Consider the following 57,671-nt stretch of genomic DNA (forward strand, 5'->3'; position numbering starts at 1 on the left):
TAATTATAATTGAGCATACAGAAGCAGGAAGGAAGTAGCCGTTCATTACAAACTCATCGAAAAGCGCTCGACTAATCACTTCAACTAAAAAATAGCTCAAACCAACGCTAACGAAAATTCTGCGAATGATACCCCTAAATGTCTCGCGAAGTTTTGCCTCATAAAGTCCTACAGATAAAGAGCAGATTAGAATTGCAATTGTTAACAATCCAATATTTAGAATGAGTTTTTCTACCGGAACCGTGGAGGTTAGCCCCACCTGAGTCAAAATAAAATGAGAGATATACCCCATATAAGCAATTAGCAACGCTTCCGTTATCACTAAGATATTCGAGCGTTTATTTTGATTTCGCTTATTTACTGCCACCCCTGGCTCCCTTTAAAAAATAACGCGTTTTTCCCATCATAAAGGGAATTTTTCTAATAGACTAGATTTGTTGTTGGCATTATAGTGTGATTTACCGTAGGGTAAACCTAAGAAAGCAAATTTAACCATATGAGTGTAGGATGATCTCTTATGTACCGCTTTAAAAGCACTTTTACTATTTATGTTATATTTTTTGTAACTATTCTTGCTGGTTGCAGTAATCAAGCTTCCTTGCCACAAGCAACCACTCGCCCTTCGCTAACGACGGATGTGAATGACTATCAGTATCTTATTGGACCTGGAGATTTACTGACTATATTTGTTTGGCGAAACCCTGAAGTGTCAGGACAGTTTACTGTTCGTCCAGATGGAAAAGTCACCACATCTCTAGTTGAAGATATTGACGTGGCAGGTCGAACTCCTACTATGCTTGCAAGAGAAATTGAGGAGCAACTGTCAAAGTTCATCAACAACCCGAGAGTAACGGTGAGTGTAGGCCGATTCACAGGACCGTTAAGTGAACAAGTACGTGTTATCGGAGAAGCTACTAATCCCAGCGCTGTTAACTTTACTGAGCACATGACGCTATTAGACTTAATGATAGCGGTAGGTGGTTTAACCGAGTTCGCCAGTGGAAATAATGCTAAACTGGTAAGAGTGATTGAGGGCAAACAAAAAACATTTGAACTCAGCATCGACGATCTTATTAGAGATGGTGATATTTCTAAAAATATCGACATGCTACCTGGTGATATCGTTATCATTCCAGAAGCCTGGTTTTAGTTCTAGCAGTATACGGAACACACAATAACATGCAGGATTTACAGCAAACGCTGATTCAGCTTCTTGATTTCTTAAAGGGAATTTGGATCAAAAAGCGCTACGTAATTATATTTTCGTGGCTTATATGCCCTCTGGGCTTTTTTTATGTAACAACATTACCTGACGAGTTTTCTTCCAAGGCGCAAGTTTTTGTGGACACTCGTTCAGTTTTACAACCGTTATTGCGCGGTTTAGCCATTCAGACCAATCCTGACCAAGAAATTCAGATGATGGCTAAGACTCTATTAAGTAGGAGTAATGTTGAAAAAATCGCTAGGGAGAGTGATTTAGACATCACTACCGAAAATGAAACTGAATTTGAATCGTTAGTCACTCGGCTCTCTAATCAAATCAAGCTTCAATCGACGGGTCGTGACAATATTTACAATATATCTTTTTCGCATAGCGAAGCTACGGTTGCTCAACGAGTAGTGCAAGAAACGCTAGATCTTTTTGTTGAAGGTTCACTAGGCAATAATAGAAAGGATACAGATACTGCGGGCCGTTTTCTTAATGAACAGATTGCTGAATACGAAGCTAGGCTTTCTGAAGCAGAGCAGCGACTTGCAAACTTTAAACGCCAATACAATGACATTCTTCCACTAGCAGGCTCCTATTTTGCGAGTCTACAAAAATTTAAGGATGAACTAGAAGCTACTCGTCTACTCATTCGCCAAACCCGTCAACAAGCTGATTCGCTAGCAAAACAAATCAGCGGTAAAAAATCTAGTGATAGCTTCGGTGTAACGAGTATAGAAGAACCCGTATTACGGACCCGTTACGACGATAGAATAAGAAAACTGGAAGAAGAGCTCGATGGATTAAATCTTCGTTTTACCGCGTTACATCCTGATGTAGTAGAAACTAAAGCGCTGTTAGAAAGCTTAGAAAATGCTCGTACTAGAGAAATTGAAGCGTTTTTAAGCCAGGATGATGACAGTAATTCCCAGCCTTTGAGTGAACTGAACAGAGAAATAAAATTAGAGGTCAGTCGCCTTGAAAGCCAGATTGCGTCTTTGAAAGTTAAAGAAACTGACGTGGAATCGAAAATTGCTGAGTTAGAATCGAAGGTAGATTTAATACCTCAAATTGAAGCTGAGTCTTCAGCACTTAACCGTGATTACGATATTACAAAAGACAAATATGAAGAGCTATTATCTCGAAGAGAATCAGCCGATTTATCGAGACGTGCCGATGTTTCATCTGAAGACCTACAGTTTAGGATTATTGAACCGCCATTAGTTCCTAAACAACCTTCGGGTCCAAATAGATTGATTCTTTATACTGCAATGCTTGTTTTAGGTTTCGGTTCTGGAGTTGCTGTAGCATTCTTAGTGAGTCAGTTAACACCCATATTGATCCGACCTAAACAACTTATGCAAATTTCAGACTTCCCTATATGGGGAACGGTTACTCATTTAAATATTAAAGATATTCACAAAAAAAATCGCTTAAGGTTAGCTATCTTTTTGTTATCGTCAGGAACCATCCTTGCTATGTACGGCGTACTCGTCGCCGCAGATATAATGAATATCGACCTCTTTAGAGGGCTAGTGTAATGCGAAATACAATTGAAAAAGCGCTCTTAAAACAAAAAAAAGAAGCTCAGAGAAAAGCAAACTCATCGGAGAGCGGTACTCCAGAAGAGTCTATACCTGAGCAGAGTAAATTAGACGAAATAGAGAATTATTCAGCTTTGATAGACCATGAAGTGAGCCGTCAGAACTCCTTGCCTGAATTTCAAATTGATTTAGAGCGTTTAAGTCAAAAAGGTCATATTTCCGTTAATGGTGAACGTAAACAAATTAACGAAGAATATCGGGAGATAAAACGCAAACTATTGGCAAATGCTTTTGGGTCACTAGCGAAAACACTACACAACCCAAATATTATAATGGTTTCAAGTAGTCGACCTTCTGAAGGTAAGACTTTTACGGCAACCAACTTAGCGTTAAGTATTGCCTCAGAGCAGGACAAAACAGTTCTACTCGTTGATGCTGACGTACTGAAGCCTAACGTGCTAAATACCTTAGGCTTAGAGAAGCGTAAAGGCTTGATGGAATACTTAACTGGCGAAGTAGATGATATTTCTCAAGTACTCTACCCCACTAATATTGATAAATTAAAAATAATACCAGCTGGCCGCTCTCATCATTTATCAACTGAGATGTTGGCTAGTCAAAAAATGCACGAAACAGTTGATGAATTTGCTAATCGCTACCCAGATCGCATTGTTATTTTTGATACACCTCCACTTATTGGTATTAATGAAAGCGCAATATTAGCGAACTTTGCGGGGCAAGCCGTAGTAGTAGTTGAAGAAGGAAAAGCTAAGTTAAATGACGTGAAGATGTCTGTTGAGCGGCTTAACCCTGACATGGCAATTGGATTTGTGGTGAACAAATCTGTGCATAATGACACCGATGGAAGCGGATATTATGGTTATTACTACTCTGAGCGCAAAGACTAAAGCTCCCGACGTCGGGTTCAAGTACTTTAATAGAAAAGCGTACCTAGCGGTTGCTATCGCTGCCATTTCGCCTTCAACATATGCGAATGTAGACATTACCGGCTCGGCGCAAGCAGAAAGTGTGTTTCAAAATATCGATACCGAGGAAAATGGAAAGCTCTCGCTCAGCACTTTTACGATAACCCCCAAGGTTAATGCTATATATCAATCTCGTACTTTTAATGGATTATGGTCAGGAACATTAACGCATTTAGAGCGTGACAATGATGATATCGGTCAAACCCAAAATTATGCGGAATATAGTTATTCCGCCCAGTGGGCTCCACTGAATGAGGTTCTAACCTTTCAGGCTACGGGAGCATTGGATTATCGAAATGCTGACTCAAGCAGTTTTTTAGTTTCTGACTTTTTAACTAATTCAGATAGTTTAGCTAAAACCCGCAATAACACACTTTCATCTACATTATTAATTGATAAAAATAACTGGGTGAATGCACAAGGAAGCGCGTCCTATTCAGATGTAGCGTCTGAGTCTTCCACTACAAGTAGTACTTCACTTAATAATGATTCGTATCAGTTATTTGGTACGTTAACTAATGGCGAATACAGTAGGTATGTCATTTGGGAAGCAACAGGCTCATATCAAAACACAGAAAGTAATCAGTCGAGCAGCAACGACTTTATCACTCGAACTGCTGATGCATTTACCGATTTTCGAGTACTGGAACATTGGGCCATACGATTAACTGCAAGCCATGAGGCTAATCAAGTCTCTAATAGAACTGATACAAACAGTTTGACTCGCGAATACAATTCTTTCGGTGTAGGACTAACCTATCGACAATCTGAAAATCGATATATAGCTATTACAGCGAATAAAAGCGACTCGGATGTTGATGAAGATGATGATGAGACATTCGTTGGGCTAGATATGCTTTGGGCGTTAAGTGCACGCACTCAAATAGGAGGCAGTTACGGACGCAGATTCTATGGTGAGTCAGCGTCTGCGAACATAAAATATAATTCAAAGTACTTCAGATCATCCCTTACCTACAGCGAAGACGTTACTAATACCTCTCGGTTGTTATCAGACACTGAAAATTTAGGTGTTTTTGTATGTCCTGTTACGTCGTCTTCTATTTCCAGTTGTTTTCAGCCTAGTAGCTTAACTTACACTCCTTCAGTTGATGAACAGTTTGTTCAACTAAGTTCTCAAAATTTAGACTTTGATGACAGCATCATCCTACAAAAGCGTACTAATTTTCAGATGGGCTACAGTTTTTCGAGAATAAATTTAGGTATGTCCTGGATATACTCTGAAAACGATTATTTGGATGAAGACAGGTTGCAGCGCACGCTCTCGTTAACTACTACACTTTCTTATAAGTTGGGTTCTTACACCAACTTAAACACTTCGTTAAGCTTCGCCAAAATTGATGGCCAATCTGAGGACAACACTTATGATGGCACCAGTGACAACTTAAATGCTACATTAGGCCTTGATAGAAGCTTCGGCCAACACTTAGAGGCTAGTTTAGATCTTAGTTACATTGATAAAAGTGGGGACTTAGCATCTGGTGGAGGGTTATATGGCAATGATTATACCGATAGGCGTATTACGCTTTCTGTTACGTACACCTATCAGTAGTAAAGTATTAGTAAACTAATTTTATTCCTGTGAGTCTTTTTTATCGTCTGCTTTTAAACGAATGTAGGTTTTAAATTTCTTTTTCATCAGTTTATCGACATACTGAGACATTTTGACTTTCTGTGAAATCGCATCATCGAGCGCATCTACTAGTTCTCCAAGCATATCGATATAGTATTTTGAGTCTCTGATAACATTACCTTTTGGTGTCATCATCACTTTATCTTGAGGGTGTTCATCGTAGGCCGCAGGCTCTTTACTCGGCGCTCCCCCCTCAGGCTCAAACATCTCAGCTTTCACTTCATCTATGACTTCTTTCACTGCATCTTCATCAAAGCTTTTAAGCTCCTCTAAAAAGCCGAAAAGCATGATGCGATCCATCAACGTATTAATTTTACGAGGCACACCCCGAGTAAACTGAAAAATGCGCTCGTAAGCGCCTTCAGAAAACAAATCTACTCCATTCCAGCCTGCATGGTGCAATCGGTACTCAATATACTCTTTACTCTCTTGTAACGTGAGCGGTGCTAAATGACAAGACGCCACAATTCGCTGTCTGAACTGTTCCATATTAGGTGCGCGTAATATGGGTTGTAGCTCTTCTTGGCCTAATAGAAAGCTTTGAATTAATGGCTTACCATTAAGCTGAAAATTCGACAGCATACGCAACTCTTCTATCGATTCTAACGGCAAATTTTGCGCTTCATCTACTAGCAGCAATGCACGACGGCCTTGGGTACTTAAGTCGTACAGAAACACTTCTAACATCTTTAAAATTTCAGCTTTGCTTCTGCCGTCTGTATTTATGTCAAACTTAGACGCCACCATTTTAACCAGCTCGTCGGGAGACAGTTTTGGCGTTACTATTTGGGCCGCGAAAATATCATCTTGAATTTCAGCCAGCAGACTATTTGCTACGGTTGTTTTTCCCGTACCTATGTCACCTGTGATGACGATAAACCCTTCAGCCTGCGACAACCCATATTGAAGATAAGACATGGCCCGCTTATGCCATTTACTGGCAAAAAAGAAGCCTGGATCTGGCGTTAGCTGAAAGGGTTTAGCGTTAAGTCCATAATAACTTTCGTACATACTGATATCCGTTTGAAAAACTATTCATATTGCTGGCTAGGCTAGTTATCTTATTGCTAGCCCTACTACTTACATTGCAAATCAATAGCAACATTTTACCTTTGCTACGGCAGAAGTAGAGCCAATAATAAAAACAAAGGTAAATGCAGCTAAAAAGGTAAATCTAAAAAAAGCTACGTTAGCTTGTTTCGCGTTATACGCTCAATAATACCAGTGGTCGATACCCCATCTTCGAAGATTAACACTTTCACTTCACCGCCATTGGCAATGACTTCTTTTCCACCAGCAATATCTTCAATTTGATAATCACCGCCTTTTACCAATATATCTGGCAATAACGAGGCGATTAAACGCTGGGGAGTATCTTCGGTGAAAGGCACTACCCAATCCACGGCACTTAAGCCCGCTAACACGGCCATACGGCGACTTGTATTGTTTACAGGTCTTCCTGGGCCTTTGAGCTTGGTGACAGACGCATCAGTATTTACCGCAACGATTAACCTGTCGCCTAACAATGCAGCTTCTTCTAAATACGCCACATGGCCAGAATGCAGAATATCGAAACAGCCGTTTGTCATCACAATACGTTCGCCACGGGCTTTTGCTGCAGCCATTGCCATTTCAAGCTGGCCTTCGGTCATTACACCGCCATCTAGGTGAACAGATTGTTCTCCCAAGGCTAGGGCCAATTCAGTGTTACTTACCGTAGACGTACCTAATTTGCCTACCACTACACTGGCGGCTAAATTAGCTAACACGCAGGCGGCCTGAAGAGGCAACTTACTTGCTAACGCCACCGCTAATGTTGATACCACGGTATCGCCAGCGCCAGTCACATCGTACACTTCTTTCGCTTTTGCAGGTAAGTGAAACTCTGCGTTGTCTCCCTCAAACAAGGTCATACCTTGCTCAGAGCGGGTCAACAGTAGCGCATCTAAGTTCAAGGTTGTTTTAACGCTTTGCGCATTTTCAACCAGTGACTTTTCTGTCGTAGACTCGCCCACCACATGGTTTAACTCTTCCATATTTGGCGTAATTAGCGTGGCATTAGCATACTTAGTGAAATCGTTCCCTTTCGGGTCGACAATCACTCGCTTTCCTTTTGCTTTAGCGGCTTGAATAAGCGCCTGAGGATCACTTAAACAGCCCTTGGCGTAGTCAGATAATATAACAATATCAACACCATTAAGCGCATTATCGAATGCGGCTTCTAACTCAGATTTATCTGAATCGGCAAAGCTCTTTTCGAAATCTAACCGAAGCAATTGCTGATTCCTGCTCATCACACGAAGTTTGGTTATGGTATCTTGGCCTTCAACGGCAAAAAACTGACAATTGATATCGAAGGATTCTAAGCGCTCACGCAGTAATTTGGCATTTTCATCGTTTCCGCACATGCCTAGAAGCGTGACTTTAGCCCCAAGGGTGGCCACGTTCACAGCCACATTGGCCGCGCCGCCTGGGCGGTCTTCAGATGACTGAACATTCACCACTGGTACAGGGGCTTCAGGAGAAATACGACCTGTGCCACCGCTCCAATAGCGGTCTAGCATTAGGTCACCTACAATAAGCACTTTCGCTTTACTAAAATCTGGTAAAATCATTGATGAGACAACTTTATCGATGTATTTCAAATTGCCAATGAGTATAACAGCCAACAACGTGAATACCCACCAGCAGCCTTCAACTTGGTATCTTTATCTTATAGAAAATAAACTGGGGCAATTGTACACAGGCATTACGACTTCGCCGGCGCGAAGAATATCTCAGCATAGGGGTGAAATCGTTGGGGGCGCTCGGGCATTAAAGGGAAAAGGCCCGCTTCAATTTAGGGCCATTTTTTTAATCGGAGATAGGTCGACAGCTTCGCAAATTGAATACAAAGTAAAACGGCTTTCTAAAGAGAAAAAACGGGCTATCGTCAAACAGAAGGTTTTGCCTAAAAACCTATGTGAAGACTTATGTCAAAACAGCCAGTATATTTCTCCTTCCGACTATCAGTAGTATCGCTTGTAATCAAAGCCCTCAAGGTTACGCCAAAAATATTTGCGGTGCATATTTACCATGAATATTTGAGGCGACCACTTTCCCCGCTCCATATTGATGTCTATATTCCTCATATTTGTATCAATATCGATCCCAATATTTCACTTTAACATTACTTATTTATAAGCTTTGTTTTAACCTCGGATAATTATAAAAGCCCTATTTTAGAGCCATCTCCTCTTAAAAACGGCACCCTTATTGCTGGTTTTATATGCTTAAAACCAGCAATAAGGATATTCCTCATGATTATCGGTAATCAAACAGCTATATACAGCCAAAACCAGCCAGTTCAACAACCTAAAGACCCAAAAAAAAGGGGCAATGAATTGCCTGATGTCACAGGAAAAAATACAGAATCAAGAACTGTAGACATGCACAACATTGGCATGGATGAATTAAATGCACTTATCAAAGAAACTGGTGATGGTCGATTACTTGTTCTCCCATATGATAGCTTTAAATTTGAAAACGGCTCATTCGTTGGCGTGGAGAGTAAAGACTTTGTTGCTCAAATAAAAAACAGTCGAGATTTTGCAAAAAGTATAGGAGATACAAAATCAGAAAAACAATGGTCAGACTTCCTTGATGTACTTCATGAATATGATGGGTATCAATTGTCTCCTAAAATCAATGTTAAAGCATAAATACAATGTATTACTTTATGCTTTAACATTATAAATTTATTGAATATAAATTGAATTACTCCAATAGCTAGAAGACGAACTAGCTCAACCACCCAATACGCCATTAATCACCATCGCAGTACCTATGCTTAGCGTAAAGCCTAATGAAGCGACGCCAACATTGTGTTGTTGATCAACTTCTTGTCTGAAGTTCATGCCAAACATGATCACTTTCTTATTGATAAGCACCAATATATGCAATGCGATAGCCAGCGCTACACTTACCACTAGCCAACCTGTTACATTACTTACATAACCTGAAGGGTTATAAATCAGTAAGTTTTTCGCTGCTGAAACTATCATAGCTGTGCCTAGTAAATTACCCGAGTGCTCTATAGCTAACGCTAACTGACCTTTTCGAAGGGCGCCTTGAAAGGAGTCGTTCTGGTTATCTCTGGCATAACGCACTTCTAAAATACGGGTCATCACTAGCAACATGGTCAGTACCACAGAAAAACCAGTAACGATGGCAATAATGGCGTTCATGTCGCTACCGTCTACCCACACCATAATATTTCTCAATACGATGGCACTTGCCACTAAGCTTGCAGCATCTACCAGTGCAACACTTACACTGCGTTCTGAAATCATGGCGTGAGTATCTACGCGATTGAGTACCAGCTTGTCATGGGCAAAACGACCAAACTTCACAAGCAAAATACCAACAATACCAAACGTTACCATACCAGTTGCTGCTTCACTGTAGCCCTGCCCGATATGTCGACCTACTACCGAACTAAGCACGATACACAGCGATAACATGCCACCCGCTATACTAATACCAAAAGCAAAATTATCTTTGATACCAAGCTCTTCGGTCACTGAGTTCTTTCTCATGAGCCCAGTCACCCACTTCATAACCACCAACAGTGCTAGGGCGATACTTACATCGATGGCAAGGTAAATCCATAAGTCAGAACCTAGCGGCACGAGTTTAATTAAAGCATCCACGTATTGTTACTCCTTTTACCTAAACACAACCTTAGGGTGGTTACGCCCCAAAAACTGTGACAGACTCTTTTTTATCTCAACGTTTTGAAATATTTATTATTGTCGAAGCCAGTATTATGCCAACAGAAAATACAAATACCATGAGCAATGCACAACAAGCCAATGATTCTTGGGAAAAGCTTTCAAATGATGAGCGCTTTAATAGCCAATTAGCGCTTCACCAAACCGAACTTACTACCCTATTCGAACGCTCGCTTTTTTTCGCTGAAACTTGCATACAACACCCTGAATGGATAGAGGCAATGTTGGCTGAGTCTATTCCTAAAAAGCCGACGGCGTTCTATCAAAATGCTGTTGCGGATAACTTAGAAGACATAAAAACAGAAGACGAACTGTTACGTGCACTTAGGCAATGTCGCCATTTTCATATGGCTGCTATTACGTATCGTGATGGGCTAAACAAACAGACTATAACGCAATCATTAGCGCAAGTATCTGCGTTAGCTGATGCATTAATCACGTCTGCTTACCAATGGTTTTACAAAATGCTACGGGCTAAACATGGCCAGCCCTGGAGTGAAAATGGCCCTATTCACATGTACATTTTAGGTATGGGTAAATTGGGCGGTCGTGAGCTTAACTTTTCATCTGATATCGATTTAATTTTTGCCTACCCCGAGAAAGGCATGACAAATGGTGAAAAGAAGCCCATTGAAAATCAGCAATTCTTCACACGCTTAGCACAAAAACTGATTCAAGCACTAAATAAGGTGACTACCGACGGGCAAGTGTACCGTGTGGACATGCGCTTGCGACCATTTGGTGAGTCGGGCCCTTTAGTCATGCACTTCGACGCCATGGAAGATTACTATCAAGAGCAAGGCCGTCACTGGGAGCGTTTTGCAATGGTGAAAGCACGGGTGATCAACGACGATAGTTCAGAAGACGTGGCTTCGCTAAACGCCATACTTAAGCCTTTTACCTTCAGACGCTACCTAGACTTCACCACTATTGATGCCCTTAGAAACATGAAGCACCTTATTGCCACCGAAATTAGGCGTAGGCGCTTGGGCAACAACATAAAACTTGGGGCTGGAGGCATTCGCGAGGTCGAGTTTTTCGCACAAAGCTTTCAGCTTATCCATGGCGGCAGAGAAACAGAACTACAAAGTAAGTCACTACTTACTACCCTTATCAAGTTAGCCGAGTTTGAGGTTGTTGAAGCCGATGTAACTGAACAGCTTCGGGAAGACTATCTCTTTCTTCGTAAAATTGAGCATACGCTTCAACAATGCCAAGACCGTCAAACCCAAACTCTGCCTGATAATGAATGGGAGAAAAACGCATTAATTGCCGTGCTAGGTTTCGGTTCGTATGACGAATTTATGGCAAAACTGCAAAACACCATGGACCGTATACATGGGCACTTCAATGAATTAGTTGAAGAAGCTAAAGATACTCATACTAGCGAAGACACCTTATTTGAAGCTTGCCGTGACGCGTGGCAACTTTCCCTCGACAAAGAAGAGTTCAGTTCAACCTTAACCCCGTTTATTAGCCAAGAAGATGCGTCGGGTATATGCGCACAACTTCAGGATTTCAAAACAAATCAACGCGGCTATAGAATGGGTCAGAAAGGGGAAGATACGCTTAATAAACTTATTCCCGAAATTCTTTATGTGCTGATTAAATTCGACCCGAGTAAAGCGAACAACGTTTTAAAACGCATCTTCGGCGTAATTGACGCTATTACCGGAAGAACAACTTATTTAGATTTGCTGCTAGAAAACCCCAATGTTTTACAGCAACTGGTAAAACTATGTGACAGAAGTGAGTGGATAGCGAATGAGATAAAACGCTTCCCATTACTGTTAGATGAGTTACTCACCCCACTGTATTTACAACAGCAAAATTCAGATATCACCACCAGTAAATACGAATACGGGCAAGAGTTACGACAAATTATGCTGCGAGTTGAACATGACGATGTTGAACTCGCCATGGATACCTGGCGACAATTTAAGCTATGTCAGCAGTTGCGAATTGCTGCAAGTGATATTAGCGGCTCACTACCTATTGCGAATGTAAGCGATAAACTTACCGTACTGGCAGAAGTGTTACTTGAGCAGGTGATTGAAGCAGCGTGGCACCAGATCTCTGACCGTTTTGGTGTGCCTTCTCACTTAAACGACAGTAAACTGGGCTTTGCCGTTATTGGATATGGTAAACTCGGCGGCTATGAGCTTGGTTACGGCTCAGATCTTGACCTTGTTTTTCTACACAATGCCCCGCGGCAATCTACCACCAATGGCACCAAGTCTATTGAAGCTCAGCAGTTTTACATAAAACTAGCCCAGCGTATTATGCACCTGCTTAACACCAAAACCTTATTTGGTCAGTTGTATGAAACGGATTTACGCTTGCGTCCCTCCGGAAATGCCGGGCTGCTTTGTTGTCATATCGATGGATTTGAGCGCTACCAACAAGAAGAGGCGTGGACATGGGAACATCAAGCGCTAGTGAGAGCCCGTGGCATTTGTGGTGATATATCACTGCTTAGCGCATTTAATACGGTGCGTCATAATATTCTCTCAGTTGAACGCGACAATAGTACCCTGTCTAACGAAGTGAGTGAAATGCGTGCAAAAATGCGCAAGCATTTACTCTCAGCAAGCAATCAAAAAGTCGATTTAAAGCAATGTGTGGGCGGCATAGCAGATATTGAATTTATGACTCAGTACTGGGTGTTAGCCTATGCGAACAAAATTGAAAGCTTAACGGAGTTTTCAGACAATTTACGTTTACTAGACGCTACTCATAACGCTGGCATCATTGATGAGACACAGTCTCAAGCACTCCAACAAGCCTATTTAGCACTTCGTGAGCAATACCATCACCTTACCCTTGCCGATACAAAGTATGCCGAACAAACTGAGCATTTAACTACAATGCGGGAAACCGTAAGTGAATATTGGCAGATGCTATTTAGCGATGGAGCCAAGGCTGGAAGTGATAGTGGTAGTGGTAGTGGTAGTTAGTAGAGATGTTAGTAGTAATAGTGATGTTGGTAATAGCAGCGTTTAAAAGTAAAGCGCTGCTAGCGGCAACGAAAAAAGGTGAGTAAATTGCTCACCTTTTTACTAATGATTGTCCCGTCCTGAAATACGTTGTCATAGAGAGGACTTCTTTATGATAACTATCAAATGATAGCTAACGAACTAGATTACAACGTGTGGCGAGAAATTCAGTTTCTTGAGCGGTAACGACTAATGAGCGCTGTTCAGGACACAAGTATGCTCTAACCTCACCTTCAAAACTGCTATCGATGGCGCTAGCAATTTTTGCTAGCGAACCCGCTACCGTGCTGTCTAACTGGAATTGATACTTAACCACGAAATCTTGGTCTAAATTCCATATTAATTGCATTCCCTCAGCTTGAGCAAAGTCAGAAATCGATTCTCTTAACGTACTGCCTTCTGTAAAGGTGCGAAACTTCTGTTCGCCCGTCCAGCGAGTGTCTACTGAAGAGGTTAAACTCGACATGCTTTCTAGCCGGTTATCAAGCTGCGGGTCGACGCCCCCGGTTTCAAGCACAAATGCACCCTGCTCTTCTTTTACCGGATCTGTCGAAGACATTCTAAACTCTCGATAAAATTCACTTAAACCTTTGGCCACTGATTTTTCTTCCATTGGATTACCAGCAGGCGCACTGTCACTATTATTTTGTTGCAAATAAATCATAAAACCCGCAATTACAATTAAAACGAGTGCTAGCGCTATATGGCGCGCCCAAAACAATGTATTTGAATAACCTTTTTTTGCCATGACTTTTTCAGTACATCCAATAACTCAAACGAGAGTGTGAACTACCCATTTTCTACCTTTAAGCAAAAAACGCCGACATTTCAATTGTACACCTTACCGATAAATAGTTAACCGCCCCGTTAGTACAATGAGGGAGAGTCTTTACTTGGCCTAGTTTTGAAGCGCTTATGCATCCACAAGTAACTTTCAGGCTGCTCTTTAATTGCACTATCAATGTGAGTGTTCAATTCCGTCAATGCAGCAATATCATCCATTTCCCCCAAATGAGTCAGGGGTGGGAATATCTTTATTTTGTATCCCCTCGCCGTGTACTGAGACGTGATCAGCATAGGTACGCTATTGGAACGACGGATAAACATAAGCGTAGCACTTGTGGTCGCGGTTTCAGCCACACCACCAAAAGGCACAAACACACTTTGCTTTGGTCCGTAGTCTTGATCAGGAAGATACAAGCACAACTCTTTGTCTTCCAACGCCATTAATAATGCTTTTGCGTTTCGCTTGTCAATCATGTATTTGTTTGAGCGATTTCGCCCGTGATACTGTAAATAGTCGATGAGCGGGTTATTGTGCTTTCGATAAAATGCGATGCTAGGATGGAAGTAGCCAATACCTCTACAGGCGAACTCAAGGTTCATATTGTGCAGCGCCATGCCGAAAACGCCTTTGCCACTGGCCATAGCTGCTTCAACGTGCTCTGCACCTTCTATCTCAAACGCATTTTTAATTCGCCACCCAGGCCACCACCACCCCATCGCCGTTTCAAACAAGGCCATGCCGGTTCGGCGCACATTCTCTTTCAGTAACGCCTGCACCTGTGCTTCCGATAATGATGGGTCCCAAAGTTCGAGGTTTCTTTTCGCTACCTCCACACGCTTAGGGACGATTTTTGCGATCAACTTTCCTGCACCACTGCCTATAAGGCGGATGACAGGTAACGGTAACCAGGTGATTAAGTAGAGAAGAAATACCCCAAGCCAAATAGGCCAATATTTCGGAGTAAGAAAAGACAGTTTAAATTTAGGAGCTTTAATTGCCGCAGCCAACGCACTCTATTCCTAACACATTAATAGGTACGCTATTGTAGCAGACCACATTAAAGGCGAAAGTGCGTTGGTGGAATAATTCGTGTAATCCATATGAATCACGTCAATCATAAATACAAAATGCGCACCGAAATGTAACTAAGCTACTACTTCGTTTTATGACTACTGAGAGCCGTACTCTTTATCAATTTGTTTTAGTTTTTTCTCAAAGGTATGAAAATGGTCATCGGTTTCATAGTCAAAGTGATATTGATTGTGAAATCCAAACTGTAGTTTACAATTCTTGTCTTCAACAAACAGTGTATAGCCGTCCAAATCCGTGTAGGCAACAATGCCATTAAGGTGATACTGATCTTCTTTCTTATCACCGTTAGTTCGAATTTTTTCAAACACTTGCAGTAGAAATTTACTATCCAATTCGTTTTTCATTTATGGTTCCTTAGTTTTTGACTAATAACCTTTTTTACGCAGAAGAAGCACGTTTGGATTACACAGCTAAGAACGTCTCTATCACACTACTAATAACGCATCGGCAGAGTATTAGCTCAGCGCTATCAACACACTTTAGAACTTGTAGCGAAAACCTACAGACATTAAATGAGCAGATAAATCATCTTCGCCACTCAAGTAAACGTACTCAAAGCGCACCGAGGATTTAAGCCCAACATAGTAATCAAATCCAAGCCCGATAATACCTGCCACTACGCCCTCATCAAATGAACACGCATCGCCTGTTATTACATCATTTCCACAAGAACTCTTACCTGAAATATCAGCGTTAGCAATACCTAGTTTGTAATACAACTCGCCGAATTGATTATTCGCTTTGCCTAACAACGCAAGGTAAAGTGCGTCACCATTGAGTTCGGTATCCCCTCCACTGTCGTTAATCAGATTTAGGTAGCCAACTTCCGCATACCATTGCTCATGAACTTGTCGTCCGTAGGCAACGCTGTAAGTTAGCCCTCTATCATCAAGGCTCGTAAACTCAAAATCACTATACCCAATTGAACCAACACCATAACTAGTGGAGGCACTATGTACGTTAAACGATGCGACAAGAACAATAAAACCGACTACTAACTGCTTCATTAAAACCTCAAGTTAAAAACTACAAAGCCAGAACTGTAACATTAAAATTCAAGACTTAACCCCTGAATTTAATACTGTTTTTAAATATATGGTTAGAACGTTACTTAGAACTGGCTGTAATACTTTATTTAACACTGCATTTGAAACTTCTTTTAAAGCATCTTCTAAAAGAAATACTCAAGCGTAAATTTAAGATGATCATCTCTTCTCATATAATAAAAAGTATCATCTACATCGTCGCTGGAAAAGAAATATCCATCAAGCTGCCAGCGCCAATTTGGTGAAATACGACTAGACGCCTCGATAAATGCACTAGACGTACTCGATACATCTAAGTCCTGCACGTATCCCATTAGTACTTCCGTACCATCCACATCATTAACAGTAAATCGTAACCCCACCATAAGGTCGTTTTGCCCCAACGCAAAAAAGTTATCGTCTCGTTCATCGAACTGGTACTCACTTAATATGCCCAAGCCATACTGCGTCCCAAATATCCCTTCTGTGGTATATTCGAAGCCGGTTACCACCGCAGCAAAATCTTCTGACTGTCCTTCACGATAAATAGATTCAAACTTAAGTAACCATGAGCCATAAACCGTCAGCAAATCTACGCCAACTTGGCTAATTTGCGCATAATAAGGAAGGATTTCAGGCACCCCCTCTTCGTTAATATTTGTTACGAGTTCAGGTTCACGGCTTGTTCCTGAAAAGTAAGATAAACCCACTTCCCAATCACTTATAGTTGATTGCCATCTTAATGCATAATCAACATGGCTTTGCTCACTATCTGACTCATATAGCGCATCGCCGACCGCTAGGGGTGGTCGCAGCCTACCATCAGCGCTTGCAAAAGTTCGCTCTCTGAAATATGGCAAAACAAAGGCTGAAAAAGTACCAAAGTCGCTAAAATAAGAAAAGTTGACCATGGGTTGACCAAGCTTGTCTTCCCCATCTACCGATTCGACAGTGTCAGTTTGATTTATGATGTCTACGAGGTGGATAGACTCTGTCTGCCCCCAAAATACTTTGCCAACGCCAACTTTCGTTTCCCATGTATCTGAAACATGCAGCCACTGCAACTCTCGAACATCAAAGTGCGTTCTCTCTTCATCGTACTGATCCACACGAAAAAAAGGTTTGAATAGTAAGCTGTCTTCACCATCATTCCACTCGGTATAGGTTTCAGGGCTAAGAAAAGCGGAACCGTAGGCACGTTCTTGCGTTTCATACAGGGGGTCTTGCAAGAAATACCGTAACTCGCCTCCCGCTGAGCCTGTCACATCGGTATTGGCGAGCAAAGTATAAGAAGTAGTCACAGTGGACACAAATAAAGCAATAGATTTAATCACGAATTAGCGGGCTCTTTTTAAACTATTTTTGTTGAAATCTGACTCAGACAAATCGGTATCAAATACCATGTTTTCGGTTATTAAGGCTGTAGATTTTCGGGTTTGTACGTTTCTCATATCACTGCGAGATGGACGCCAATATTTATCTTTGTAAAGTTTATAATCTTTTAACTCAAGTACCTTCAGCAACGCTCCTTTCCTGTCATAAAATTCAGTTTTATATACACGGTAGTGTGATTTATCAATCCACACTTTTTGTAACGTATAACCTGAAAAGTCGTATTGTGGAGTCTGCTCCAATACAAAACAAGCTTCACCATTAACTGTGTCGTCACCTACATATTTGTAAGAGAACTTCTCTACTTCAAACGACGTCATATCTTCAAATGCAAACTCACTGCCTACGAAAGGCCCGCTTTTATTTTTTGATGCGATACGTTTTACCCGCTTCAAAGCAGGAAGATATATCCACTGTTCGTCAGCGTCGAAAACATGTGAGAAGCTTAAAAATGCAGTGCCTTTAACATCTCGAGGGGATTGAAATACCGTTAGAGATTTATCACCGTCATTTGCCAGTTCCATAGATTTCACTGTTAATTTTCGGTTTGCTTTTTGACCTTGTGCGTTACGAAGTACCATTAGAACTTCGGATTCTGAGTTATTCCAGCCACGATCTCTCGCTTTTCGCTCCTTCGCTATTTCTAATCCTTTCAAGCTGGCTTCATTCTCGGCAGCAATGCCTTTGAACGCTATAATAGATATGAATGATGCTAATAGTACAAGGCTAATGTATTTCACTATTTTTCTCCGATAACGGTGTTTCATCTTTATCCAACCACATTAATAACGCGGGTAGGAAAATAAGGTCTACAGCTAATGCCGCAACAATAATAATAATGGTCAAAACGCCCATATGTGCATTTAACATAAAGCTTGATGAGGCAAGAACAGCAAATCCAACTATCAGCACTACCGTAGTAGTAGTAAGTGCTTTCCCTACCGTATTAAACGCGTAAATCACACTGTCTTTAACCGATTTCTTGTCCAGCCTAGCGGCATTGTATTTAGTCAAAAAGTGTACGGTATCATCAACAATAATTCCCATTGTCATGCTCAGTACAACCGATAACGCCATATTAATTTGTCCTGATATAAGTCCCCACACACCAAACCCGATAGCGGCGGGTAGTAGATTAGTAAACAAACTAACCAGTCCAAGTCGCCACGAACGTAGAGCGAACAAGATCAAAACAGAAATAAGCATTAGTGCATAAAGAGACCCCATCACCATGCTTTCCATATTTCGCTCGCCAATATGCGCAAACATTAAGGGAGGACTGGCAACTTCGAGCCTATTTTTACTATCAAGGCTCTCAAAAAAGCTTCTAGCTTCTGATTCTATCGCAGTTAAATCCTTACTCCCTAAATTATCTACAACTGCGATAATTCGCATCGCCGACTTATCAATATCTAATTGATTGCTTAAGTCTAGTCCAAAAGGCAAAGACATTTCATATAGCAGAACATACTGGGAAGCTAAATCCCCATCTTCAGGTAAGCGATAGTAACTATCGTCATCGCCATGCATATTTTTGTTCAGGCGTTTTAATGTATCGGCAAAAGACAAAACATGATGAACTTCTTCTTTCTCGCGCAGCCATTTAGTGAGCAATTCAACTCGGGCCAAAAAGTTGGGCTCAGTGGCACCGTAAGGTGTATCTGAGTAGATGACAAAGTCTATATTGGACATCCCGCCCAATTTCTCTTCGTTAATTTCTACCGCTTGCCTAAATGTACTTCTATCATCAAAATATTTAACTGCGACATCATTTAGCTCGTTGTTGACTGAAAATACACTGACACTGACAATGACTAAGGCACAAATAGGTAAAAGCGCTCGATAATTAGATGTCACCTTATTTCCTAGTCGCTCGAAGATTTTACTATTACCATCTGCTTTCACTTTTAGTGGCTTAACTAATAGCATAGCTGGTAAAAATATAAGCGATAGGGCGCATGCGAGTAGAACCCCGAATGCTGTCATGTTGCCTAAATCAGCCAAAACAGGAACTGCAGAAAAATTAAGCATTAAGAAGCCAATAGCCGTAGTAACACTAGTAATGATAATAGGTTTGGTATTGTTTCTTAAACTTTCGCTAATCGCGTTTGCATTAGTGAACCCTTTGCCAAGGAAATACCTAACGCCAACAATAATGTGGATACAGTCGGCTACCGCTAAAGTAGTTATCATTGTGGGCACGTTTACGGTAGCTGCACTCAAAAACATGCCTAGCCAGCCTGCAAGCCCTATTGTTATCCCTACAGAAAAAATAACCACCAAAAGAGTAACAATAGCCGCAATTAGCGACCTAAGAATAATGCCTACCATCACAATAATAAGTATAAACATAAGTGGGATTAAGGTACTTGCATCTTGTTTAGCTGCGACCGCGAAGGCGTCGTTCATAACAGCCACGCCGGTCAGATATATTTCATGATCAGGGTACTGTACTAATAACTGCTCTTTTACTACATTAGCAGCCGCTACCAACTCCATCACTTCTTTAGTCTGATCGCCATCAGGTAATTGCACTGTAACGTTTACTATCGAGACATCGTAGTTTTTAGAAATTAACCTCCCCATTAATTCAGGAGTGTTATTCAAAACTGTTTTTAGTTGAGAGATATCTCCCTGAGTAAGTGAATCGTAAGTAATTAGATCCTCTACGATAAGATCGTCGTCTTCTGCATAAGTATTTTGGAAGTTAGAAATTGACTCTACACGAGTAGAAAAAGGAAGCTGCCAAGCTGCGTCTGTTAAATCAACCGTAAGAGATAACGTGGATGATTTTAGAGCATTACCATCTTCTGGCACCAACATGAATGCCATATTCTCACTCTTATTGAATATGTTTTGCATTTCCTCTAAGGCTAATTTTTGGGGATTATCAGGCTCAAAGAATACTTTGTAGTCTCCTCGAAAATATAAGTTTTTCGCACCGACTAGTGCCACTAACATCGCAACAATGACAACACATATTGTTAACTTAGGTGATGCTAACCACCTTGACGTGTTCGATGACGTACTTTGCATTACAACTTCCTGTAACTCGCTCTAATAGCGAAAGTTTACCTGCAAATTGTTAATATACATAACTCAGTTAGCATAATAATTAGTATTACAACTTCGCTTTCCCCTACGCTCTTCTAATTCCAGTTTAAACAAACATTTGTAATCCCCTAATTTCCCTCACTTTTACGTTTGAAAATTTAATTTCGAGCGATTTTTTTGATCTTTTCTGAAACTGATGTAGTATTAACACCATACAACTGGTCAGATGAGCGGATGAGTCAAATATGAGTATTAGAACTAGCCTTAAAAAAGTGTTACCACCAATTTCTGTAACAGAGCAGGAAGCGTTAGACGCGGGTGACGTTTGGATTGAATCTTCTATTTATCAGGGTAAACCTGATATGCAGGCACTTCGTGATATCCCTCAAGCTAAATTGAGCGGCGAAGAGCAAGCCTTTATGGACGGTCCAGTAAATGAACTACTGGGTATGATTGATGATTTCGAATTAAACAACGGCGACCACATTCCCCAAGACGTTTTAGACTTCTTAGGTAAAAATCGCTTTTTCTCGATGATCATCCCTAAGAAATTTGGCGGCCTTGAGTTTAGCCCTTACGCTAACTCAACGATTGTTGCCACTATCGCAGCAAAATCTGGTGCAATCGCTGTAACCGTTATGGTTCCTAACTCGTTAGGCCCAGGTGAGTTACTTATGCACTATGGTACTACTGCGCAACAAGATTACTGGTTACCACGCCTTTCAGATGGCCGTGATATTCCATGTTTCGCCCTTACTAGCCCAGAAGCGGGTTCAGATGCCGGTGCTATTCCTGACGCCGCCATCGTGACTAAAGGCGAGTACAACGGCGAAGAAGTGCTTGGCCTACGTATCAGTTGGGACAAGCGTTACATAACGCTTGCACCAATTGCTACCGTGCTTGGTTTAGCATTTAAAGTATTCGACCCTGAGCAATTGCTTGGTGACAAACTAGAGCTAGGTATTACCTGTGCCTTATTGCCTAAGTCTCACCCTGGTGTAGAGCTTGGTAACCGTCACGATCCAATGGGTGTACGTTTCTATAACGGTACAACTCGTGGACAAGATGTATTTATTCCTATGGAATTTATCATTGGTGGCCAGAAAAATATTGGTCGCGGTTGGCAGATGCTAGTAGCGTGTCTTGGTGCAGGTCGTGGTATTTCACTTCCAGCAATGGGCGTTGCAACAGCACAATCTGCATTCAAAGGTACGGTTGAGTATTCATTTGTACGCGAGCAGTTCGGTGTACCTATTGGTCGCTTCGAAGGTATTCAAGAGAAGATGGCAGACATCGCGGGTAAGACTTTCTTACTTGAAGCCATGCGAGTACTTACCACTGAAGGCTTAGGCTTAGGTGTTAAACCATCGGTTGTTACCGCTATTGCTAAATATCACATGACCGAACTTGGTCGTGATGTAATGAACTCGGCTATGGATATTCAAGCAGGTAAAGCGATTCAGCGCGGCCCGCAAAATACTCTTGCCGGTGGATATGCAGCACTTCCTATTGCCATTACGGTTGAAGGTGCAAACATTCTTACTCGTAACCTAATGATTTTCGGTCAAGGTGCAATGCGTTGTCACCCTTACTTGAAAGACATGGTTGACCTTATTCACAGCAACGAAAGTTCTGCTGATAAAGAATTCAACAAAGTGTTACGTAAAACGGTTGGCTTTAGTGTTAAGAATGCATTCCGCAGTTTTGGTAAAGGTTACCTACCTTTCCTACGTGGTGCTGAGTCTGCATTGCCTGAAGTACGTAAGTACGAAAAGCGTGTAAACAGCATTTCAGCTAAATTAGCGCCACTTGCTGACTTATCACTGGCAGTACTTGGCGGTGACCTTAAGAAGGCAGAATTACTTTCAGCACGTCTTGGTGATGTGATGAGCTACCTTTATGGTGCAATGGCTGCGATTCGTTTCTACGAGCAGCGCATTGAAGACCGTAAACTTGCACTACCGTATTTCGAGTACGCTATGCAGTGGTCTTTACAACAAGCTGATCAGGCAATTGTGAACTTCATCAACAATTTTCCGAACACACCGACTCGCGGCCTAATGCGCTTACTGACCAACACTTACTCAAACAGTGTTGCAGGTATCAGCGATGACTTAGTACGTGAATTGTCTATGGCATCTATGCAAGACAATAGTGTGAAAGCGCAGCTTACTCACTTAGTTCGCGTTAGCCCAGGTGATGGTAACGACATTAACGAACAAGCATTTAAAGCGAAACATGCGGTGGCGCACTTGCTAAGCAAAGTACAAAAAGCGCTTCGCAAAGAGCCTGTAGTGCCGTTTATCTCGTTTGAACATGCATTGAACAAGCTTCAAGAGAAAGGCGTTATTAATGCTGAAGAAGCGGCTAAATTGCATGATTACAATGAAAAACGCCAACTGGCTGTTCGTGTTGATGAGTACACTTTTGACATGGAATTATTGCCTGCAACTGAGACGTTACGCGCAATTGATGGCGGAAAAAACGCGGCTTAATGTTTAACTAAACAGCCCGTTCGTAATTGAAAGCTCTGGCCTTAGGCCGGAGCTTTTTTGTTTAAAGTTTAATATCCACAAATTACATACCTTCCATTGCTGCTTATTCATGAAGCAACGTTCATTTGTAATACGTAGCACCTTGTCGTTAACTTCAAAGGTGGGAGTTTTCCTTTTGTCATCAACGCTGTATCTATCTAAATCTGAGCTACTTATCCCCTCAACTATCTACGACCTCTTTGCATACATAACTATTTCCTCCCAATGAACATAGTTTAAATAAAATTACCGTGTAAATTTTAAACAGCAGAAGCAATATTGCATGCTATTGTTAATTTAGTTGAATAATAAATATCTCGAAAGATAGAGTGAAACGCCCCTATAAGTTTGGAACGTAATGTAATTGTGAAAAGTTTTAGTGCACATAAAGGTTTGAACTCTCCCCTTACTATTACGCCGCAGATGCAGCGCGATATGGTGGATATGCTCAACGGCAATATGTTTACCGGCTTGGTAATGACATTTGTTGCCTTTTCTGGTCTAACGTTTGGCTTTAACACTGACAACGACCAAAGCACGAAAATGATTTTATGGGCGGCAATGATTATCGTTACTCTTGCTCGCTTGGCTGATGGGCTTTATTGGCATTTTCAATTAAAAGGCACCGGGTATTCAGTAAAAGCGGTAAAGTTTCGGTTCGCAGTGGGCGTGTATTTAATATCAGTTATATGGGCCCTTTATTCGGTATTACTCCACAGTAGTATGAGTGCCGTTGAACTGGCAACCACCATGGTAGTACTTGGGGCAATGGCGGGGGGCGCAGCTTCTGTATTAGCGCCGAGTAAAACACTAGTAAGCATATACACTACATCTTTACTTGTACCCATGTCTGTATGTGCCCTCTTTCACGACGATGAAAACTTTTTTGTCCTTGGTGTGTTAGGCATGGTGTTTTGGATGGGAATACTCTCTAGCTCACTTCGTTACCATAGGTTCTTCTTTGATACTGTGTCACTGAGAGATAAGAATAATCATCTTATAGAGCAGATGCGAAGCGATAAGAAAGAAACAGCAAAAATTAATGCCATGCTGCGTAAATCAAACGAACAATTAGATGATGCTAATGCCAACCTAGAAGATGAAGTTGAAAAACGTACCGCAGATATATTTAGGTTGTCAAACCGAGATCCTCTCACCAACCTACTTAATCGAAATGGATTGTTCAAACAGTTAAATACCCTTATTGAAACCACCAGAGCTCTCGATAATAACCTTGCCGTATTGTTTATCGATTTAGATGGTTTTAAGCAGGTAAATGATAGCCTTGGCCATAAAATCGGCGACATTGTGCTGGCGGAAATTGCCAACCGATTAGCGCGCTATTGTGAAAAAGACCACCTCGCTAGGTGGGGAGGCGATGAATTCGTTGCCGTTACGCCTTATGCAACGGTACATACTGCTGTTGCTGTTGCCCATGCGATGCGTAGCGGTGTTACCGAGCCCATTATTGCGTTAGACAATCAAATCACCCTAGATGCCACAATTGGGATAGCAATATACCCAGAGCATGGCAACGATACTATGACGCTAATTCAACAAGCTGATTTGACCATGTATGACCAAAAGCGCAAACAACGGGGTACCATCGGCGTTTTCAGCGAGACTTTGCATGAAAAAATTAAGCATGAGCAACATCTATGTGAGCAGTTACGCTACGCCAAAGAAAAAAATGAGTTTTCTGTGTACTACCAACCAGTAGTTTGTGCCAATACTCAGAAGATAACATCAGTAGAAGCATTGCTGCGCTGGCACTGCGATGGGCAGTTAGTGTCTCCCGCACACTTCATCCCTCTCGCTGAACGTACAGGATTAATGCCTGACATAGGCTCTTGGGTATTGAACAGAGCCTGTATAGATGCAACTGAATGGCCATTTGACGAAAAAATAGCATTATCGGTAAACGTTTCTATTAGCCAGTTATTAGGCGAGCGCTTTATCAATTCTCTAGATAAGGTGCTAGCGTCCACCAATATAGAACCAGCCCTACTCTACCTAGAAATAACAGAAAGTGTTTTTGCCAATAATATCGAAGCCGTAGCGCTGCAAATACATAATATAAAACAGCGAGGGGTTAAAATTTCAATCGACGACTTTGGTACAGGGTATTCCTCTTTAAGCCGGTTGCAGTCTATGCCTTGTGACGTAATAAAAATTGATCGCTCATTTGTACAGAATACTAATGAAGGTAGTGATACTATTATGCGCGCAACCATGCTCATCGCAAAAGAGTTTGATTGCAAGACCATTGCTGAGGGCATTGAAACCTTAGATCAAATGAACCACGTTAAAACCTTAGGCGTGGATTTTATTCAAGGCTTTCTTTACGCTAAACCAATGCCATTGAGCGACCTTAAAACCTGGTATAACGAAAACAACTAACATTCATGGCTCAACTTTATTTTTATTACTCTGCGATGAACGCAGGGAAATCTACTTCTCTTTTACAATCAGCTTATAACTATCGCGAGAGAGGCATGCATTCTCTTATTTACACCGCAGCATTTGACGATCGCTATGGTGTAGGGAAAGTAACCTCTAGAATTGGCCTACAGGCGGATGCAAAGCTTTATAGCAATGATGACGACTTGTATGAAGCAATTAAACAAGATAATGAAGACAAGCGCTTAGACTGCATTTTCATTGATGAAGCCCAGTTCCTGACGCAAGTGCAAGTTCGCCAATTAATAGAAGTGGTAGACGAACTAGATATCCCTGTGTTGGCCTATGGATTACGTACAGACTTTTTAGGGGGCACTTTTGAAGGCAGCCACTATCTTCTTGCTTGGGCTGATAAGTTGTTCGAACTGAAAACGGTTTGCCATTGCGGTAGAAAAGCTAACTTCGTGGTAAGACTAGATGAAGAAGGCAATGCTGTTACCGACGGCGCTCAAGTACAAATTGGTGGCAATGACAGATACGAGTCTATGTGTAGAAAACACTTTAAAGAGTTAGTGTGGGATAAAAACAAAATTTAATGTTTCTTCAACGCCACTCTTTGATAGTTAGTATATACTCAAGCTAATATAAGTAAGTTATTTCAAAGAGTGTCGCCTTGGATATAGACCGATATACAACACTCGTCATTGCGCTATCTAAGCCCTCGATAGATGAGCAAGATAAGCTATCTGCGATAACATCCTGCCTAAGGCTAGGCATCCCTTCTGCAAACCGAATAAGCTTATGGCGGTTCGAAGAAAATAAAACCCGAATTCGGTGCCTTTCGTTAAATCAAGATGGTCAAAATCTGGCTATCGATGATTTATCTTTATTGAAAGACGATATTCCCGATTACTTCGAGGATATTCTGAAACAGAACTTATTAGTTGCCTCAGATGCGCGAAACCATCCTGCGACTCAATGTTTTAACGAGAGTTATTTTAAGCCCAACGACATATACTCGTTACTGGACTTCACCTTTCACCACCATTTTAATCCTATCGGTATCATTTGCTGTGAGAAAACACACAGCCCAAGTTCGTGGACCCAAGATGATATAGATAGTTTAAAACGGGTAGCGAAAATCACCTCTATGTTTTATAAAAACTAGCCACTTAAAAAATCGCCTATTAAGAAGTGACTGTTTCACCCAGTTTTAAATCGAATGGTAGCACTGTACTTTTAAGCGACTCGCTGAGTAGAGCTTCTGCAGCCATCTCCCCTTTAAGCGCACTAGACTGACATACGGTGGTTAAATTGGGGCGTGTTCTATCAGCTTCTTCAATACCATCAAACCCGGTTATCTTAAGTTCTTCAGGCACTTTAATGCCCATTGAAAGCGCTGATTGCAACAACTCAAGAGCAATAATATCACTCATGCACAATACGGTATTTGGTCGAGGGTTGCTGCTTAATACTTCTTTGGCAGCTTGCTTGGCAAAATTCCTATCACTTTCTGGTATATGCCAAATCCAATCGTTGGTAATTGACGCCCCACTCTCTTCGATAGCCTTCATATAGCCATCTAACCGACGTCGAGAGATAGACGTTTGTATTTCAATTAGAGGACTGTCGTAGATACGGCATGTACTCGGCGATTCAATCAAGCGTAACCCTAAAATAGCCACATGCTCACCGGGACTAATCGCTTTTTTAGCAATTTGGTAGGCAGCATTTTGATTATCAATATTAACGGAAGGTAGCCCGTCAATGTCAAAATCCACTGTAATGGCAGGTTTATTTTGTTTAGCTAGCTCTTCAGCTAATTTATAGTTTCGCGGTGCGCCATAACAAATGAACCCATCAACGAAATCTACTACATCAAGAATGCTTTGAGAGTCGCCAGCGTAAAGTAGGAGATGCTTACCTTGCTGCTGCAATACGCTCGAAACCCCTTTTATGAAAGTGCTTGCGACGGGATCACTCACTGTATAGGGAATACTATCAGCCAAAATTAAGGCGACAATATTAGAGCGTCCTTTACGTAAAATTTGCGCTGCTTTGTTAGGCCCGGTGTAGCCAATACGCTGGCATTCGTCGAGTATTTGCTCTCGGCGAGCTTTAGATAATTGATCGGGTCTATTAAATGCATTTGAAATAGTGGCGGTAGATACACCTAACTGTAAAGCTACATCTTTAAGTGTCAGTTTTGTTTTAGTCATTATTATTTGTACTGTTCCATGCGGTAGTTATTGCGACTTCAATAAGAAAATACGTGCTATTTCACGATAAACTTATATAAAAATCGCTAATTACCTGCGATTTACAATAAAGATAACCTTAACTATATCACCACTTAAACGATTAATTCACACCTATTATCATATACCTAGGTTTGAGTAATTTTCGAACTGATATAAGCAAAAAGGTGAGTGGACCTAGTCTGACCATGTTGCTCGAGCTTTTACCGTGTCCCAAATATTTTATCACCAGCATCACCTAAGCCCGGTAATATGTAGCCCTTCTCGTCTAGCCTTTTATCTATCGCTGCAGTGAAAATTTCTACATCTGGGTGGGCATCAACTACGGCTTTAATACCTTCAGGTGCTGCCACCAAGAAAAGCCCCATGATTTTTTTGCAGCCCTTTTGCTTCAGTAAGTCAATTGTGGCAATTAACGTACCGCCCGTAGCTAACATAGGGTCGACAATTAATGCCGTACGCTCATCAATATTTTTTACCACTTTATCAAAGTAAGCCACTGGCTGAAGTGTATCTTCGTCGCGATAAAGGCCAACCACACTAATTTTTGCATTAGGAATAAGTTCTAATACGCCCTCTAGCATGCCTAATCCAGCACGAAGTATGGGTACTACCGTAATTTTTTTGCCTTTGATTTGCTTAACTTCAACATCATCACCAGACCAGCTTTTTATCACCGCCCTTTCTGTGGGTAGTGTACGAGTGGCCTCGTAAGTGAGTAAGTTGCCAACTTCTGATGCCAACTCTCGAAAGTCTTTACTACTAATTTTGGCATAGCGCATTAACCCTAATTTGTGTGCAATCAAAGGGTGAGTGATTTCATGGACGGCCATTTTACTTCCTTAAGTATCTGTTTTATTCAGTTTAACCGCTCAATGCGTTTAGGCAAAATTAACCTCGGTTTTGAACAAAAATTAATTAATACTCGCGACAACTTTGTATTAGACATCTGTTACAGATAGACTAAAATTTAAATGATAGTTCACTAAAGCACCACTAAGATCATGCAAATGGTCAAAAGGAGTTGTACCATGCAATCAAGTTATAAATTAACTTGCGCCTTATTTGTTTTTTTATGGTTAGTCCCCAACTTAAGTCTGGCATCTAACTGGGAAAGGATTCAACCTGAAGATACCGTTACGATAACACATGAAAACGGAGAGCAAGAAACCGTCTCACCATCTTGCGCGTTGCAAACGATTGATACCCCCTATGGCACCCTACCAAATGATTTTGCCTTTTTCTTCGAGCAAGGTGAAAGCGACAACTTGCTTATTTACTTCAACGGAGGCGGCGCTTGTTGGAATGATGCCACTTGTCTAGCATCTTTGGCACTAGCCTTTGACGATGATGCACTCTCAAATCCAACTTACAACCCTTCTATGTATGACGAGAATGATCCAGAAGTGGCAGGTGGTATTTTTAGCGATAGCGATGACAACCCTTTTAAAACCTGGTCGAAAGTTTTCATCCCTTACTGTACTGGCGATCTGCACCTCGGCTCTAAAGAAACATCCTACACCGATACAACCGGATTAGTTACTGGTTACCCTGGAGCTCCAGTTACGTTTCAACATAGAGGATACGATAATGCAATGGCTGTGAGAGAATGGCTGAAGCAGAAACTATCCAATGACCTTGACCCTAAACATATCCTAATGAGTGGAAGTAGTGCAGGAGGTTATGGGGCGACGTTTAATTTTCCTCATTTTCAAGAAATTACGAACAAAAAAATTAACCTGTTATCTGATGGGGCAATGGGTATTGTTTCGAGTGGCTTTGTCGATCAGTTGTTAGATTATAATGGCAATTGGGGAATCGAAAACACACTGGCACGGAACTTTCGTTCCCTTATAGGCCGCTTTAGTGCTCACTCTTTGAACAAACAAGTATTCATAAGACTCGCCTATCAATATCCTTGGAACCGGTTTGCCCAATATACAACTGGTACTGACATTATCCAGATGCAATTCTTAAAGATTACTGATCAGATTGACAATGGAAACTTAAACCCTATCACGTGGGGTTTAGGTGAGACTGATTATAATTATATCATTCCTTGGCAAATCATTATGAACTCGTCTGTTCATCTGTTATCTGCGTTTACATGGAATTATCAATTCTATGTTGGCGAAGGCACGTGCCATACAATTATGACAGACTTTTGCGAACAGAATGCGTTCCCAGTATCCAGCCCTAGCCCTTTCTACAACGAAGAAAGTGCTAGAGGCGTTGAGTTCAAAGGTTGGCTATACGATTTCGCCACTCAAAGACGTTTTCGTGAAAATAGCGTAGCTTATTATCACTAGTCTCTTACCTGACGGAGATAGTTTCTCCGTCAGGTAACGTCATTTCAATTTTAATACTACCCCCAACTGCTGCTAGGTAAGCGGATGCTCTATGCAGAGGTACATCTTGAATGCGTTTCGACTCAAGTTTACTTACGCCAGAAGCGGTAACGCAAAGCGCCATGGCCACGACTTCTTGTTTTACTCTGTGCTGCTTTCTAATTTCACCTAACGTTAATTCTCTCATTGTTTTGCCGCCGATATATTTTGGGCATAAAAAAACCCAGATAGTTTAACCTTTCTGGGCTTTTGCAAAACGTTCTTACTTTTATGCTATGCCCAGAAGCGAATACTTGCCCCTGAACACTCAGCGTCAGGCGCTATTATTGGGTATAATTGTAAAAGTAATTAAAAGTAACGTTTTGCATGATGAATTCTCTTTCGTGGTTGAAATGCGCACTTGCGCTGCTCACTTATCCTTTACCATACCATTATTAAGCGCAATCACAACAACTTTCCATTTTGGAATCTTTCTATTAAAACAGTCTGTATATAGGTGAATTAACCGTAATCATAGTAGACTATCATTCCCCTCCCGCACTCTTCCCGCCCCTTTCACATGAGGCATTTTTGAATATCGAAGGGATGACACCTCCATTTTCCTTTACTAGAAACTTACATTTTACTTGGCAACTTTAGGGTCTAAAATCACTCTTAAGGTTAACTTTAGCTACCTCAAAAATTATAATTATGAAATTACTAGTTCCCTTTTTAGTTGCTACTTCCGTTTTAGCAGGCTGCGCCGGAAAACCAGACCATCGAGACCAAGGCGAAGTATTCTTTGAAACCAAAATTAATCCCGATGGTACTAAATTATTTGCCTTTAGCATTGGTATGCCGAGCAAAAGCGATCGTGAAGATGGCAGAGGTCAACGCCCTTCTCGAGGTGGTGAAGGTGGTGGCCGCGGCGGTCGAAATGGCGGCCAAAACGCTGGAGGTGAAGCGAAAGGCGGTAACGATCGTGATGCTGAACGAATGGAAGCCTTTTACGACACGTTAAGTGAAAAGTTATTCGAAACGCAATATTGCCGTAACGGCTATATCGAAATTGATACTCATGAAACTGAAGGCCGCTATCATCTACTCGGCGAATGCCAAGAGTCAGCGTCAGACGAAGATAAAATCAAATTCGCTAACCCTTATTAATTGATATTCCATCAAATTCATTGCTGAGCACCTTATAGATATCTTGCTGTAAGAGTAACGCTTTCACTTTTCATGAAGTGACAAAGTATCTGGATTAGAGTGTGTTTAGACAAAGGATATGTTTAGACAAAGGATGTGTTTAGACAAAGAGTGTGTGGTTCGCGAGAACTTGAAAGAGGCGTTTAATACAAACGCCTCTGCCAAGCTACAAATGCCTCTGCTAATCACAATAAAAGCTAAAACTGCGCACCTACTTCAGCACCCTTTAGTTTATCTAAAAAGGGCGTAACCGCTACATCGCCCTCTTCAGGCGCCCAACTTGCAAACCCCTTGTCGTCCATCACTTCGTAGGGCCCTTGTTTAACTTCCATAAATACCACTGGTTCAAAGCAAACCGTGGCATGCCATACGTTAGGCGGGACCTCTACCCCTACACAATCACCACCCGCACTTAAGGTTACACGCTTAATTAACACGGCATTGTCGTCAAAAAATAGTAAATCGATACTCCCTTCCACAGCCATAAAAAACTCCCATTTATGCTGTTGGGTATGCCGATGCGGACGAACATAAGAGTCTGGCTCCATGGCAATGAAAAGCCGTTGAACTAAATCTTCATAACTTTTATGAACGTTATGGTTCGCTCTTCGTCTTGGGCTTGCTTTCGCACTTTCTTTCAGTGCTTCGCGCTGCTCGTGATTGAAAAGCTGGATATCGTTAAGCATGACACTCTCCTTGTTTTCTCCTCAGTGAGCTTTTTTAATTGCTTAGGCCTGCGCTGGTAGATAAATGCGAAAACCTTATCGAGGAGTTATTTCCAAAAGCTAGTGGCGTTTTAGTAATCTGGCGTGTTTATATCTTGCCGTAGATTGTACGTTAGCATTTCAGGTGTTTAAAAAGCAAAAAGACGAGCATATAGCTCGCCTTTCATTTACGTACAACACTGATTCATTAAGGTTTAGCTTAATACTCAGTGCCACTTCAAGGCTACATAAAACAGACTACATAAAACTAAAGTAGTTATGTAGACGAATTAGCCACCAAACTTGCCTAAACCCTCTACCAATAATGCTTTAATTTCTTCACCTTCCTCGGTATCGAGGTAAGCTTTTGCACTATTCACAATTTGCATGATTTGTTCTGGCTCTAAGCCTAGCGCCTCAAATTGCTTGTTCAATTCACTGACTGATTTAAAGCTATCGCTATAACTTGCGGCTTTATCAAGAATGCTGCTTAAACCACCTTCAGAAGTTACATTGCTGATATCTGGAACTGAACCTAAAAGAGACTCAAGCCCTGGCAACGAACTGCTTAGCTCATCGTACTGGCTAGCTGAAATGTTATCTTTTGCATAGTTGAAGATAGACGCTAAGCTACCTGTAGCTTGAGATTCAGTAATGCCTACCGCGTCGCTGACTGAACGGGTCATATCAGAAATATTGGGGACAGCTTCAACTTCTTCGGTCATACCGAATAAGCCTTTTAAAGAATCTAACCATCCTTCAGCATGGCTTTGTGGAGCAACAACAAGTCCTGATACTAAAACAAGCGCGTAAATTTTTTTCATCATTATTTTTAGTGAGAGTCTCGTGCAATTAGCACTGCCGACTATCCATCCTTAGTAATTTCAAGAGCCACAATTTTATGGGTATTTGTAATTTTCACAATTAGGCAAAAGGATAAAGCCACGCCCTAGTACTTACTGGTACAGGGCCGACTCATTATCAGAAGATAGCTAGCTAGTTTACGGCATACTACGAAGTGAATGAAGTTGCTCGGGCATGAATACTAAAGCGTTAATTAGCCCCATCCCGTAGCCTGGACCTTCATTGTCTAGTTCTGAACCGGGTAGGTAAAAATGCTGTGTAGCTTCTAAGCGGTAAAGGGCTGAATCGACAATGTGCCATTGGTCATTATGCCAAATTTCAGTCCAAGCATGCCCGAACGCATTTACATTGTCGTCTTGCTCAACAATCACAGTACCAATTATCACTTTAGCTGACATACCCAAAGATCGGGCTAGAGCAGCAGTAAGAACCGCATATTCGGTACAATCGCCACTACGCTGACTGGCAACAACCGAAGCAATATTAAAGCCGTGAATGTAGCTTGGGTAGGTAATGTACCCGTCAACAAAAGCCTTTAGGTTTTCTAACGCAAAGGGGGCTTGCGCGTACTCCTGCTGATAGCTAGCAACAAACGCTTTCGTACTAGCTTCACTTAAATCTATTACAAAACTATCTGCACTATGCCTCTCAATTACCGGCTTAGTAAATCGAGGCATTGGAGATAGGGTAATTGACAAGCGATTATCACCGACCTGCTCTGCAGTGACACCTTGCCAATTTGCTAAATTGGCAGCAAGCTTGATTGCGTTTGACGACACCAACTCAAAATTGATTTGCTTTGAAAGTGGCAAAGCCTGCCCTTTAGCAAGCTCGATACCAATTTCAGCCATTGATGGCACAGACTGCGCATTTACTGTTAAAGTAAACGCACTAGCAATAGTAAGGCTTAAGCCAACAAAAAAACGGGATAAAAACCGCATTATAATGTCGGATTTCCGTTAGAGTGCATCAACTCAATATCCATTTTAAGTCCACCTTGTTGCATAATACCTTTGCTAATGATGCCCTTTTTATCAGACAACACCGTCATTACCAATGGGCCCATGTCTATTTTAAGGTTGCCATTGGGGTTATCGGCAACCTCACTAATGACAATCTCAATGGCAGCGGTAGGATCGGCATCTGCTGTCCACATGTAAAACGCGCCGGAATCACTTTCCGAGTTAAGTAAATTAACCGATTCTAAATAGCTGCCGTAACTGGATATTAACCAGTCTTTGTGGGCCAGTTCCACTTCCACAGGTTTCCCCTGAAGTTCACCTTTGACCTGCCACGCATCTTCGACGTAACTAATATCGAAGCTAGATGCCATAGTGCTATTTTCAATAGTGTATTCACTTCCATTGATTAAAGAGCCATCTGGGCTGCTCCAAGAAATAGAGACCGAATCTGAACGCGCAATTGATGTTTCATCTACGGGGATCATAAAAGCGGTCCCAACTTCAATTTGAACATCACCTTCACTATCTTTTATGTATTTTTCACGGGTGAAACCCATAGGAATATCGTTAATTAATACTTGATAGGTAGAACGGTAAAATTCAGGAGTCGGTTGCGCCGCAGTGAATGCACGTACGAACGACTTAAATACAGCAACAAAAGCGCCTTGATAACCCATTTCGTTATGAATACATACTTGCAGACTATTATCAGTTTCAGCAGACAGGCCTTTTAAAAGACCTGATACTTTTTCATCGTTCTCACCTACCGTGTAAAGGGTATCGAGTGAAAGATAAGGCGTCGCGTCTACCACCCCCACATCCATGGCATAATTGAATTGCCCAGAAAGCGTTTTTTCATTTAATGCTTCCACACCCGTTAAGCTGTATTCTGCAATGGAATATAAGGAATTGGCAGGGCCGTCAAATTCACTAAATGCGTAGCACTCTACTGGCGCATCTGTACCAATATCGATGGTGTAATACCAGGTACCTTCACCAGCTTCTTGTAAAGTAGCCTGCCCTAATACCGAGCTATTTACCTGAAATTCTTCTATTTCAATAGGCGAAGAGTTAGTTACCTTGGAATCTCGAGCCATTGCCTCTTTGAACCAGTCTGGAAAGTCGTTAAGATTGACTAATTCAACGGCACTTGCGTTAAACGCCAACAAACTTGAGAGTGATAAAGAGGTAACAATACTGCCTAACTTCATGAATAGTCTTTCCTTGATTACTTTTAATACCTAATATTTAATTTGATGATTAACTGCTGCTAAATAACAAATCTTTTTATAACGAAAATCATTACACAATTAATTAACAATACGTGGTTTATGCGCGTTTTTCTATACTCTTTTTCTCAAAACGCTACTTCGTATTTTTTTTCATTCTTTTACTTTGTGCTTCACGTTTCTCGTTTCGCTTTTCTTTTCTAGCTTGTTTATCTGGCGTGAGTGAACCGTCTTTAAAGCGTTGTTTGCGTTTGGCAGTATCTGCCGCTTTCTTAGCGGCGGCTTCTGCTATTTCACGCTTTTCTACTTCAATCATCTCTGGGGTTTCTAAAGTTATTCTGCCTAACTTACCCGACTGCAACTCGTTCAATAACACTTCACAAATTTTATGCAGATTGACCCGGCCGCCAGTCATGATGGCACCACGTTTTTTCGCTGCAGCTTCTAAAAATTCAATTTCAGTGTCGGGAATGTCTTCTAATTTGTAATTCGTTTTTAGCACTTCAGGATACGCTTTAATTAAATAATCGGCAGCGTAAAACCCTACATCGTCATATTCCATTGCGGTGTTCTTCACCGCCCCTGAAGACGCTAAACGATATATAGAATTGGGATTTTCCAGCTTTGGCCATAACACCCCTGGGGTATCGAAAAGCACAATGCCATCACCTAAATTAATACGTTGCTGGCTTTTAGTAACCGCTGGTTCATTACCGGTTTTAGCGATAATACGGTCGGCCAGAATGTTTATTAGGGTAGACTTCCCTACGTTCGGAATTCCCGTGATCATGGCTTTAATCGCTTTATGCTGCACATCTTTGTGTGCACAAATAGTTTTAATCAGCCCCATGACTTGTTTGCTGCTAGCGGGGTTGTCGCTAGAGGTAGTCAGGGTTTTCACCCCACGCTCAGATTCCAAGTATGCTTGCCACTGCGCCGTTATCTCGGGGTCGGCCAAGTCGTATTTATTGAGAATTTTTATGCACGGCTTATCGCCTCGTAATTTTGCAATCTCTGGGTTTTCGCTTGAAAACGGGATGCGGGCATCAAGTACTTCAATCAGTACATCTACCTGACTAAGCGATTCCTTAATCTCTTTAAGGGCTTTGTGCATGTGCCCAGGAAACCATTGTAAGGCCACTGTTATTATCCTTTTTGGGTGTGATGCAACCGTAATACCACGTAAATACCGCGTAAATACTACGCTAGTACCGCGCTTATATCGCTATGTCGCATTATCATTTTAATTTTTCGTATGCAGCAATTACACGTGCTTGCTGCATGCATTAAATTCCTGAACTGGCTACGGATGAAAAGCCGCGGTAGAAGACAATAGCATCTGGCTATCGGGACAACTCATAGACACACATGTTCACGGCGCTGGCCAAATTAAGCGAGTCTATTTTGCCACTACCAGCAATGGTATAGGGGGCTGCATTAAATTCAGAAAGTGTATTTTTAGGGACGCCTCTGGCTTCATTACCAAATAAATAGCACTCAAAATCTGCGAACGACGATGCGGTAACAGCTTCACCCGCCATATCTAAATAGGCAAAGCGATTAAAGCGCGATTGCAAGGCATCAAGAGAAATGTCTAATTCAATAGGCACATGAAAAATGGCCCCCATACTCGACCGCACCACTTTAGAGTTAAACGGGTCGACACTATTGGGGCTAAGCAGTAGAGTGAAATTACCAAACCAGGCTAACGTTCTGAGTATTGTACCTAAATTTCCTGGGTCCTGAACTTCGTGCAAATAAACATAGCGCTGCTTTTCATCTTGCTTGCGATGATGCACAGCTTCTTGTTTAGCGTCTTTTCTAACAGAAGTCACTGCGCCCGCTGTAGAACGAGGTAAAGGCACACAGGCAATTATACCTTGCGGCGTTTTAGTATCGCTTAGCTGTGACATTTGCTTTTGAGTGACATTAACAATCGTAAAGCCTGAGTTTAACGCCGTCGCCTTTTGTTCGAAATCATCTGTGATGTAAAGCGTAATTGATTCTGCACGAAGGTTTTCACTGAAATCAGCGTTAGCATTCACAGCTTTAACCAACTCCAGTACCAAATGCTCACCTTCCACTAAGTAAAAGCCGAATTGCCCACGGTATTTTTTCTGATGCAGCTTTTTAACATCATCAAGTTTCATCATATTGTTTTATCCGTTTTAAAAGGCAAAGGGTACAGGCGCTTTTTCAAGCGCTACTTTTTGGTTGCTCACCGCGCTAGTGTTTGCGCTTTTGTTCGCTTTGGAGAACGCTAGCGGGTGTATCAGTGAGCGCGCTAGTTAATCTTGTTCAAGCAGAGCAAGTTTATCGGGCACGCCGTTCCATACATCGGCATCTTCTGGCGCCGCCTTTATCTCAATGATGTTAGGCCATTTGGCGGCAAGTTCTTCGTTAATGGCCAAGTAGGGCTTTTGCGCATCTGTAAGGTGCGTATCTTGAACAATGGCGTCGGCAGGACATTCAGGTACGCATAATGCGCAATCGATGCAAATCACAGGATCTATAGCTAAAAAATTAGGTCCTTCAAAGAATGCATCTACTGGGCATACTGCAACACAGTCTGTGTACTTACAGTTTATGCAATTGTCTGTCACTACAAAGGTCATTTGCACCTACATGCTTGGTGTTATTAATTCAGGGGGCCAAGTTTAAATTAGCCTGTGTAAAACTCAAATTTCTTTTTCCTCTATTATTGTAAGAGAAATAACGCAATTAACCCACTGTTTACCCGCTATTGAAGCTAGTATTAGTACTGATGCTGATTTACCATACGCGCGCCCTGACGGAGAGGCCGTCCGGCAAAGCCAAGAGTACCTATTATTATGTTGCGTTTAACCGATATTAAATTACCGCTAGATCACGATGAAGTTGCGATAGAAAACGCAATTTTGAACAAGCTTCAAATTACTCAATCTATGCTTCTTGAAACCACGGTATTTAAACGCGGTTATGATGCGCGCAATAATAGAGATATCCAGCTTATTTACACCCTTGATGTAACGGTAGAAAACGAGGCGACACTGCTGGACAAGTTCGCCAAAGATACTAGCGTGCGGGTAACCCCTGATATGCGCTATAAGTTTGTTACTACCGCACCAAGTGATATAACAGACCGCCCTGTGGTGGTAGGTCTTGGCCCCTGTGGGTTATTTTCCGCACTGATATTAGCGCAAATGGGCTTTAAACCTATTGTTCTCGAGCGAGGCAAAGCCGTTCGTGAACGCACCAAAGACACCTTTGGTTTTTGGCGTAAACAGCCACTAAACCCAGAGTCGAATGTTCAATTTGGCGAAGGCGGTGCAGGCACGTTTTCTGACGGCAAGCTATATAGCCAAGTAAAAGATCGCAAGCACTATGGCCGAAAAGTACTGAACGAATTTGTTGCTGCTGGCGCACCTGAAGAAATTATGTATGTGAGTAAGCCGCACATTGGAACTTTTAAACTGGTGAGCATGGTAGAGAAAATGCGCGAGCAGATCATTTCTCTTGGCGGAGAAATTCGCTTTAGCACTCGGGTAGAACGCTTGGATTTGGACTGCACGGATTCAAAAACAAGTGCGCAAGCAAGCGCTAACTCAGAAACAGCGGCCCCAGCAAGTGCAGACTCAAAAAGCCATAAAATTAAAGGGCTTTTCTTATCTGACGGTAGTTACCTCCCCTGCACCAAAGTAATTATGGCGATAGGCCATAGCGCACGCGATACCTTTCAGTCGCTATATGACCAAGGTGTTTACATAGAAGCTAAGCCTTTCTCTATCGGATTTAGAATTGAACACGAGCAAAGCATGATCGACAGTTGTCGATTTGGCGAAAACGCAGGAAACCCTATTTTGGGCGCAGCCGACTACAAGCTGGTTCATCACTGTAGAAATGGCCGCACTGTCTATAGTTTTTGCATGTGCCCGGGTGGCACCGTGGTAGCCGCTGCATCCGAACCTGGCCGTGTCGTCACTAATGGCATGAGTCAATACTCTCGCCATGAACGAAACGCCAACAGCGCTATTGTGGTAGGTATTACCCCTGAAAAAGATTACCCAGAACACCCGTTGGCAGGCATAGATCTTCAGCGCAAACTGGAAGAACTAGCTTATAAAGTTGGTGGCGAAAACTACCACGCACCCGCGCAGCTTATTGGCGACTTTTTAGCAGGTAAGCCAAGTTCAGAGTTAGGTGAGGTTAAACCTTCCTATACTCCTGGCATTACCCTAACCGATTTAAGTAAAGTAGTTCCAGACTATGTTATTGAGTCTATCCGCGAAGCTATTCCAGCATTTAATCGTCAAATTAAAGGCTTTGCTAAAGCTGATGGCATGCTGACAGGCGTTGAAACACGTACTTCATCACCTGTTTGTATTAAACGTGACAGAAATTACGAAAGCGTGAATATTGAAGGCTTATACCCAGCCGGCGAAGGTGCGGGCTATGCGGGCGGTATTTGGTCAGCTGGTATAGACGGTATTCGTGTGGCAGAAGCTGCAGCACTTGCCCTTTATCCACAACAAGAAAACTAAAAAAGGGCCGTTAGGCCCTTTTCTCATTTGTTTTTCTCTTGTTCGCTTTTGTAATATTCGCTTTTTCTGCTTTCAAGAAAGCTCAATCACTGTTCATCACTCTGCACATATAACTCGCCATCGTAAAGGCCTTGAATGGTGAGTTTTTGATTGGATAAAGACCGCATATAGTTAATATGATCATCTTCAATTAGTTGCCCAGGAATAAGCAGTGGAATACCCGGCGGGTAAGGTGTCACTAATCCAGCGGCTATTCGCCCCGCACTGTCTTGCCAAGCGATAGACTCCCGCTTTCCGAAAAAAGCCTTAGACGGTAATTCGACTAAGTTAATGGGCGGAATAGTGGCAGGCATCACACTTCGGCTCTTACTCTTATTCAGCGAAACCTTACCTTCATCTAGCTTTTTAAGGGCATTATATAGCCTTACAATTTTAGAGCGCATGCCGCCTAATGTCAGCAAGACTAGAATGGTGCTAGGAGTAAACTTCTCTATTTCTAAACCCACTTCGTCCATCAAAAATCGATGAATTTCTTGATTCGAATATTCTAGCGCCGAAATATCAATAAGGATTTTAAGCGGATCGTGGCCCATATTGTCTTGTACAAAATGGGGGAATACACGCGCAAAGTCAGCTTTTTCTAAAATACGAATTCGACTAAAGCGCGCCACCTGCTGTTTTAACTCTTCCACGTTGGCTAATAATTCGTTAAGAATTTTATAGCCTTCCATTTCTAACTGCTGTCGACACACATCTAGCGATGCCATCAGCTGATACTTCGGCGATGTACTGGTGTGAATACTGTAAATCTCTTTAAAGAAGTCACGGTCGAAATCAGGATCGTTAACGTGAATAAACGAGGCCTGAGAGAACGCCGATACTACTTTATGCGCTGAGTGAGTAACGTAATCAGCACCCGCTTCAATAGCAGAATAATCTCTAAACTGAGGGTGAAATAAGGAATATGCAAACCATGCTTCATCGATAAACACTTTAATACCGTGCTTATGCCCTAGCGCTACCACTTGTTTTAAATCAGTCAGTAGTCCGTCGTAAGTACACCCGGTAAGCACAATCAGCTTTGCGTCAGTATTTGCTTCAATCAGTTCATCTAACTGCGACAAGCGAGGCGGGGAAAATATACCGTAGTCGGGATTAAACACGCTATCTAAATACACTGGCATAGCCCGGGCTTGCACAATGCCGTAGTGCACTGATTTATGGCAGTTCCTATCAGCAATAACTTTATCGCCTTCCCGCAATAAGGTTTGCAGAATAATTTTATTCGAGGTTGATGAACCATTGGTTACAAAATAAGACTGCCTGACTTCAAAGGTATTGGCGACATTCGCTTGAGCCCTGCCGATAGCGTGAGTACCATCTGAAAGAGAACCGAGGGAATCGACACTTACCGATAAATCGCTAACGAATACATTACGCCCAAAAAAGCGGTAAAAATCACTAATATAAGGAGAGTTTCTAAAGCTTGCCCCACCGCTGTGCCCTGGCGTATGCCAAGAATCATTGGCTTCTACCACATAGTCTTTGTACGCCGTCCAAAATGGGGTTTCGTTTCTGTCATCAAAGTCATTGATGATGTAACCCAGAATAGATTCAGGATCGGAAATAATATCATTGCGATAGAAAAACGACTCCATACCGCTAGCCTGATTTACGATATCTAAACCTTTTATAGCATCACCCAGCACATACACGGGTAATTCTCTACGGATGGCTTTAATGGCACTGATCACCAGCGCATTGTTTTCTAGCTTTTGTTTTTCTTTGTTGTCAGTTTGGCTAGATTCAGCTTCAGTTGTGCTGACTTCATCAAGCATAACTGCGGTATCCCAGCTAAATACCACAGCCTGTATTTCGCCGTCACTTCTTACCACATCAAGGGCGTGTGATACTGAAATTGCCTCGACAACACTCATTTCGATATCGGGTCTGTCGAACAATTCTATGGTAGAGCGAATACTGTCAGACAATTGTTCTAGCAATTCTTGTGAGTCTTCAATAATCAGAATTTTTAATTTTGGAAGCATAGTATGAGTAACGTAAGTAATTAGAAATAAGCTAAAAAAGTAGTGTACGCCTGAATTGTTATCTTGTCAGCGTTCCCAGCGCAATAAGAAAATTGAAATCTTGAACTAAGTATAAGCAAATACCAGTGCCCCTCATTATTTAAAAAAACTTGCTTCTTTGGACTACAAAAAACAAACTTCACACAAACAATATTGACCACAAAGAGGCAGTTATGGCTTTTGAATTAAAAATTGAAAACAAGGTAGCACTGATTACCTTTGATGACGGAAAAGTAAACGCAGTAGGCTTTTCTCTTATTGATGCGTTAAATAACGCATTGGATGAAGCTGAAGAAAAAGCTGATGCAGTAGTAATGTATGGCGGTGCCGATAAATTCTGTGGCGGATTCGACCTCTCAGTAATGAAAGCAGAAGATAAAACTGAACAAGTAAAATTAGTACAAGCTGGAGCCGATTTAATTATCAGGCTGTACAGCTACCCTAAGCCTCTTATAGTTGCGGCCGAAGGCCACAGCATAGCATTAGGCGCGATATTCTTGATGGCCGCCGACTTACGCATTGGTAAAGATGGCGACACTAAATATGGCTTAACTGAAACGGCTATCGGCATGGTTTTACCTGCGTTTGGTATGGAACTGGCGAAGTCGCGTTTAGCCCCTACTTCTTTAACCGAAGCGTTACTGTTTTCGCGCGTATATCAAGGGAAGGAAGCGGTAAAAGTAGGTTATTTGGATGCAGCAGTACCTCAAGAGCAAGTTCTTACTACCGCAATGGGCTATGCTGAAAAACTTAAAATGTTGCCTGCGAAAGCGTTTGCTGAATCAAAATTACAGCTTCGCAAAGAAACGCTATCTAAAATGCGTGGATAGCTTCGCCTTGCAGCTTAGGCATTTTAACTTAAAAGTTATAACCTAGGTCTTCAACGTAACGATTACGTAAAGAGGTGCTTGGTATACACTTAAAAATGCATTTAAGTTATAGTCTTAAACGATTAAATGGCACCCTTGAGTGCCATTTTACTTTGTACAGGTTAACCCCTTGGCTAATGCACTGCACCTGAGGTTTCTTCAATTTTTGCTTGAAGCTCTCCTCGCAAACCCAATTCGAAGCCAAGTTCTGCAACCACAAACAACGGCCCAATAGCCAAGCCCATAATATCGTCTACGAAGGCTGGTTTCTTGCCTTCAAAATGATGCCCAACAAATTGTAAAACCCAACCGCCAACAAAAATACCAATTGAAGCAGATAGCCATATCCACGTAGCGCTTTGTGCTAAAGGCTGTGCGATGTAAAGCAAAATCCCTGTTAACACCACCATAGTTAAGCCAAGTTTCACATCTAACTTTAAGTAAAATACATTACCTATTACCCACACGAACAACGCAGGGCTTAGCAGTAATGCCCCTACAAATGGCGCCGTAACTTCAAAAGCCGGGCGGCTTAACAAGCTTAAAAACGCAAAAACGATAAGGGGAATACCAATGTAATGGGTAAAGATATTACGCTGATCTCTATGATATTTAGCGTACTCACTTAAATGCTGCTCAAGGGTTTTCATTTAGCTACCTATAAACTTTTTCTTATACTGAGGAGAGATTATCGAGAAAAAGCACTTCACACTGTCGTAAAGCCGACAATTAGGTCAAATGGATAGCAGTGTTTATTCAAAAATAGAGCGTGGATAGGTGCGTGGAAATATTGCCGCTTATTTGGTATTGCGTGTCTTGTTGAGAAATTTCGAAATAGTGCATGGCATAGTCGGTACCAGCGTAGGCGGTACCAGCACAGTTGGCACCAGTAGGGCGAAACTCCTAAAAAAAAGGTTTAATCGCAAAAGCCACTAAAAATTGCCTTATCCCTCAATATAACTTACCTTTTCGAAGACAAAGATAAAACTAAAAATCATTGAGTTATCAATTCTACAAGGATGTTTCATGCGCAAGGCCGTTCGCTTTAGGGTACTTTACTTATTATTTGCCGTTGCTACCTACGTTTTAGGCTTCACCTTATTACCAGAAACCATTAGCTCTTCATTCGACCAGATACTTTCTGCTGGCTTCCTGATTGCCTACTTTGTAATACTGCCCGCTGCTTTTTGGTTTTGCGTAATTAAAATCGGTGAGCAGAAAAAATGGAAGATCATAATTCCTTTCAGTATTGCCAGCGTGGTGGCCCGTTATTCTATGCCCGCTTCTCTTGCTAGTTACTTTGAATTGTTAAGCTGGGTACGCTACCCCGTTATTGCCATACTGCTTATTATCGAGTTTGTGGTTATTTATCACGTGGTTTCCATGCTTTGGAAATCAAGAAAGTTAAAAGGTGACCCTCGAATTAACGCCTTAATTGACAATATTGATGCGGACGATAAGAAAAGAGAAATAACCTTAATTATGGCGAGCGAACCGGCAAGCTGGTATTACGCTATTCCTAAATTCACAAGAAACCATACTGCTACTTTGGCCAACTTATCCTTACTTAGCGCCAAACGATGGCACTTCGCATTAGTACTGCTAGGTTTAGTTGCTGTGACGTGGGTGTCTTATTCTTTGCTAATTTTATGGAGTGAAATTGCCGCCATTATTGTCGCCTCGGTCATCTTCTACGGCATTATCAGTGTGACGGCGAGTCATCGAATTAGCAGGCGCTTTTCTGTTTATTGTCACAACAAGCACCTTATTGTAAATGCCACTTTTTTCAATCTACTTTTTATTCCTTTATCTCACCTTCAAACCTGTAAAGCAGGCGAGTGGGAGTGCGACAAAGAGCAATTGAAAATAGGTCGCGGCATGGCGAATATCAAGCTTACGTTTTCAACCCCCGTTTATTGGTTCACGCTGATGGGTACCTTTTGTGAACGCCCTACCGAAGTCTATTTATGTGTAGATGCACCACATGAACTCGTGAATTCTCTAAATACTGGTTACTTAACAACTGGGGATTTGAGCGCTGAGACAACCAATGACAATATTGATAAACAAGCGTGTGCTTAACGACGGCACCCTAGTCAGGTAATCAATATACTAATGCAAAGGTGTTTTGAAGCGGTGGCTATTTTAAAAAGAAGGTATTTAAAAAGAAGCTGTTTTATAAAAAACTTTAGCGCGATTAAGGCGACAGGGTTTAAGAAGGTTTTTAGTGTGGTTAGTTGCTTAAATAATGCGATATATAGTGGGTAAATAAAACACCGCCTTAGCTTGAATAAGCTGAGGCGGTGTTAAGTATTACGGCTAATTATTACGGTGCTTTTCAGCAGTGTTTTTTACCGTATAAAACGCTATTACAGAGACGTTTTTAATTCTATGCGAGCAGTCGCACCGTCACCAATAGTCACGTTGTTAATACCGCCACCAACAAGGTAATTGGTATCAAATACGTTTTCTACATTTAACCTTACATCAACTTGTTTACCCATGATATCAGTTCGGTATGTAGCACCTATATCAACACGACTGTAAGCGTCTTTTAGCACAGTATTGGCGTTGTCAGCATAGCGCTCGCCTTGGTAAAAGATACCCGCATTTAATGCTAATTTTTCAGTAACTTCGTAGCGACTCCATAATGATGCAGACCACTTAGGTGCATCAACCGGCGTGTTACCTTCAAAGTTTTCATCTTTTTCATACTCAGCATCTAAATACATCATAGATGTCATCACAAACCATTTGTCGCTAACCGCACCTTGTGCAGCAAGTTCTAAGCCTCTGTGAGTTTGCTTACCAGATTGGGTGGTAACTGTGGTGTAAAGGGGGTCATTCAATAACTGCTCTGAAATAAGAGTTCCCGTTTTTTCTATGTTAAATAGCGCACCATTCAACAATAGACGTTCCGACACTTCCCACTTCGCGCCCAACTCTACTTGCTTCGAAGTAGTTGCGTCTAATTCCATACCAAAGTTTTGATCAAGTTCGTCTTCAATGGTTTCACTTGATTGAGGCTCAAACCCTTCTGAGTAGTTCACATATATTGTGCTGTTCTCTGCTGGGTGATACAACACACCCACTTTTGGCAATAAAGATTCGTTGTCAGCACCTTCACGGCTTTGCTTATCGAAGCGCCCACCAATGGCAACCTGCCATTGATCGTTGAATGTCATCAAATCTTGGAAATACACACCGTAATAATCGTATTCAGTAGTACTTAACGTTTCATCATTATTGAAATTTAAATCTGGTTTAGCAGGCTCAGTTTGTCCTACGGTGTAGGTGATTGAGTCCCCTCTTTCAATAAGCTGACCATAATAATAGTCCAGTGCATTTCCGCCAATAAGGATATTGTGCTCAATGCCACCAAATGAAACTTCACCGTTAAAATCGATAAACGCGGTTTTAAATTGCCAATCGTCTGAACGATCGTAAGGGTTAGAGGTATAGCTGTTACCTATCTGATAATCGGCAGGTAGCCCAGGCGATGATTCGAAACGCTGTCTTTCAAACGTTTGCTCGTTGTAACCCACTTTCATTTGCCATTCTGGGTTCATGAAATAGGTTAATTTAACCCCTTTATTTTCAACATGAATATCAGTGAACGCCCAAGAGAAGTCGTTAATCGTGTTTCTATCGCTTATTACGTTAGCATCTTCATCTAACCATGCGCCGGTATCTAAACCCGCTTTATCGTTAGTGCGATCGTAGTAAGCATTGACTATTAAGCTGTCGTTAATTTTATGCTCAAGCACCAATGAACCTAGGAAACGATCACGCTCTCTTGTTTCGCCATTTTGATATTCGCGATCAAAATTAACATCCTGCTTTACTAATACCGCGCGATAACCTGTATCTTCGGTAATCTCGCCACCTGCATCTAACATAAATCGCGTTGAACCATACTGATCGGTATCTGCGCTAATTTCCAGCAAACGAGATGCAGTTGGTTGCTTAGTTACCATATTAATTAGACCACCTGGCGCAGACTGACCGTATAGAATACTAGATGGGCCTTTAATGACCTCTACTCTTGAAAGCGTTTCTATAGGCTGCTGATAGTGAGACCAATGTTGATGTCCATCACGTAAATAGCCGGTAGATGAGCTTAATTCAAAGCCACGAGAGCTGAATACTTCACGGTTTCGTTGTTTAGAGCCCGGCGACAAACTGGCATCGTTATTCAGTACTTCACCTAACGTTGTTGCAAGTTGCTCATCTATAATAGTTTCTGGGATTACTGTAACGGCCTGAGACGTTTCAAGTAATGAAACATTCGCGCGCATGGCACCAGAAGCATCACCTACTTTATAGTCGTTAAAATAGGTACCTTTTACGTTGATCACTTCTACTTCGCTTTCGCTTGTCATTGTTTCTTCTGCGTAAGCCGCATTCGATAATGCAATGCTTCCAACGCTCAGACCCAAGCCTAGACTCAAACTTTTGCCTAACTTAAGGCCTAAACGAACTTTTACTGACGTACGACTACGTTGCATGAAGATTTTCCTATACAAAATACTGACAATGGCTTCAAAAAACCGATGCTACCACAAAGACAAATGATAAACATTCACATTCAGCCATTCTTATGTTTTAGGAAAGCTAATAACTCAATTTAAATAGATATAGAAGAAGAAAATCTTATTTAACACACAATATATCAATAGTTATTGGCCCCATAGCCCAGACAAACGGTTACTCCAACAGTAAAAAGATACGCTATCCATCTCATCTTTTTTAAAGCGACTCGCCAAGTTCTAGTAGGCGATGCCTGAAAGAAAAATTCCAAGTGAAGTAACGCTGCGCGACATTAAGTATATCCCGTTAAAAATGAGGGGCTAAAAATTGGCGCACACCCAACATCAAATGAGAATTATTGTCAATTGAAACGTGATATTTAAGTGAGTATTAGTCGTGTTTCTTTACACTTTCATTATCCTAAAGTATTAACCGCATGATAATAGTAGTTTAAATTTTAGGCACAATGTTTGCTTTTCGTACTCCTGAAGGATAGCTGTACCTTCTAAATGTACTAGATCTAAATTTTAGAAACCCAAAGGAAATTAGGAAATGAACGCTTTATTGAAAAAAGGAATTGCTACAGCAGCGTTAGTCGTGGCACTAGCTTCACCCGCGCAAGCGGCGTTAATTGATATCGAACTTTCTTTAGTTATAGATGTTTCAGGTAGTGTTGATACAAATGAATATAACTTACAAATGGATGGTTATGCACAGGCATTTCGTGATGCCAGCGTAATTCAAAATATTGAAAATTCGACGCACGGAATTGCGGTAAATGCGGTATTTTTCGCAAGCAATTACTACAATACTGTTTTAGATGCATTTACAGTTTTGCAAACTGCAGCAGATGCAACGAACTTTGCTAATATATTAGATACTTTTATACGCCCTGGTAGTGGCGGAACTGTTATAAGCTCAGGTATTGATAGAGCGGTTGAACTATTGCTAGCAAATGATTTAGATGCAACGGTTGGCACTGTAATTGACGTATCTGGAGATGGTACAAGTTTTTACGATAACACTGTTTCTCGCGACGCAGCAGTAGCAGAAGGATTTACTATCAACGGTATTGCGATTGGTGGAGACACAATAACTGATTACTATCGGGATAATGTTATTGGTGGTACCGATGCATTTGTTATTGAAGCTACAACATTTGAAGATTTCGAAAATGGTATTATCAGTAAGCTTCAAATCGAAACGCAAACTGCGCCAGCGCCTACACCTGTGCCAGCGCCAGCTGGTGTCGCAATTATGTTATTAGCCGGTATGGGGTTAATACTTTCTAGAAAATTAAAACGCTAAATTATCCATAATCATTAAGAGGCGCAGCTGTATTTAATAACAATGCACGCAGCGCCTCTTCATACGATATTGACTCCGATTAAACAATTCCGCCATTAGCCCGCAACACCTGCCCGTTTACCCAATGCCCTTCGTCACTGGCTAAAAAATTGACTACATTGGCAATGTCTTCTGGCTGCCCTAACCTTTCCATAGGGCTCATGTTGGCAAGCTTATCGATGAATTCTTGGGACTTACCCTCGGTAAATAAATCAGTTTCAGTAGGCCCTGGCGCTACGCAATTAACCGCAATATTTTTCCCTCTTAACTCTTTCGACAAGATAGCGGACATGGTTTCCACCGCAGATTTAGTCGCAGCATATACGCCATAACGCTCTAATTTAAGCCCCACTACACTGGTCGACAAATTAATAATACTTCCGCCTTCATGAAGCTGGGTTGTTGCTAACCGGAGCATGTTAAATACCCCTTTCATATTAACGTCGAATTGCTTGTTAAAATCGTCATCGCTCGTTTCGTTTAGTGGTGAAAGCGCCATAACGCCTGCATTGTTCACTAGCACATCTACCCTACTGAACGTCTTTAATGCTGTATCAAACAACATTTTTGATTGCTCAGGTTTAGATACATCTGCTTTTACTGCAATCGCCTGCCCACCTTTACTTATGATTTTATCAACAAGTTCATTTGCTGCATCTGCACTACTGGCATAGTTTATAACCACTGCAAAATTATTTGCCGCCAGCTTTTTAACGATACTTGCACCAATACCTTTAGCCCCGCCTGTCACCAAGGCTACTTTTACATTTTCCATATGCCACCTACCGTTTACTTTTTCCAATACTGTTTCAAATAAGGGTTCAAATGCAGTGTCAATCAATATTGCATTAACTCAGAGCGCAAACCTACCTACAATTCATACCCACGCTAAAGGTAGAAAGATTGATTTGGTTTGAAAAATCTTGTCTTAAGCTGAATTAAAATGCGTCTTCAGACTGAGCTTTAGAAATTGATTTTGTATCCGTTTTTTTGAATTTATGATCTAAAAATGTAAACCTACAAATAAAAATCATTTTTATTTGCATTAATGATATTTAAACTTTAGTCTACGGCCTCTTTAGAATGTATTGTGCAAAAAACACGCACAAATTACAGCCCTATTTGCAAGGAGCAATAAAGGTGAACTCTGCAGTATTCATAGGCGCATTCGTCTGTTTAATGGCTAACCTCGTGTTTTACATTGGCTGCCCGAACCAACAATGGTTTATGAAAAGACCACTATCATTTAATACCGCGCTATTCCTTTCCTCAGCGCTTTTAGTGATTAGCACATTTATTTTCAGCTCGACATTCTCATTACCTGCCGCTATCTATACCGTTATCACACTATGTATGCTGTTGTTGGGTACTATTCCCTTATTCACGCGCTACACGGCACCACTTAAATCGGGCAGTTCGCGCGGTACAGGGCTCAGCAGAGACGAGAGTTACGCTACCTATAAGCCACATTGGTGGTTAAAAATTATAGGTGCAACGCTTATCAGTTTTCCTTTCGGGTTATTCACTAGCAGCTTAATAAGTGCGCTTTTCTTTTCCGACACCCCATTAGATGTGAGAAGCCAATTCTTAATGTGGCTGATAGTTCCTTTTTGGTTAACGCCATTGAGCCTTATCTTTTTTGCCAAAAAACCTTGGCCACCGCTGGTTCTGCTCGCACTTATCACACTATTAGAATATGCAGTTTTACAGGTTCAGGGATAACACCAATGAAATTACAGAACTATAAAAGCTATCAACAAGTACATATTTGGACCGGTATTATCTCAGGCTTACTGCTGTTTATTTGCTTTGTAGCCGGTGCATTAACTATGTTCAAAGCGCCATTGAATGTGTGGGCTATGCATGAAAAAAACACGCTACCCGCAATTGAACTAAACCAATACGATGGCCTGATTAAAACAGTACTGCAAACTTACCCTGAAGCAGGCAAAGAGATGACGGTTTATCTTCCTTCAGCCCACCCGAATCACGCCCCCGTTACTTGGACTATTGAAGACGAAGCTACGCATACACACACCTTTTGGCATGCTTCATTAGATAGCTCAGGGGAGTTGATAAGTGAGCAGACTCACATTTCAGCTATTGGCGATTTTCTCGACCATATTCACCGTACCGCGGGTATTCCAGGGGGCGACGACCACGATGCGGTAGGGATATTTGTGATGGGTTTCGTGTCTATTTTATACTTTGTGGCCATAGTATCTGGGTTGGTTATTTTCTTACCCACATGGTTTAAGGATTTATTTAGCTTACGGAAAAAGAAAAACGGAAAACGGTTCTGGGTCGATTTTCATAATATTCTTGGCATTTCCGCTCTGCCCTTTCACATTATCATTGCCGTCACTACTGTGGTGTTTGCTTACCACGACATTCTATATGGCAGCATGCAGCAATGGGTTTATCAAGACAGCCCAATGTTTAATCGCCCCGCGCCAACCGAGATGGACAGAAGCCTTGATAAGTTAATCTCTATCGAGCAACTAACCAAAGAAATAACCGATATAGAGCCAAGCTTTGAAATTGCAGAACTTGGCTACTCTGGATTAGGCACGCCTAGAGCCCGAGTGCTAGTGGGTGGTGAATTAGTGGGAGAAATCATACGCGGTCCCGACTATGCGTATTGGGTTACCGATCCCTACACGGCCTCTTCAGGTTATACCGCTATGCTGCCATCTATTTCAGGTGTGCCGGGTAAGGTAGTGAATAGTTTCTTTACATTACATTTTGGCGGATTTGGTGGCGCGTTTATTCACTGGGTTTACTTTGCTATGGGCTTAAGCGGCGCGCTGTTATTTTTAACGGGCAACGTGGTTTGGGTGGAATCGCGACGTAAAAAACAGTTAAAAAATAGCGCTACAGTAGAACAGAAACGCTCCGTTGTTATTATGGCCAGACTTACCACTGGTGTATGTGCAGGCACGGTTGTAGGGATTATTTTATCTTTACTGGCTGCAAAAGTGTTCTCAATCGATAATCCTAACATACGTACTTATCAGCTTATCGCCTACTACATCGGCTTTTTCGCGCCCGTGATCTACAGCTTCATTGTGTCGCCAATAAAAGCTGCTATCCATTCATTGTATCTGTCGTGTTTGCTACTGCTTGCCACTATTGGCATTACCCTTTATTTCAACAGTAGCAGTTTATCAGCCAGCATCGATATTGGGGTTTGCTTAGTATCAGTTCTGATATTAATACCTCTTTTGCTCACCGCTCGTCATTTGCAAAAACGCCGTTCGGTTATTCCCACCGACTCAGTGTGGGCCTAGTCAAATGCCAGACAAACACAAACTAAAATGTAAACAAGCAGTTTCTCAGTAAAGAAGGTTGCGCTAGCCGTTGGCGCAACCTGATTACTTTTTAACTGCGATTTTTAAACAAAAAAAGCAATAAGAATAAGAGCTTCGTCATAAATAGCCACAGCACATAATTACATTTACCGAAAGGAAAACACTATGAAACTCATCTCAACATCAATGCTTTTACCAAGTACATCTTTGCTCGCACTCGCCATTTCTTCTGCCATAAGCGGCGTGCATGCACAAGAGATACAAACCCCAGATAGAGATATTTCTGACATTGAAAAGATTGTGGTTATTGGTGAAAAAGCGAATCGCTCACTAAAAGACTCAACTACCTCGATTTCCGTTTTAACCGAAGAGGCCATTAATAACACCCAATATAAATCGGTGTCTGACGCCATATCTGATATTGCAAATGTCGTGGTTCAAACAGGCTCTTTACCTGATATTCGAGGTGTATCCGGCAATGGTGCAGCGGGAGGGTTTAACTCTATATCTGGCGGCGCAAATGGCCGGGTGATGACATTAATTGATGGTGTATCACAACCTTTTGTGGCTGATTTAACCGGCGACTCTGGTATGTGGGATTTACAACAGATTGAAGTATACCGCGGCCCGCAATCTACCAGTAATGGGCGTAACAGTATTGGTGGCGCAGTCTACATTAAAACTAACGATCCTAGCCAAGAATGGGAAGGTGCTGCTCGTGTAGGTTATAGAAATAACGACCAATACATAGATACCGCAGGAGTAATTTCAGGGCCGCTTATTGAAGATAAACTCGCGTTTCGTTTGAGCGTTCAAAACTTGAATGCCGATACCATTACCGATGGTGAGGGTTATGAATCTAACCCACCAGGCTATGATATCGATAAAATTAAAACCCAGCGCGTGCGTGGTAAATTGCTATGGACGCCGAATGATGATTTATCTTTCACGCTGTCTCATACCTACAATAATGAAGAAGGCGATACCGGCCGCGTTTATTATGCGCTAGAGAATTTGGAAGAATACAACCGTATTTATTATCGCGATATCAGCACAGAATCTTCGACAACTGCGTTGAATACCCAGTACGTAATTTCTGACGATGTATCCTTCGATATGCTGATTTCATTCATGGACTATGAATGGGGTTTCGATACTTACGAAGCCTCTGACGATGCTGAGCAAACCCTAATTTTTGATGAAACCAATGTAACGGTAGATGCAAAAATTAACTTTGCCTTACCGAGTAGCAACATTGATGGTTTTGTTGGCCTGTATTATTTCGAGCGTGAGCAAGATATTTTGAGCACAGGCGCTTACCCCTACTACGGTAGCGATGAAAGCGAATCTATCGCAGTGTATGGTGAAACCACGTTTGCGCTTTCTGACAAAATTAACATTATTGCCGGTGTACGGGTAGAACGTGAGAGTCAGTTCAGACATTTTGTTTATGAACCCATAGATTCTGAACTTGATGATGATACCAACATATTTTTGCCGAAATTCGTTATTCAGTATGCATTTACACCACAAACCACGTTAGCGTTTAGTGCGCGCAAGGGCTATAACGCAGGCGGTGGTGCGCTCAACTTCACAGCGCAAGAGTACTATTACTATGAAGAAGAGAAGGTTAATACGTTCGAGCTAAGCAGCCGCACACAGTTTGAAAATGGTACTGGTTTTATTAGTGCCAACATTTTCTACAACGACTACGATGGCTTTCAAGCACTAAGCTCTACACGCTTCATTACCAATATGCCAAGTGTGGCGACATACGGCGCTGAGTTAGAAGTGCATGCCAACGTAACCGATAGCATAGAAGTGAACGCTGGAATGGGGCTACTTCATTCAGAGATTAAAGATGCCGGCGCGGATTACACCGATGCGCAGGGCAATGAATTAAACTCAGCCCCAAGCTTTAACGCTAATGTAGGTGCCAAATATTGGGTGACAGATGCCATCAGCGTTGGCGGCTCGGTTCGTTACATTGGCGAATACTTTGGCGACTTCACCAATACCGCAGAACGGGTTGCTGGGGATTATACAATAGCCCGCTTTACCGCTAACTATACCTCTGACAACTGGCTACTTACTGCATATTTAGATAACGCATTTGATGAAGATGCACTGGTATCGCAAGAGCCTGATAGTGCACGCTACCCTGGAGGTTATGCCGCCATTGTCGACCCTAGAACTGTTGGCGTATCGGCTACTTATCGCTTTTAGTCTTTAGCTTTAGCTTTAGCTTTAGCTTTAGCTTTAGCTTTAGTAGATAGGAAAACCGTTAGAAATAGTACAGGGCATCAAAAGATGCCCTTTTTACGTTCGGTTATTCATTCTTCTATTTTAAATCTTTCGTATGTCTTTGTGTCTGTATCAACAGACGTCAACTCCCCGCTTGAATCATAGACCTCAGTACTTGTAACAATCACAAAAGCCTTGATAGTAGTAAAAGTATTCACGGTTGTTAACACACTTCCCCCATCTGCCAAAGACGTGGTGGTCGTTGATATGTCAGCGCCAGTAGGCACTGCAGTGACGGGGGGCTCCGTTTCTAGTCCTTCAGCGACGTTAGGGATTAGTGTTGCTTCAAGAGATACGGTTTCAACATATATCGCCTCCCCGTCGGCGTTATACCCTGTCACGGTTAACGTATTCTCCGACCGCGCTGCGGTTACACAATTCGATGAACAAGCAAACACATGATGGGTAAATAAACCGCTACTCAATAACAAAACACACAAAGTTAAATGCTTCATTTCACGCTCTTTAGCACACAAGTATGTTTAAATATTATACTGAAAGATATTAAACGAATTGCATTTACCAAAGATTTACACTTACGAATTAGAGAGTTACAGAGGAGTGTTGAAATTTATTAACCACTATTTTTTAGTCCCTATCTATTACCTTTGAGATATTAGCCCTTACGGGCTGCATCAAACACTATCAAGCAGATTCAAGCGTTCGTATTTACTAATACAATTAATATTCGTATATTTGCTTCAGTAATTTTTGGAGCCTAACCTTCCATGTAACTGCTTGTAAAATCAGAATTTCGTCAGTAATCGATTTTTCGGAAGGCCACCTACAACCTTGGTGCTTACTGCGGCAAGTATATAATTGAAGAAATTAGGAGTGTTTACGCTGCGTGGCTGACACTGTTAACAAGGAGGTTCGAATAGACTAGGATGCTGATAATTAAAAGCATATATCTAACCGCGGTTAGATATGTTTTCAAAGGAACTCGAGTAGGGTTAAAGATAACTCAAAAGGAATTTATAACAATGCAAACAACATCACATCGAGTATATAAACCAACACAAGCATATATCTCAGCAACATGGGCTTCCCTTGCGATTGGGGTTATTGGCTACCTTGTTGGATTATGGAACGCCAACATTTTACTCAATGAAAAAGGCTATTATTTAGCAATTTTCATTCTAGCCATGTTTTCAGCCGTAACCTTACAAAAGACGGTAAGAGATAAACAAGAAGGCCTACCAACCACCGCTGTTTTCGTTGGCATGTGTTGGGCAGCTTTTTTTAGTGCTGTTGCCCTGCTGGGTATAGGCCTTTTTAACGCCGACATGTTCCTAAGTGAAAAAGGATTTTACGGTATGGCATTTATACTTAGCTTATTTTCTATCATTACCGTTCAGAAAAATATCCGCGATTTAACCAATGAAGATGGAAGCACTTTATCATCAGCTTACCCTGGGGTAGCGAATAGCATTGATGTCGCACTCGAAACTACCGATATAGTGGGCGAGTAAACCGAAATGGGGTCAGAGTACTTTACTGGTTACTAATATACTCTGGCTCTACTATTTAGCGCTCCTCTTCCGAAAGTAAGAATCTATTCTTCCATTCGTAGACTGCCAACAAGCCGACAAATAATGCTTCCCCACAGATGAAAAACACACCAATTGGGCTTGCTGGGTGGGCATACAAAACGACGATAGCAGCACAACCCCCCCCCCCAAACGCTATTTGCGATGGCAAGAACCTTAATGCTCATCAAGCTTTTCTTGTTTGATAGTGCCAGCGCTAATGCATAACAGCCATAGATAGTGTTTGCACTTGCCAGGAAAAGAATAGTGTTAAGGGGCAATTGATAAAGCTCACTAATCCATCCCGCAAAGGCAAATAACGCTAAGCCCACTGCTAAACCAGCACTACCATCTATGTGTAAGACGCTGATGTTTTTAATTTGTGCCCAGTAACTTAGAAATTTTGCTAATTCTTGCAGCGATGTCGGTGTACATTTCATCTTCTTCACCTATCTGCCTATTTATTTCATTAAGTGTATTCAAAGCTTCTGACAGCGAGCCACTCTTTTCATAAGCCAATGCTAGCGTTGACATATATTCAATATTTTCAGGGCTTTGCTTTAACACTGCGTGTAAATATTTGATGGCTTCATTAGGGTTGTTACGCTCATGCAGTTCGTATAGCGCGGCATCAGAGAGTTGCCAATCTTTAGCTGCTATATGGTAACCATACATGTCGCTTAATGATGCAAAGTGAGCAGCAACTGCACCATATCCAGATAAATAAGCTTCATATGGCACATCCCATGATGGGTAGAGATACCTAAAGGCGTGATAGGTACCTATAATTTGGGTTACCTGGTGGGGCTCTTGTAAAAAGTAATCAATTTTATAGCGAAGACCTTTAGGTGTGTGCTGGCTCAAGGCAGTATCAATAAACTCAATGCCTTCTAGCATTGCTTTACCCTCTGGAGATTTAACTTCCGGATTCCCTTCATTTCCAATATCCAGGTAAAGCACACTGTGATTACTTTGTTGTTGGGCCGTAAATGATATAAGGGATTTAGCCACTAACTTCTCATCCCAAAACAAACTAGGGCTAAACGCAAAATAGGCATCAAATAGGTCTGGAGCTGAATAAAATGCGTGAGCCACTAGCAGACCGCCGAAAGAGTGCCCAGAGAATATTCTGTATTCTTCGGTTCTAAAATTATCATCTACGTAGGGAATAACTTCCGTTTCAATAAATTTCAGATATGTATCTGCGCCACCACTATTTTCTGCATATTTGGGGTCATTGGTGGGGGTAAAATCGCGGTCTCTATCATTTGTAGACACCCCAACAATAATCATTTGAGGCGCATTGTTGTAACCAACTAAGGGGTCGAGAATACCGGAATTCAATGTGATACCTACAGGCGCATCTAATAAATACAACACTGGATAGGCATAGTCAGCATTCTCATGGTAATAAAGGGGAAGCTGAACAAACAGCGAAAGCTGCTCGTTTAACACTGTAGAGAAAATTTTTCTTTCTTCTATTTCTCTGACAGCGTCGGCACTGGCGTGCTGAGTAAACATCAATATCAGAACAATGAATATCCGTTTCATAGCGCTACTCCATTTGAGGGGGCAAGTGGCTTTGGCGAGCCATTCCATTCGTGATTACATTCTCATAATTCAAGCGATGGCTAAATTAACTCTCTGATACGTCTACTCTTTAAATTTTTCTTTTCGCACATTTCCTAGTTTTTTGAATGCTTCCATATCAGTGGTATAAATTACCTGTTTTACGATACTTTCCATGCCTAGGTTATTATCTTTGAGGGTATTTTGTATAAGGGTATAGATTTACCTTACTTGCTCTTCCAGAGTAGCTTTATCACTTGCGATACCAGATAGGTAAACGTTGTTACCTGCAATAACAACTTGGGAGTAACCAATTTCTGCCTCCCACGGGTTATACATTTTTCTCTCTATTTGAGTATCAGCAGTAGAAATAGAACAAAAGAGCGATGTTGAGCTAAGAAGTACGAGACTTCGGACCAGTTTAAGATTCAATTGAACTCTTCTAAATAAACGAAAAGGGGCCCCAAAATGGGGTCAGAGTACTTTAATGATGACTAATGTACTCTGACCCCATTATTTTTTTAACACCATTCAGCCAAAGCGCTTATTCAGATACTTCAAGCGTTCAATCTCTGTTTTAAACCTAAAAGTTTTTGTTAATTCTAAATCATCCAA

General features: G+C 41.6%; 50 protein-coding genes (2 of these 50 only partly in view). 21 read left to right on the top strand and 29 right to left on the bottom strand.

Features of this window, described 5'->3' with window-relative positions:
* Positions 1-367, bottom strand: partial view of a TIGR03013 family XrtA/PEP-CTERM system glycosyltransferase gene (locus tag Q4561_RS04675; RefSeq protein ID WP_303457944.1) — the 5' portion only. Its footprint begins 1,040 nt before the window's first position; the window shows 367 of its 1,407 coding nt (coding positions 1-367); it begins with the start codon at positions 365-367; its stop codon lies beyond the left edge, outside the window.
* 150 nt (positions 368-517) lie between these two features.
* On the opposite strand from Q4561_RS04675, the gene Q4561_RS04680 reads away from it, so the two are divergent.
* From Q4561_RS04680 to Q4561_RS04695, 4 genes are read left to right on the top strand one after another with little or no spacing between them, the layout of a single operon-like run.
* On the top strand, positions 518-1,150 hold the full coding sequence (locus Q4561_RS04680) for an XrtA/PEP-CTERM system exopolysaccharide export protein (protein WP_303457946.1): 633 nt from the start codon (positions 518-520) through the stop codon (positions 1,148-1,150).
* 29 nt (positions 1,151-1,179) lie between these two features.
* Positions 1,180-2,748: an XrtA system polysaccharide chain length determinant gene (locus Q4561_RS04685; RefSeq protein WP_303457948.1), complete on the top strand. Its 1,569-nt coding sequence runs from the start codon at positions 1,180-1,182 to the stop codon at positions 2,746-2,748.
* Entirely contained in the window at positions 2,748-3,659 is a 912-nt protein-coding gene (locus tag Q4561_RS04690; protein ID WP_303457950.1) for an XrtA-associated tyrosine autokinase, read from the top strand. Before Q4561_RS04685 ends, Q4561_RS04690 begins: the two co-directional genes overlap by 1 nt.
* Positions 3,628-5,307 carry a TIGR03016 family PEP-CTERM system-associated outer membrane protein gene (locus Q4561_RS04695; protein WP_303457952.1) on the top strand — a complete coding sequence of 560 codons (1,680 nt, stop codon included), beginning with the start codon at positions 3,628-3,630 and terminating at the stop codon, positions 5,305-5,307. Before Q4561_RS04690 ends, Q4561_RS04695 begins: the two co-directional genes overlap by 32 nt.
* 21 nt (positions 5,308-5,328) lie before the next feature.
* Here Q4561_RS04695 and Q4561_RS04700 read toward each other — a convergent pair whose 3' ends face one another.
* Positions 5,329-6,399 (bottom strand): XrtA/PEP-CTERM system-associated ATPase, encoded by a 1,071-nt coding sequence (locus Q4561_RS04700; RefSeq protein WP_303457954.1) that lies wholly within the window; start codon positions 6,397-6,399, stop codon positions 5,329-5,331.
* 173 nt (positions 6,400-6,572) lie between these two features.
* A complete protein-coding gene (gene hldE / locus Q4561_RS04705) occupies positions 6,573-8,003 on the bottom strand; it encodes a bifunctional D-glycero-beta-D-manno-heptose-7-phosphate kinase/D-glycero-beta-D-manno-heptose 1-phosphate adenylyltransferase HldE (RefSeq protein WP_303457956.1) in 1,431 nt (476 codons plus the stop codon).
* Between the two features lie 37 nt (positions 8,004-8,040).
* Here hldE and Q4561_RS04710 point away from each other — a divergent pair, with 37 nt between their 5' ends.
* Together Q4561_RS04710 and Q4561_RS04715 are read left to right on the top strand one after the other, a co-directional pair.
* On the top strand, positions 8,041-8,403 hold the full coding sequence (locus Q4561_RS04710) for a GIY-YIG nuclease family protein (protein ID WP_303458124.1): 363 nt from the start codon (positions 8,041-8,043) through the stop codon (positions 8,401-8,403).
* Positions 8,404-8,687: 284 nt separating this feature from the next.
* Positions 8,688-9,089: a hypothetical protein gene (locus Q4561_RS04715; protein ID WP_303457958.1), complete on the top strand. Its 402-nt coding sequence runs from the start codon at positions 8,688-8,690 to the stop codon at positions 9,087-9,089.
* 84 nt (positions 9,090-9,173) lie between these two features.
* On the opposite strand, the gene Q4561_RS04720 is transcribed toward Q4561_RS04715, so the two are convergent.
* On the bottom strand, positions 9,174-10,079 hold the full coding sequence (locus Q4561_RS04720; RefSeq protein WP_303457960.1) for a DUF350 domain-containing protein: 906 nt from the start codon (positions 10,077-10,079) through the stop codon (positions 9,174-9,176).
* Positions 10,080-10,195: 116 nt separating this feature from the next.
* Here Q4561_RS04720 and glnE point away from each other — a divergent pair, with 116 nt between their 5' ends.
* A complete protein-coding gene (glnE, locus tag Q4561_RS04725; RefSeq protein WP_303458126.1) occupies positions 10,196-13,117 on the top strand; it encodes a bifunctional [glutamate--ammonia ligase]-adenylyl-L-tyrosine phosphorylase/[glutamate--ammonia-ligase] adenylyltransferase in 2,922 nt (973 codons plus the stop codon).
* A 172-nt stretch (positions 13,118-13,289) separates the two neighbouring features.
* On the opposite strand, the gene Q4561_RS04730 is transcribed toward glnE, so the two are convergent.
* The 7 genes from Q4561_RS04730 to Q4561_RS04760 form a co-directional block, all read right to left on the bottom strand.
* A complete protein-coding gene (locus Q4561_RS04730; protein WP_303457962.1) occupies positions 13,290-13,904 on the bottom strand; it encodes a TcpQ domain-containing protein in 615 nt (204 codons plus the stop codon).
* Between the two features lie 119 nt (positions 13,905-14,023).
* Positions 14,024-14,950 (bottom strand): LpxL/LpxP family Kdo(2)-lipid IV(A) lauroyl/palmitoleoyl acyltransferase, encoded by a 927-nt coding sequence (lpxL, locus tag Q4561_RS04735; RefSeq protein WP_303457964.1) that lies wholly within the window; start codon positions 14,948-14,950, stop codon positions 14,024-14,026.
* 162 nt (positions 14,951-15,112) lie between these two features.
* Positions 15,113-15,379 carry a DUF3081 family protein gene (locus Q4561_RS04740; RefSeq protein WP_303457965.1) on the bottom strand — a complete coding sequence of 89 codons (267 nt, stop codon included), beginning with the start codon at positions 15,377-15,379 and terminating at the stop codon, positions 15,113-15,115.
* 135 nt (positions 15,380-15,514) lie between these two features.
* Positions 15,515-16,042, bottom strand: a complete 528-nt coding sequence (locus Q4561_RS04745) for a hypothetical protein (RefSeq protein ID WP_303457967.1) — start codon at positions 16,040-16,042, stop codon at positions 15,515-15,517.
* 164 nt (positions 16,043-16,206) lie between these two features.
* A complete protein-coding gene (locus Q4561_RS04750; RefSeq protein ID WP_303457968.1) occupies positions 16,207-17,394 on the bottom strand; it encodes a hypothetical protein in 1,188 nt (395 codons plus the stop codon).
* Positions 17,395-17,397: 3 nt separating this feature from the next.
* Entirely contained in the window at positions 17,398-18,192 is a 795-nt protein-coding gene (locus Q4561_RS04755; protein ID WP_303457969.1) for an outer membrane lipoprotein-sorting protein, read from the bottom strand.
* Positions 18,179-20,488: an RND family transporter gene (locus Q4561_RS04760; protein ID WP_303457970.1), complete on the bottom strand. Its 2,310-nt coding sequence runs from the start codon at positions 20,486-20,488 to the stop codon at positions 18,179-18,181. Before Q4561_RS04760 ends, Q4561_RS04755 begins: the two co-directional genes overlap by 14 nt.
* A 263-nt stretch (positions 20,489-20,751) precedes the next feature.
* Here Q4561_RS04760 and Q4561_RS04765 point away from each other — a divergent pair, with 263 nt between their 5' ends.
* The 4 genes from Q4561_RS04765 (at position 20,752) to Q4561_RS04780 (ending at position 26,608) form a co-directional block, all read left to right on the top strand.
* Positions 20,752-23,001 carry an acyl-CoA dehydrogenase gene (locus Q4561_RS04765; RefSeq protein ID WP_303457972.1) on the top strand — a complete coding sequence of 750 codons (2,250 nt, stop codon included), beginning with the start codon at positions 20,752-20,754 and terminating at the stop codon, positions 22,999-23,001.
* Between the two features lie 405 nt (positions 23,002-23,406).
* Positions 23,407-25,440, top strand: coding sequence for a bifunctional diguanylate cyclase/phosphodiesterase (locus tag Q4561_RS04770; RefSeq protein ID WP_303457973.1), 2,034 nt, complete (start codon positions 23,407-23,409; stop codon positions 25,438-25,440).
* 5 nt (positions 25,441-25,445) lie between these two features.
* On the top strand, positions 25,446-26,036 hold the full coding sequence (locus Q4561_RS04775; protein WP_303457974.1) for a thymidine kinase: 591 nt from the start codon (positions 25,446-25,448) through the stop codon (positions 26,034-26,036).
* 77 nt (positions 26,037-26,113) lie between these two features.
* Complete coding sequence (locus Q4561_RS04780; protein ID WP_303457975.1) at positions 26,114-26,608, top strand: hypothetical protein; 495 nt, start codon at positions 26,114-26,116, stop codon at positions 26,606-26,608.
* A gap of 19 nt (positions 26,609-26,627) precedes the next feature.
* Here Q4561_RS04780 and Q4561_RS04785 read toward each other — a convergent pair whose 3' ends face one another.
* Both Q4561_RS04785 and upp read right to left on the bottom strand, forming a co-directional pair.
* Positions 26,628-27,659: a LacI family DNA-binding transcriptional regulator gene (locus tag Q4561_RS04785; RefSeq protein WP_303457977.1), complete on the bottom strand. Its 1,032-nt coding sequence runs from the start codon at positions 27,657-27,659 to the stop codon at positions 26,628-26,630.
* Between the two features lie 242 nt (positions 27,660-27,901).
* Positions 27,902-28,531 (bottom strand): uracil phosphoribosyltransferase, encoded by a 630-nt coding sequence (gene upp, locus Q4561_RS04790; protein WP_303457979.1) that lies wholly within the window; start codon positions 28,529-28,531, stop codon positions 27,902-27,904.
* Between the two features lie 198 nt (positions 28,532-28,729).
* On the opposite strand from upp, the gene Q4561_RS04795 reads away from it, so the two are divergent.
* Positions 28,730-30,007, top strand: coding sequence for a pectin acetylesterase-family hydrolase (locus Q4561_RS04795; RefSeq protein ID WP_303457981.1), 1,278 nt, complete (start codon positions 28,730-28,732; stop codon positions 30,005-30,007).
* Positions 30,008-30,011: 4 nt separating this feature from the next.
* Here the strand turns inward: Q4561_RS04795 and Q4561_RS04800 are convergent, their stop codons facing one another.
* Positions 30,012-30,233 (bottom strand): DNA-binding protein, encoded by a 222-nt coding sequence (locus tag Q4561_RS04800; RefSeq protein ID WP_303457983.1) that lies wholly within the window; start codon positions 30,231-30,233, stop codon positions 30,012-30,014.
* 503 nt (positions 30,234-30,736) lie between these two features.
* On the opposite strand from Q4561_RS04800, the gene Q4561_RS04805 reads away from it, so the two are divergent.
* Positions 30,737-31,192, top strand: a complete 456-nt coding sequence (locus tag Q4561_RS04805; RefSeq protein WP_303457985.1) for a hypothetical protein — start codon at positions 30,737-30,739, stop codon at positions 31,190-31,192.
* Positions 31,193-31,428: 236 nt separating this feature from the next.
* Here the strand turns inward: Q4561_RS04805 and Q4561_RS04810 are convergent, their stop codons facing one another.
* The 7 genes from Q4561_RS04810 to fdxA form a co-directional block, all read right to left on the bottom strand.
* On the bottom strand, positions 31,429-31,917 hold the full coding sequence (locus Q4561_RS04810) for a WbuC family cupin fold metalloprotein (protein ID WP_303457987.1): 489 nt from the start codon (positions 31,915-31,917) through the stop codon (positions 31,429-31,431).
* A gap of 308 nt (positions 31,918-32,225) precedes the next feature.
* The gene (locus Q4561_RS04815; protein ID WP_303457988.1) at positions 32,226-32,762 is read right to left on the bottom strand and encodes a DUF2780 domain-containing protein; all 537 of its coding nucleotides are present in this window, start codon (positions 32,760-32,762) and stop codon (positions 32,226-32,228) included.
* Positions 32,763-32,936: 174 nt separating this feature from the next.
* Positions 32,937-33,740 carry a transglutaminase family protein gene (locus tag Q4561_RS04820; RefSeq protein WP_303457990.1) on the bottom strand — a complete coding sequence of 268 codons (804 nt, stop codon included), beginning with the start codon at positions 33,738-33,740 and terminating at the stop codon, positions 32,937-32,939.
* A complete protein-coding gene (locus Q4561_RS04825; RefSeq protein WP_303457992.1) occupies positions 33,740-34,972 on the bottom strand; it encodes a hypothetical protein in 1,233 nt (410 codons plus the stop codon). Before Q4561_RS04825 ends, Q4561_RS04820 begins: the two co-directional genes overlap by 1 nt.
* Before the next feature lie 154 nt (positions 34,973-35,126).
* Positions 35,127-36,131, bottom strand: a complete 1,005-nt coding sequence (ylqF, locus tag Q4561_RS04830; protein ID WP_303457994.1) for a ribosome biogenesis GTPase YlqF — start codon at positions 36,129-36,131, stop codon at positions 35,127-35,129.
* Between the two features lie 202 nt (positions 36,132-36,333).
* Positions 36,334-37,140: an RNA methyltransferase gene (locus Q4561_RS04835; RefSeq protein WP_303458127.1), complete on the bottom strand. Its 807-nt coding sequence runs from the start codon at positions 37,138-37,140 to the stop codon at positions 36,334-36,336.
* 138 nt (positions 37,141-37,278) lie between these two features.
* Positions 37,279-37,605, bottom strand: a complete 327-nt coding sequence (gene fdxA / locus Q4561_RS04840; RefSeq protein ID WP_303457995.1) for a ferredoxin FdxA — start codon at positions 37,603-37,605, stop codon at positions 37,279-37,281.
* 216 nt (positions 37,606-37,821) lie between these two features.
* Between fdxA and Q4561_RS04845 the strand changes: the two genes are divergently transcribed.
* Positions 37,822-39,510, top strand: a complete 1,689-nt coding sequence (locus tag Q4561_RS04845; RefSeq protein WP_303457997.1) for an NAD(P)/FAD-dependent oxidoreductase — start codon at positions 37,822-37,824, stop codon at positions 39,508-39,510.
* Between the two features lie 86 nt (positions 39,511-39,596).
* Here the strand turns inward: Q4561_RS04845 and Q4561_RS04850 are convergent, their stop codons facing one another.
* Complete coding sequence (locus tag Q4561_RS04850; RefSeq protein WP_303457999.1) at positions 39,597-41,558, bottom strand: aminotransferase class I/II-fold pyridoxal phosphate-dependent enzyme; 1,962 nt, start codon at positions 41,556-41,558, stop codon at positions 39,597-39,599.
* A gap of 212 nt (positions 41,559-41,770) precedes the next feature.
* Between Q4561_RS04850 and Q4561_RS04855 the strand changes: the two genes are divergently transcribed.
* Positions 41,771-42,427, top strand: a complete 657-nt coding sequence (locus Q4561_RS04855; protein WP_303458001.1) for a crotonase/enoyl-CoA hydratase family protein — start codon at positions 41,771-41,773, stop codon at positions 42,425-42,427.
* 173 nt (positions 42,428-42,600) lie between these two features.
* On the opposite strand, the gene Q4561_RS04860 is transcribed toward Q4561_RS04855, so the two are convergent.
* The gene (locus Q4561_RS04860; protein ID WP_303458003.1) at positions 42,601-43,116 is read right to left on the bottom strand and encodes a DUF962 domain-containing protein; all 516 of its coding nucleotides are present in this window, start codon (positions 43,114-43,116) and stop codon (positions 42,601-42,603) included.
* Between the two features lie 376 nt (positions 43,117-43,492).
* Between Q4561_RS04860 and Q4561_RS04865 the strand changes: the two genes are divergently transcribed.
* Positions 43,493-44,548, top strand: a complete 1,056-nt coding sequence (locus tag Q4561_RS04865; RefSeq protein ID WP_303458005.1) for a hypothetical protein — start codon at positions 43,493-43,495, stop codon at positions 44,546-44,548.
* Between the two features lie 287 nt (positions 44,549-44,835).
* Here the strand turns inward: Q4561_RS04865 and Q4561_RS04870 are convergent, their stop codons facing one another.
* Positions 44,836-46,848, bottom strand: coding sequence for a TonB-dependent siderophore receptor (locus Q4561_RS04870; RefSeq protein WP_303458128.1), 2,013 nt, complete (start codon positions 46,846-46,848; stop codon positions 44,836-44,838).
* A gap of 700 nt (positions 46,849-47,548) precedes the next feature.
* On the opposite strand from Q4561_RS04870, the gene Q4561_RS04875 reads away from it, so the two are divergent.
* Positions 47,549-48,304 carry a DUF1194 domain-containing protein gene (locus Q4561_RS04875; RefSeq protein ID WP_303458007.1) on the top strand — a complete coding sequence of 252 codons (756 nt, stop codon included), beginning with the start codon at positions 47,549-47,551 and terminating at the stop codon, positions 48,302-48,304.
* 79 nt (positions 48,305-48,383) lie between these two features.
* Here Q4561_RS04875 and Q4561_RS04880 read toward each other — a convergent pair whose 3' ends face one another.
* Entirely contained in the window at positions 48,384-49,118 is a 735-nt protein-coding gene (locus Q4561_RS04880) for an SDR family oxidoreductase (protein ID WP_303458009.1), read from the bottom strand.
* Positions 49,119-49,483: 365 nt separating this feature from the next.
* Between Q4561_RS04880 and Q4561_RS04885 the strand changes: the two genes are divergently transcribed.
* From Q4561_RS04885 to Q4561_RS04895, 3 genes are all read left to right on the top strand, one after another.
* A complete protein-coding gene (locus tag Q4561_RS04885) occupies positions 49,484-50,065 on the top strand; it encodes a hypothetical protein (protein ID WP_303458011.1) in 582 nt (193 codons plus the stop codon).
* Between the two features lie 5 nt (positions 50,066-50,070).
* Positions 50,071-51,633, top strand: coding sequence for a PepSY domain-containing protein (locus tag Q4561_RS04890; RefSeq protein WP_303458013.1), 1,563 nt, complete (start codon positions 50,071-50,073; stop codon positions 51,631-51,633).
* 186 nt (positions 51,634-51,819) lie between these two features.
* Positions 51,820-53,880 carry a TonB-dependent receptor gene (locus Q4561_RS04895; RefSeq protein WP_303458015.1) on the top strand — a complete coding sequence of 687 codons (2,061 nt, stop codon included), beginning with the start codon at positions 51,820-51,822 and terminating at the stop codon, positions 53,878-53,880.
* A gap of 107 nt (positions 53,881-53,987) precedes the next feature.
* On the opposite strand, the gene Q4561_RS04900 is transcribed toward Q4561_RS04895, so the two are convergent.
* Positions 53,988-54,413, bottom strand: a complete 426-nt coding sequence (locus Q4561_RS04900; protein WP_303458017.1) for a hypothetical protein — start codon at positions 54,411-54,413, stop codon at positions 53,988-53,990.
* Positions 54,414-54,941: 528 nt separating this feature from the next.
* On the opposite strand from Q4561_RS04900, the gene yiaA reads away from it, so the two are divergent.
* Complete coding sequence (gene yiaA / locus Q4561_RS04905) at positions 54,942-55,430, top strand: inner membrane protein YiaA (RefSeq protein WP_303458019.1); 489 nt, start codon at positions 54,942-54,944, stop codon at positions 55,428-55,430.
* 83 nt (positions 55,431-55,513) lie between these two features.
* Here yiaA and Q4561_RS04910 read toward each other — a convergent pair whose 3' ends face one another.
* The 3 genes from Q4561_RS04910 to Q4561_RS04920 all read right to left on the bottom strand — a co-directional run.
* The gene (locus Q4561_RS04910) at positions 55,514-55,927 is read right to left on the bottom strand and encodes a hypothetical protein (RefSeq protein WP_303458020.1); all 414 of its coding nucleotides are present in this window, start codon (positions 55,925-55,927) and stop codon (positions 55,514-55,516) included.
* A complete protein-coding gene (locus Q4561_RS04915; protein WP_303458021.1) occupies positions 55,863-57,038 on the bottom strand; it encodes an alpha/beta hydrolase-fold protein in 1,176 nt (391 codons plus the stop codon). Before Q4561_RS04915 ends, Q4561_RS04910 begins: the two co-directional genes overlap by 65 nt.
* A gap of 549 nt (positions 57,039-57,587) precedes the next feature.
* A protein-coding gene (locus Q4561_RS04920) for a hypothetical protein (RefSeq protein WP_303458022.1) crosses the window boundary here: on the bottom strand, positions 57,588-57,671 show its 3' portion. The gene runs 138 nt beyond the window's last position; 84 of the gene's 222 nt are visible here — the last part of the coding sequence; the start codon falls outside the window, past its right edge; it ends in the stop codon at positions 57,588-57,590.

It is taken from the genome of Alteromonas sp. 1_MG-2023, assembly GCF_030547075.1.
In the GTDB taxonomy this organism is placed as follows: Bacteria; Pseudomonadota; Gammaproteobacteria; order Enterobacterales; family Alteromonadaceae; genus Alteromonas.

What these genes read in the sequence shown, in the direction of transcription:
- Q4561_RS04700 (WP_303457954.1), bottom strand. Translation starts at nt 6,399, where the DNA reads ATGTACGAAAGTTATTATGGACTTAACGCTAAACCCTTTCAGCTAACG.
- Q4561_RS04880 (WP_303458009.1), bottom strand. Translation starts at nt 49,118, where the DNA reads ATGGAAAATGTAAAAGTAGCCTTGGTGACAGGCGGGGCTAAAGGTATT.
- Q4561_RS04915 (WP_303458021.1), bottom strand. Translation starts at nt 57,038, where the DNA reads ATGAAACGGATATTCATTGTTCTGATATTGATGTTTACTCAGCACGCC.
- Q4561_RS04820 (WP_303457990.1), bottom strand. Translation starts at nt 33,740, where the DNA reads ATGCGGTTTTTATCCCGTTTTTTTGTTGGCTTAAGCCTTACTATTGCT.
- Q4561_RS04715 (WP_303457958.1), top strand. Translation starts at nt 8,688, where the DNA reads ATGATTATCGGTAATCAAACAGCTATATACAGCCAAAACCAGCCAGTT.
- hldE (WP_303457956.1), bottom strand. Translation starts at nt 8,003, where the DNA reads ATGATTTTACCAGATTTTAGTAAAGCGAAAGTGCTTATTGTAGGTGAC.
- glnE (WP_303458126.1), top strand. Translation starts at nt 10,196, where the DNA reads ATGCCAACAGAAAATACAAATACCATGAGCAATGCACAACAAGCCAAT.
- Q4561_RS04745 (WP_303457967.1), bottom strand. Translation starts at nt 16,042, where the DNA reads ATGAAGCAGTTAGTAGTCGGTTTTATTGTTCTTGTCGCATCGTTTAAC.
- Q4561_RS04850 (WP_303457999.1), bottom strand. Translation starts at nt 41,558, where the DNA reads ATGCTTCCAAAATTAAAAATTCTGATTATTGAAGACTCACAAGAATTG.
- Q4561_RS04695 (WP_303457952.1), top strand. Translation starts at nt 3,628, where the DNA reads ATGGTTATTACTACTCTGAGCGCAAAGACTAAAGCTCCCGACGTCGGG.
- Q4561_RS04680 (WP_303457946.1), top strand. Translation starts at nt 518, where the DNA reads ATGTACCGCTTTAAAAGCACTTTTACTATTTATGTTATATTTTTTGTA.
- Q4561_RS04815 (WP_303457988.1), bottom strand. Translation starts at nt 32,762, where the DNA reads ATGATGAAAAAAATTTACGCGCTTGTTTTAGTATCAGGACTTGTTGTT.
- Q4561_RS04910 (WP_303458020.1), bottom strand. Translation starts at nt 55,927, where the DNA reads ATGAAATGTACACCGACATCGCTGCAAGAATTAGCAAAATTTCTAAGT.
- Q4561_RS04890 (WP_303458013.1), top strand. Translation starts at nt 50,071, where the DNA reads ATGAAATTACAGAACTATAAAAGCTATCAACAAGTACATATTTGGACC.
- Q4561_RS04810 (WP_303457987.1), bottom strand. Translation starts at nt 31,917, where the DNA reads ATGCTTAACGATATCCAGCTTTTCAATCACGAGCAGCGCGAAGCACTG.
- Q4561_RS04895 (WP_303458015.1), top strand. Translation starts at nt 51,820, where the DNA reads ATGAAACTCATCTCAACATCAATGCTTTTACCAAGTACATCTTTGCTC.
- fdxA (WP_303457995.1), bottom strand. Translation starts at nt 37,605, where the DNA reads ATGACCTTTGTAGTGACAGACAATTGCATAAACTGTAAGTACACAGAC.
- Q4561_RS04795 (WP_303457981.1), top strand. Translation starts at nt 28,730, where the DNA reads ATGCAATCAAGTTATAAATTAACTTGCGCCTTATTTGTTTTTTTATGG.
- Q4561_RS04805 (WP_303457985.1), top strand. Translation starts at nt 30,737, where the DNA reads ATGAAATTACTAGTTCCCTTTTTAGTTGCTACTTCCGTTTTAGCAGGC.
- Q4561_RS04785 (WP_303457977.1), bottom strand. Translation starts at nt 27,659, where the DNA reads ATGACTAAAACAAAACTGACACTTAAAGATGTAGCTTTACAGTTAGGT.
- yiaA (WP_303458019.1), top strand. Translation starts at nt 54,942, where the DNA reads ATGCAAACAACATCACATCGAGTATATAAACCAACACAAGCATATATC.
- Q4561_RS04765 (WP_303457972.1), top strand. Translation starts at nt 20,752, where the DNA reads ATGAGTATTAGAACTAGCCTTAAAAAAGTGTTACCACCAATTTCTGTA.
- Q4561_RS04760 (WP_303457970.1), bottom strand. Translation starts at nt 20,488, where the DNA reads ATGCAAAGTACGTCATCGAACACGTCAAGGTGGTTAGCATCACCTAAG.
- Q4561_RS04845 (WP_303457997.1), top strand. Translation starts at nt 37,822, where the DNA reads ATGTTGCGTTTAACCGATATTAAATTACCGCTAGATCACGATGAAGTT.
- Q4561_RS04740 (WP_303457965.1), bottom strand. Translation starts at nt 15,379, where the DNA reads ATGAAAAACGAATTGGATAGTAAATTTCTACTGCAAGTGTTTGAAAAA.
- Q4561_RS04825 (WP_303457992.1), bottom strand. Translation starts at nt 34,972, where the DNA reads ATGAAGTTAGGCAGTATTGTTACCTCTTTATCACTCTCAAGTTTGTTG.
- upp (WP_303457979.1), bottom strand. Translation starts at nt 28,531, where the DNA reads ATGGCCGTCCATGAAATCACTCACCCTTTGATTGCACACAAATTAGGG.
- Q4561_RS04835 (WP_303458127.1), bottom strand. Translation starts at nt 37,140, where the DNA reads ATGAAACTTGATGATGTTAAAAAGCTGCATCAGAAAAAATACCGTGGG.
- Q4561_RS04870 (WP_303458128.1), bottom strand. Translation starts at nt 46,848, where the DNA reads ATGACAAGCGAAAGCGAAGTAGAAGTGATCAACGTAAAAGGTACCTAT.
- Q4561_RS04865 (WP_303458005.1), top strand. Translation starts at nt 43,493, where the DNA reads ATGCGCAAGGCCGTTCGCTTTAGGGTACTTTACTTATTATTTGCCGTT.
- Q4561_RS04710 (WP_303458124.1), top strand. Translation starts at nt 8,041, where the DNA reads ATGAGTATAACAGCCAACAACGTGAATACCCACCAGCAGCCTTCAACT.
- Q4561_RS04900 (WP_303458017.1), bottom strand. Translation starts at nt 54,413, where the DNA reads ATGAAGCATTTAACTTTGTGTGTTTTGTTATTGAGTAGCGGTTTATTT.
- Q4561_RS04875 (WP_303458007.1), top strand. Translation starts at nt 47,549, where the DNA reads ATGAACGCTTTATTGAAAAAAGGAATTGCTACAGCAGCGTTAGTCGTG.
- Q4561_RS04800 (WP_303457983.1), bottom strand. Translation starts at nt 30,233, where the DNA reads ATGAGAGAATTAACGTTAGGTGAAATTAGAAAGCAGCACAGAGTAAAA.
- Q4561_RS04690 (WP_303457950.1), top strand. Translation starts at nt 2,748, where the DNA reads ATGCGAAATACAATTGAAAAAGCGCTCTTAAAACAAAAAAAAGAAGCT.
- Q4561_RS04855 (WP_303458001.1), top strand. Translation starts at nt 41,771, where the DNA reads ATGGCTTTTGAATTAAAAATTGAAAACAAGGTAGCACTGATTACCTTT.
- Q4561_RS04685 (WP_303457948.1), top strand. Translation starts at nt 1,180, where the DNA reads ATGCAGGATTTACAGCAAACGCTGATTCAGCTTCTTGATTTCTTAAAG.
- Q4561_RS04775 (WP_303457974.1), top strand. Translation starts at nt 25,446, where the DNA reads ATGGCTCAACTTTATTTTTATTACTCTGCGATGAACGCAGGGAAATCT.
- Q4561_RS04860 (WP_303458003.1), bottom strand. Translation starts at nt 43,116, where the DNA reads ATGAAAACCCTTGAGCAGCATTTAAGTGAGTACGCTAAATATCATAGA.
- Q4561_RS04730 (WP_303457962.1), bottom strand. Translation starts at nt 13,904, where the DNA reads ATGGCAAAAAAAGGTTATTCAAATACATTGTTTTGGGCGCGCCATATA.